The following is a 57,671-nucleotide window of genomic DNA, read 5'->3' as shown; positions in this document are numbered from 1 at the left end:
TTTAGAAGCTTGATATGTTTGTTCAGTATCTAATAGCGTATTTAATCGTTTAGGAGATAAAATCTGATAAATTGAAAATTGGTAAAAACTTAAAAAACTAATGAAATATGGAAGTTGTTGCTTAGGTAAGCTAACTTCTAAAACTGGTATATCGTCGTGTTTGATTATTGAATATTGAAATGAATCGCAAAATTTAACGTCTTTACAGACTTTGATTAAATGTTTTCGAGTTGATCTAGATTTTAAACTTACAATGTTGATAATGTAAGTTTCAAATTTGTCTAACAACATGCAATGACCTCCTATATTTATTTAACGTATGTAAAAAGCATTTAGCTTTAATGTTCCCTAATAAAGCACACCGTTCTTTTATACACACTGATTGTATCACTCTTTTTTGATATTATCACTAGGACTTTTGAATGAACTTCGATTTAATTATTTTGTAATACAAACGTAACGATAATTAACATGAAATCAATATGACAATGTTGATCGTTTATTAGTTAAAATGTGTTTGGTAATTTCATTAGTGAAGTGTGAAAATCAAATATTCATATGATAAAATTAGCAATATTGTAGTTATTAAAGGAGCAAACTTATGTATAAAGCTGTAGTATTTGATTTCGACGGTACAATTATAGATACAGAAAAACACCTATACGACATTATTAACAAACATCTTGCCTTTCATGGTGTGAAGCCTGTTTCTCTGGAGTTTTATCGAAGCCATATAGGGGGACACGCTCAAGGGTTACATGATTATATTGAGCAACAGATTGGTTTAGAAAAGAAACAAAAAATATATGATGAGCATAATGATACCAGCCATGAACTCGACATTATTGATACAGTTTCTTCATTAATGAAATATTTGAAACAACGACACATACCTATGGCGATTGCAACAAGTAGTTATAGAGAAGAAATTATGCCTACGATAAATGCGTTGGGTATCAATGAGTATGTCGATGTTATTGTTGGAAGAGAAGATGTCGAAGCGGTTAAACCTGATCCAGAACTTTATCTAACAGCTGTTCAACGTTTAAATTATTCACCAGCCCATTGCTTAGCCATAGAGGATTCAGCTAATGGAGCAACAGGTGCTATGAATGCTGGATTGGATGTAATAATTAATACTAACGAGATGACAGAAGCACAAGATTTTTCGACTATAAATTTTGTAGGTAAAGATTTAAGCTTTGAGGAAATTAAAAATCATTTCTTTGAGCTAAAAAAGGAGTAAACATATGTCGTGGCAAGTTATCCTATTCTTTTTAGCAGGTCCTATTATAATCGGCATAGGAAATCTAGTATTAGGTCCAATATTTAGTAAACATATACCATTTAAAGTTCAAATGCGTTCTTTCTTAGTTGGAACAATGATTTATTTACTTTTAGCTACAATCGGTTATTACTTATTATTACAAGGAAGAATATAGATTACATAGTATAGTTTAAAAAAGAGATGGAAAAGGATAGGAACATTGAATGATGTTCCACTGCCACTCCATCTTTTTTTTAATGACTGAAAATCATATGAGTTTAGTTAATAAATAATTTTAGTATGATTGTAACAACTAATAATACGATTAGGATTAAATCAATACCTACCATAATTGTAAAACGGGTTGATTTCTGTCCTTGCGATTTAGCTTGTTGCATCGCTTTGTAATTCGGCACTAAACTAAGAATAAGTAAGACAATAATTAATATAATTCCTATTGTGACAGACATTAATTTGTACCTCCATTTCGTTTGTCAATCCATTCCCAAATAAAACCGGCTGCTAGGCCAATGATAAGCCCTGCAATAATTCCAATTTCAAGCGTAAAAAAGATTCCACCTATAATTAAGCAAACAATTAAAGAGAGGGGTAACGTAATACCAAATTTAAGTTTGCGTTCATCTGAATTGAAAATCGTAAATATAGCTAAATATAATAAGAAAAATGTTAGAGTTGCGATAATCGTTCTTATTATTAGCGGATTAACTGTATCATGCTTGGCACTGAAATAATTTAATAGGAAGAAGACAATGCCAAATATTATAGAAATTTTAACGCTCTTTTTTAATAATGACCGCATTCAATAATTCTCCTTTTACCTAACAGTAAAAATCTATCAAAAGTATATCACACTCTAAATCGATTTTTGCGAAACACTAAGCAATACATTTCAATCGAACTGATTATATGCAATAGTATAAAATGATTTTTATTTGTAAAAGTGAAATATTCCAATAAAAAATATTGTAAAAAGTAACTCATTTTTATTAATGAAAGCGTTGTAAAATCAACGTTTTTTAAAATTTGAAAAGAGTAATCATAACAGTAATGGAAGCGATTTCAAAAATTTGTAAAATTTATGTTTTAATTTTGTCAAATTATAGTATAATAACTTCATTAAGGTAAAGGAACTTTTAAGGGAAAAGAAGGAAAGCAAAAGAGGGTTTTCTGAAAGAAAAAAGTATTCGAACCTTAGATTTAATAGAGATGGGGTTATTTTAATGGATAACAATGAATTACATAGGGGGCTAAGTGCACGTCAGATTAGAATGATCGCACTTGGCGGTACTATCGGTGTTGGTTTATTTATGGGAGCAACTAGTACAATTAAATGGACTGGTCCATCAGTTATTTTTGCGTACTTAATTGCAGGTATCTTTTTATTCTTAATCATGAGAGCAATGGGAGAAATGATTTATTTAAATCCAACTACTGGATCTTTCGCAACATTTGCAAGTGATTACATTCACCCTGCTGCAGGTTATATGACGGCATGGAGTAATATATTCCAATGGATTGTAGTAGGTATGAGTGAAGTTATTGCAGTCGGTGAATATATGAACTATTGGTTCCCGAACTTACCTCAATGGATTCCTGGTGTGGTTGCAGTACTATTATTACTAGCAGCTAACTTGACTTCAGTAAAAGCATTCGGTGAATTTGAATTCTGGTTTGCAATGATTAAGGTTGTAACGATTGTATTAATGATCATTGCAGGTTTCGGTTTAATCTTCTTCGGTATTGGTAATGGTGGCCATGCGATTGGTATCTCTAATTTATGGTCTCATGGTGGATTTATGCCAAATGGATTTGTAGGTTTCTTCTTTGCATTATCAATTGTTATTGGTTCTTACCAAGGTGTAGAATTAATTGGTATTACTGCTGGTGAAACTAAAGATCCACAGAAAAATATCAAAAGTGCGGTAAATGGTGTTATCTGGCGTATTTTGATTTTCTACATTGGAGCGATTTTCGTAATTGTTTCTATCTATCCTTGGAACCAATTAGGTGAAATCGGAAGCCCATTCGTAGCTACATTTGCAAAAATTGGTATCACTTTTGCAGCAGGATTAATTAACTTCGTTGTATTAACAGCAGCATTATCTGGATGTAACTCAGGTATCTTTAGTGCAAGTCGAATGATTTTTACATTAGCACAAAAAGGTCAAATGCCTAAAATCTTTACAAGAGTAATGAAAAATGGTGTACCATTCTACCCAGTATTAGCCATTGCTTTAGGTATCTTAGTTGGTGCATTATTAAACGTTATTCTTCCTTTATTCATTAAAGGTGCAGATAGTATTTTCGTATATGTTTATAGTGCATCTATTTTACCGGGTATGATTCCTTGGTTTATGATTTTAATTAGTCATATTCGATTCAGAAAATTACATCCTGAAAAAGTTGAAGGACATCCGTTTAAGATGCCTGGCGGTACATTTGCAAGTGCAATTACGATTTTATTCTTATTAGTCGTATTAGTAGGAATGTTATTTAACAAAGAAACAGTTGTTTCTGTAGTGATTGGTATTATCTTCTTAGCTGCGGTAACTGTATACTACTTCGTTCGCGGACATCATAAAAATGATGGATTCCGAAAAGTTAAATAGAATACTAAATAAATCATATTATAAATAATCAACACATTATTCAAACTAAACTAAGGCGCAAAGTACTTAGATTCATGTTTAAAAGAGGTTGAGACAATAACGTTGTCTCAACCTCTTTTTGTGATAGTTATTACTTAATAGCAGAATAACTGTGAATAACTTAGGTTAAAAGAATAATAATAAACTTTGTTCATATTCATTACCTTCTATATGTCTTGAGTTTTTAATAGAAATCTTAATGTTTAAATTCCACATTAGATAGGTATTTTCGATAATTATCAAGAGCCATTTTAGATTGTGTGATGAAGTCTAATGACGATTCATAGTTTAGTGCGATATAACGATAGAAAAGAACATCAATGGTAAACATTTGCGCAAATAAAGAAGTTGTCGCACCCATACGTAATTCATTTTCGTCTGAATGTCCATATGTCAGAACAATGTCAGAATGCTGAGCTACGTGATTATGCTCTGAACTTGAAATTGTAATAATAGGGATATTATAATCCGACACAACTTTAACCATTGCACGAAGTTCACTTTGATCGCCATTATTAGTTATAAATACAACGCAATCTTCTTTATCATGCGTAGACAACATGGTTGTGAATAAATGAGTTTCTTGAACGAGTTGGACATTGAGCCCAATTCGAGATAATTTTTGATATAAATCTGTCGCACAGACATACGATGCACCATAACCAAAGATAAAGATGTTATTTGCACGTTTAAAATGTTGGCATATGTTATCAATCGTTGTGTTATCTGCAAATGTAGAACTTTTTTGAAGTGCTTCTTCTGCACGATGATAAAGTTTCTTTTTTAAAGTATCTACCGATTCATTGTTAAGCAATTCTATCTTATAAGGTGTTTGTTGTTTTGGAAATAACATCGCAAGTTGTGATCTAACTTCATGAAAACTTTGATTGATCAATTTTTGGCTATATCGATTTAACGTTGAAACACTCATTTCAAGTTCTTTAGCAATCTCTTGATTCGACATGCTAATAACTTTATGTGGTGAGTTTAATATAAATCGTGATAATTTCTTTTCATTTTTAGAAAATGAAGCATAATTTTCGTCGATTAAATATAAAATGTTTGTCATCTAATCACCTAGTTTGTTTAAGTTTCTCATTTCTTTAGTCGTACCGAAGAAGTATGTGAAAATAAAGCCAGCTAGGTACGCAGATAATAACCCTATGATGTAACCTAAATATTTTTGATGGGCAATTAACGGTAATAATGAAATACCACTAGGTCCGATAGCAGTGGCACCTATATGACCAATGCCACCTATAACTGCACCACCGATTCCACCACCAAGACATGCTGTGATGAATGGGCGACCTAAAGGCAAGGTAACACCATAAATAAGTGGTTCTCCAATTCCTAAAAATCCGACTGGTAACGCACCCTTAATTGCATTTCTTAAAGTAGTATTGTTTTTACATCTTACCCATAGTGCTAATGCAGCCCCAACCTGACCTGCACCAGCCATAGCGGCAATAGGTAACAAATATGTTGCACCTGACTGATTTATTAATTCAATGTGTATTGGGGTGAAAATATGATGCAATCCTAACATAACTAGTGGTAAGAAAAATGCACCTATAATAAACCCACTAAATATACCACCTACACCAATTACCCAATTCACTACGCCTACTAATCCATCAGAAATAAATCCAGCTATAGGCATAAAGAAGAATATGGTTAGTAATCCTATGATAAGTAATGAAATTGTTGGTGTTACAATAATATCTATAGCATTGGGAACTATTTTATGTAGTTTTTTCTCAATTATACTTAATAACCATACCGCTAAGATCACTCCTATAATGCCACCTTGACCAGCTATTAATGGTTCGCCAGTAAATACATTTTTAATTGGATTATCTTCAGTAATACCTGTTAATAAAGTCGTACCCCCAATGACACCACCTAAACCTGGTGTTGCACCGAATACTTTTGCTGCATTAAAACCAGTGAAAATAGCTAAATAGGCTAACATGCCATCTTTAATGACATTTAATACGGCCACCAGTTGTTTTACCCAATCAGCTGAAATAGTACCAGCAGTTATAAAGTTATTCAATACAGCTGCAATACCACCAATAAGTCCAGCTCCTATAAATGCGGGTATGAGAGGTATAAAAATATTAGCAATAGACTTTAAAATTGTATTCATTTTACTTTGTTTACGCTTTTGTTGGAATTCACGTTTATTTTGTTGTGCTTGATTTTTAATATTTGACGTGTTGCTTCGATGGGGGATATCTTCACCTAATTGAACACCACTTAGCTTTACCATTTCTGCGGATACTTTATTTACCGTTCCAGGTCCGACTACAATTTGAAGTCGCTCATCTTGTACGACTCCGAGCACGCCTTCTATGTTTTTAAGTTTAGGATAATCAACTTGTGTCTCATCGTTAATTTTTAGGCGCACACGTGTCATACAATGGATAATGTTGTCCACATTATCAATGCCACCAACCGCATCTAAGATGTGATGGGCCAATTGTTGTTCCTTATTCATATCGTTGCCTCCTTAAGATTGAATTGCTTTTTTTACAATGCCATTATTATTTACGAGTCTTGATTGAGCATCGCTTTTAGTTGTATTACATAAATTCATAACGATTGCAATTTTAATATCATTGTCGGCTTTTATATAGAGTTCTTGAGCTTCTTTAAAAGTTAAGCCACAAATCTCTTCGATAATATGTATGGAACGTTGTTCAAGTTTATAATTTGTCGCTTTTAAATCGACCATCAAATTATCATAAACTTTACCAACACCAATCATAGTCATTGTTGATATCATATTAAGCACAAGCTTTTGAGCGGTACCTGACTTTAAGCGAGTAGATCCTGCTAATACTTCTGGACCAACATTGACTTCGAGTGCATGGGAAGCGACAGTACTAATGTCACTATTCGTATTGCAAGAGAGAGCAACAGTCAGTGCACTTATTTCATTAGCATATATTAATGCCCCTTTAACATAAGGCGTGCGACCACTTGCTGAAATACCAATAACGACATCTTTTTCATTTAAATGGATTGCTTTCAAATCAGTCATTCCCATTTCATAGTTATCTTCAGCACCTTCAATCGCTTCAGTCATAGCTTGTTGCCCTCCAGCAATTAAGCCAATTACTTCATTAGGATGCGTATTGAAAGTTGGAACACATTCAGCTGCATCTAATACACCTAAACGACCACTTGTACCAGCTCCTATATATATTAGACGTCCACAATCTCGAAAGCGCGTAATTGTTTGTTCGATTACTCTGTTTAACTGGGGTAAAATAGGTTCAATTGCTTTAGCTACTAGTTGATCTTCTTTATTCATTGTTTTTAAAGCTTCTAAAATCGACATCTCATCTAAATGCATTGTTTGTGTGTTTCTGCTTTCAGTAGTTAAATGTTCCATTAGCGTTTCTCCTTTTCAGTAATAAATTCAAATGTGTCACCAGGTTGTATTAAATCAATAACGACTTTATCTTCATCACATATCGTTGCTACATGATTAATCGCCTTATGATTAGGTAAATCTGCTTTAATCACTTGTAGCTCGCCTTCGTAACGTTGATTAAGTGAATTATCAACCGTGACGTCTCCCTTATAGCGATAATGATTGAAGTTATTGGTTGGAGGAATATTTACTTTAGTTAATCTAGAATACTTGGAGCGTATTACATTCTCAGGTGTATCCAAACGAGATGTATGTTGTTTGAAAATGAGTTGTTCATATGATTTATCAAAATAAGATAGACGAAGTTTGAAATGACGGTGATAAATCATCTGCTGTAATGCAACTGCTTCTGCATAGTTGATTGCAGTATCACCAATAAGAATATAATCCAAGTTATATTTTAATAGTGAATGTGCAGATTGAAGTAATGTCATATGTCTATGTTGTTCAATGGTAGGAAGTCCTTTATACAATGGACCTCTCAATGTAGTTCCAGGAATAAAAGCCATAATTGAGGCATGTTCATCATATTTTCTAATGAGGTTATTTCGTTGTTCAAAAAGGTTTAAAGCTAAACCTGTATCAGGTCTGGGATAATAGTTATGACAAAAATAGACTTTTGGTAAGGATTTTTGATTATAAAGTGTATCCAAAATTTCAGTAGTGATAGTACTGGCATTTAGACAACACTGTAAATTATGATGAAACAAATCTGAAATTAAATCATAATTAAAATGATCATCAATTCTAATAACAAAGTCTCCATTAGAAAATTGATCGAAAAAACGATAAACATTCTGATTCAGTAATGATGGATTTATATCAATAATGTAGGTTACCGATTCATCTTTTAGCAATTGGCATAATTCTCCCAAATATGTCAATTTAGTTTGATCGTTTTCCTCAGGTATTTGTAGTGATGTGAAAATAACGTCGTAACCGAGATCAACCATATTTAATATGTATGATTTGTTTAATGGTTGACCTAAATAGACTGAGAAACCTAGCATATGAATCCTCCTAATTACTGTAATCACTTACAATTATAGCGTTTCACGTTTTTTATTACAATTTACATATATATTATATAATTTTTATAATTAATTGCTTGAGCGACTTGGATAATTAGTTGAATTGAAGGAGGTAGTTGAGGCGTTTATTACGCTATTAAAAAATCAAGGATTAGATATTGAAATTGCAAATGTGATATACGAGGTTCACTTACTTATATTCATTTAACAAATAAACTAATGTTTGGTGTAATTGGTCTTGACGTTGTTGTAAATCTACTAATATCGTCCCTTGATGGAATTCGTGTAGTGGTTTTAATGATAAATCATTTAGTAATTTATAAAAGAAGTGATCTGATTCCATAGAGGATTTAGAATTAAAGTTATTAGTACTGTTTTGTAGGCTTAACGATAAATTGTCAGTAAAATTTTTAATGGATGTGTTATACGCTTCTATTTCTCTATTTAAAAATCGATTATCCATTAAATAGTAATATCTTATTTTTTCAACGTGAGTGAGTAAAATTATGAGTTGTTGACGCATTATTGTGGATTGAAGCATATTCAATGCAACTCCTTGAAAATATTAAATTGTAGAAGAGGTATGAATGAGGAGAACCAATCGAGAAAATTATTCAGTCGTCTCGATTGGATTTAAAAATTGGGTATAATTATCAATGGATATGTCATAAGTTTTAATGGTCTTTTCAAAGGAATAAGAAATGTCATAAATATCAAGCACTGGTAATTCTCTTGTTCTTCCTAAACCGATTTCATAAATAATTGATAGCCACTCGCCATTACGACATAGTAAACCAATGAATATGACATTCTCAGCAATTGTGTCTTGATTATCAATAAAGTCAATCAACATAACATTTCGTTCAGAACTATAAATTAAAATGTCTGCAAATAAATGGGGTAATGTTATTAGTTCTGTGTCTTCAAACTTAATTAAGTTAGTCATTTGGTTTAGTGATTTACGAACACGAGTATTAGGAATATTGATAATCTGATTAATGATAGATTGAATTTCGTTAGTGTATGGCAATGTTGAATAGGATTGGCTTTCTATTAAGGTAAGATAAAGAGATAATAACTGTTGTTCAGTAAAATTTAGTTTTATTTTATCTTCAGATTTTTGAATCTGATATCCACCATTTTTGCCTTTATGAGCATATATTTGAACACCTTGATCTTCTAAATCGACAATGTCACGACTAATTGTACGAACAGAAACATTTAAGTGTTGCGCCAATTCAGATGCATTAATTGTATGACCTTGTTGTATTAATGAAATAATTTGATTCTGGCGATCTAATTTCTTCAACATAAACACCACCTATAACCATTACATATTACATTAATTATAACATAACACTGTGTATGAAGACATTTTCAGCACTTTAGTAGATTATGCGTGTAAAATTAAACATTTTTTATAAGGAAAACGCTTACAAAATTAAATGTTTTATGCTAATATAATATTTGTAACAGGGGAGAACGAATTCAAACAAAGGGGTAGAAGCTATATAACAGATAGCTTGTTGTGAATCGTTCAAGTTACATCGAAACATCTTCAATATTTATTACTTACTTTCCTTTCTATTTGTCGGCTAGCAGATGACTAGCCGATTTTTTGTGTCTTCATTTAAAAATTCCTATGACAAATATGAGCAGTAAGATACAATAAAGTGAAATAGATAGTTGAGGTGAAATCATGCAAAACAAACTTCATAATATAGATGCGCATATCATGGATTGGTTAAAACATCTCGATGATGTTATTCCCAATTTGATAACAGATATGACTACTGATACTAAAATAAATCGATTTGATTTAGTTACAAATGTAGATAAACAACTTCAAAATAAGTTTGAAGCGTATTTAGCTGAACACTTTCCAAGTCACCAATTATTAGGTGAAGAAAAAGATAATAGCATGATTCGGCCATATGAGGGGCATTTATGGATTATGGATCCAATTGACGGTACAGCTAATTTAGTAAAACAGCAAGAAGACTATTGTATTATCATCGCATATTTTGTTGATGGCGAACCTAAACTTTCTTATATATATGATTATCCTCACGATAAATTATATAAAGCAATAGCGGGTGAAGGTGCATTTGTTAATGGGCAACAATTGATGCCACCTAATGAATTAAAATTGCAAGACGCTATTATCTCTTTTGGGACTCAATATATAAATGATGATACAAGTAAAGCATTATACGATGCTTCGTTCAGTGTGAGAAATATTGGTTCATGTGGTTTAGATTCAGTAAGAGTGATTAAAGGACAATTTGGTGCACATATTAATACAAACCCAAAGCCATGGGACATTGCAGCGCAATTTTTATTTGCGAAAGAATTAAATTTGAAAATGACTCAATTAAATGGCGAACCGTTAGACTTTGCTAAGAGTGGACCATTCATTATTAGTAATCACGGATGTTACAAAGATATACTAGCAATTATTAATCGAAATGGCGGGTATCATATTTAATAATATTGATAGCTGTTTTATGAAAAGTTACTTCTTAAGACGTATAGAAAGTTAATCATTTTAATATATAATAATTATATTAATTCATAAAACAGAATAGGAGTGGTAGGATGCGTAGAACGCATAGACGAATGAGCCTGCCCGTTAAAATAATTACATGGTTTATAGGAATATTAGTTGTTTTAACAATAGTTGCGTCAATTTTTGTAGTAGCTAGTATTTTTATTACAAGTGGTAAGATTCATAATCCTCTAAACAGACAACATTCAGAATTGAGAACGAAAAATGTAAGTTTGTCAAATGGTGATCCATTTACTATTGCATTATTTGGTGTAGACTCAAATGCTCAACGTAAAAGTGAGAATGACGGTGAAAGAAGTGACACAATTATGCTTCTTTCTATTAACCCTAAGAAACAAACTACAGAAATTGTAAGTGTACCGCGTGATACACAAGCTGAAATTGTAGGTAAAGGCACGACTGAGAAGATTAATCATGCATATGCTTATGGTGGACCAACGATGGCTGTTAAATCATTAGAAAAATTAATGAATGTTCCTATTGATCATTATGCAACAGTTGATATGGATGGGCTACATGATATGATTGATGCTTTGGGCGGTGTGAATGTTACTAGTAATGATACTTTCACCACTAAAGGAACTAATTTTGTAAAAGGTCAATCAACTCATGTGGATGGAGATACTGCAATGGCCTTCATACGAAGTCGTAAAGAGGAAGGTGCTGGAGGAGATTTTGGTCGTCAAGAACGACAACAGCTTATCCTGCAAGCAATGGCTAATAAGATGACAAGTACTTCGGCGCTCACGCATTTCCCATCATTAATTAATCAGATCCAGAAAAATGTTAAAACCGATTTAACATTGAATGACATGAATGATATTAGAAAGAATTATAAAAATGCTAATACAACAGTAAACCGACATCAATTAGAAGGTCAGGGTGGTATTCAAGACGATGGATTGTGGTATTTCATACCTAATGACAATTCAAAACAAAGTGCCACAGAAATATTGAATAATAATTTACAAAATTAAATTTTTAATGCAATAGACGTTTTTACTTTAGCAGTTAATACTAGGAAATTTATAGAGGTAGGACAATGAGTGAGAAATCATTTCAGTCCTATCTCTATTTTTTATTTTTAAATTGTATCTGCATTAAAGTTAGTTTTTTTAACATTTGAAACACAATGTATATTTAATTCTTTTAAAATTGCAAAAATTTATGAAACGCTTAACATTTAATGAAATAAGTAATACAATTAAAGTAATTCTATGTTCAATATATGTGGGGTATTGAAATGGAATAGTTAAGTAGCCAAAGTCATTTTACGGAAAATTTATATAGATGGGGTGGAAAGTATGCAAGAACATTTAATCGTCACGCTTGATGGCACTGATTATCTTGTAGAACCTGGAACAAGTTTACTCGAGTTTATAAAATCTCGTGATACTTTCGTACCTTCAATTTGTTATAACGAATCAATGGGACCAATTCAAACATGTGATACATGTATGGTTGAAATTGATGGCAAAATTGAACGTGCGTGTAGTACTGTTGTAGATCGACCTATGACAGTTAATACTCAGAATAATGATGTTAAAGCTAGCCAAAAGGAAGCTTTAGATCGCATTTTAGAAAAACATATGCTGTATTGTACAGTATGTGATTACAATAACGGTGATTGTGAAATACATAACGCTATGGACGCATGGGGATTAGAAGAACAATCATACGAATACAAAACGAAACCATATGAAAAAGACTATGGTCCATTCTATCGATATGACCCAGACCAATGTATTCTTTGTGGTCGTTGTGTAGAAGCGTGTCAGGATATCGAAGTAAATGAAACAATTTCAATTGATTGGAATCGTGAGCATCCTAGAGTTATCTGGGATAATGATGTTCCTATAAATGAATCATCATGTGTATCATGTGGTCAATGTGCAACTGTATGTCCTTGTAATGCCATGATGGAAGTGAATATGGAAGGTAATGCTGGTTACATGACAGATACTGAACCAGGTTCACTTGCTGCAATGATTGATTTAACTAAAAAGGCTGAACCAGGTGATGGATTACTATTTGCAGTTTCTGATTCAGAAGCGGAAATGCGTAAAGAACGCATTAAGAAAACGAAAACAGTTTGTACATATTGTGGTGTAGGTTGTTCATTTGATGTATGGACTAAAGACAGAGAAGTGCTTAAAGTTCAACCATCACATGATTCTCCTGCAAACAAAATTGCTACATGTGTTAAAGGTAAATTCTCTTGGGGTCACATTAACTCAGACCAACGTTTAACGAAACCACTTGTTAGAAAAGATGGAGAATTCCATGAAGTTGAATGGGATGAAGCTTTAGATGTTATTGAAACTAACTTTAAGCGAATCAAAAATGAATATGGTGGCGATCATTTAGCATTTATCGCATCTTCTAAAGGTACTAATGAAGAATCATATTTAATGCAAAAACTTTCACGACAAGTCTTTGGATCTAACAACGTTGATAACTGTTCAAGATATTGCCAAGCACCAGCAACGAAAGGTCTATTTAGAACTGTAGGTCACGGTGGTGACTCTGGTTCAATTGAAGACCTTGAGAGAGCGGCTATGACTGTTCTAATCGGTACAAATACAGCTGAAGCGCATCCAGTTATTGCATCTAGAATGAAACGTGCACAAAAGTTATTCGGGCAAAAGATGCATGTATTCGATATTAGAAAACATGAAATGGCTGAACGTGCAGATGCATTCTATCAACCTAAGCCAGGAACAGATTTAGTTTGGTTAGGTGCAGCTACTAAATATATCATTGACAACGATTTACACGATAAAGCTTTCTTGAATGATTGGGTCGATAATTATGAGGATTACTATAAATCACTAGAACTGTTCACTATGGATTTTGCAGAAGAAACAACAGGTATTCCTAAAGAACAAATCATTAGTTTTGCAGAAGAAGCTGCAAAAGCTGAATCAATGTCAATTTGTTGGGCAATGGGTGTTACACAACAAGATATCGGTAGTGATACAAGTACAGCTATCTCAAACTTATTGCTCGTGACAGGTAACTATAGAAAACCAGGTTCAGGTGCTTATCCATTACGTGGTCACAATAACGTACAAGGTGCAAGTGATATGGGAAGTATGCCAGATCAATTCCCAGGTTATCAAAAAGTAGCTGATGATGAAGTGAGAGCAAAATTTGAAAAAGAATATGGTGTAGAATTAAATCCAACACCTGGACGCGATAATCACCAAATGATGGAAGGTATCCATAATGGAGATATTCAGTCATTATACTTATACGGTGAAGATACAGGTATTGTTGATTCTAATATTAATTTTGTTCAATCTGCTTTAGAAAAAGTAGACTTCTTAGTTGTTCAAGATGAGTTCCTAACTTTCACAGCAACATATGCAGATGTCGTCTTACCAGCTAGTCCATCATTAGAAAAAGATGGTACATTCACGAATACAGAACGCCGAATTCAACGTATTAATAAAGCATTACAACCGCTAGGCGATTCTAAACCAGACTGGGAAATCTTCCAATTAATCGCACAACGCATGGGCGTAGATTGGAATTACAAACATCCAAGTGAAATCATGGATGAAATTGCACGATTAACACCATCATATTCAGGTGTAAATTATGAACGATTACAAGGTTTCAATAGTCTTCAATGGCCTGTAGCACCAGATGGTACAGACCAGCCAACATTATATATGGATGGCTTTAACTTTGAAAATGGTCGTGCTAAGTTATTCCCATTAACATTTGACAATTTCTTTAAAGAAGATGAAGTTTATGACCTACATGTAAATAACGGTCGTTTACTAGAGCATTTCCATGAAGGTAATATGACTTATCAAACTGAAATGATTAAGTATAAAGTGCCAAATGCATTTGTAGAAATTTCTCCAGAGCTAGCTAAAGATCGTGATATTCATGAAGGCGCAGAATTACGATTGATTTCAGAAACGGGTGAAGCAACATTAATTGCAACAGTAACTGATCGAGTTAAAGGCAGAGAAATTTATATTCCTTTAAATAATGATGCTATGTCAAATGGTGATTTAGGTGCTATCAATAAATTAACTAATAGTGATGTAGATAAATATACAGATACACCATCTTATAAACGAACAAGTTGTCGTATGGAAGTATTGACTCGTAAAGGTAAATCACCATTAAATCCAACAAACTTCCGTGTCGATAAACAACGTAACCCGCAGTATAGTGTCCAAGTACAGAAAAAATGGGAACGTCCTGACTATGTTTTCCCAGGAAATGTGGTGGATAAATAATGGCTGAAAGAATAACTAAAATTAAACGTTTAGAGAAATCAGAAGAACAAATTAAAATCGAGAGTATCAATGAAGTAACAGATGCTATTGCAGAAAATAAGGATAGTATTTTAAAAGCAATACGTTTAGTAAAAGCATTAGATGAAGCTAAAATTCTTGATTTAATGAACGGTGGCATTAGAGGACGTCAAGTCATTATCAATAAATTTATGACAGAACTTAACAAAGATTTATATGCGGGTCTAATTACAAATTTAGCACCAATGGTCTTTATGTTAGGTGAGCTTAATGTTCAAGAGTTAAGCCAATTCTTAAATAAATTAAATAAAGGATTGCACGTTGCAAATCAAGCCAATCCTAATGCTAAAACAAGTATTCGTAGTCTAATGGGCGTACTTAAAGACGATGATATGAATCGCAGCTTAACTTATATGCTTAATTTACTTAAAGGGATGTCTAGAGAAGATAAATAATACATTAATGTATAAAGAGATTGGTACAAATTAAATAATCAAAGACTACAAAGTAAATATGCAGTAGATGACTGAATTGAGAAGGCACTTATTCTAAACTTACTTAGTTCAAGTCATCCTTAGGGGTGGGATAATGAATTCAAATCGAATTCTGTCTCGCTCCTTTCTTTCATTATTTAATAAGATTTATACGTACTTTCTACATAAATTATGGTAAGGTGTAATATAATATTATTACTAAAGAAGGGGTGAGAACAATTCATCCAAACGCGATTAAAATTATGACAGTTATTTCTAACGTCTTTATTGTTTTAGGAATTATTTTTTTAATTATGATGCAAATGGTGTTAGCGATTTCAATGTTCGCTGTGTCATTAGCAATTAGTTTAGTTATATTTAACGTACTTTTTCGAGATCGAACTGGCATGAAGATAGTCATCAACATATCATTTGCTATAGTCTTAATTGTTATTATAATTACTTATTTTTATTTATCTTAAATAGCTATAAAGGATTGTCATCTACATGAAGCAATTAAATCATTTGCGTTTACCATTCATACTGTTGTTTATTATTATCATTGTCTTCATAGTATTATTAATAATTAATCAATCAGAACTGTTGGACAATGATCGCAACTATAGCTTTCAAGAAGCAATTCAGAAACAAACAGATTCGAGTGTATTGAATACAGTAGACAGAGATGGTGAGTTTGTGAATGCAAATAGCCGAGAAATAGAGAGGGCAATGCGCATTACTCGAGACGATAATAAGTTTAAATACATGGATATTTCACAACAAGTTCCTATGACAAAACAAGAAGTTAAAAAGATGTTACAAGGGAATGGTATTCTTGAAAATCAAGCTGATGCTTTTATAGAGGCTCAAGACAAATATCAAGTCAATATTATTTATTTAATAAGCCATGCACGTGTGGAGACTGCTAATGGTAACTCTAAACTTGCCAGTGGTATTAAAGAAGGTAACAATCGTTATTACAACTTTTTTGGTGTCGGTGCTTTCGATGAAAATGCTATTCATACAGGTAAGAGTTACGCTAAGGAAGCATCATGGACTTCACCACGAAAAGCGATACTTGGTGGAGCTAAATTTATTAGAACGAATTATTTTGATAATGATCAAATTACGCTATATCAAATGAGGTGGAATCCTAAAAGTCCAGGCCAACATCAGTATGCAAGCGATATTTTGTGGGCAGATAAAATCGCAAAGTATATGCAAGCATATTATGACCAATTTGGTATAAAAAAAGATGATGTACGTAAGAACTTCTATGCCTCCTAAATTGATTGGCTAATAGAGTGAGATACAATTTAAGTTGCAAATGCAACATACTGTTAAGATAAAATTTAAGTGAATTTAATATTGAGGTGTAAATAAATGAAAATTGCAATAATAGGTGCAGGTATAGGTGGTTTAACCGCTGGCGCACTTCTTTCAGAAAAAGGACATGACGTTTCTATATTTGAAAGACAATCAAATATAAGTGAAGTTGGTGCAGGTATAGGAATTGGTGATAATGTTATCAAGAAATTAGGTAAACATGACCTAGCTAAAGGAATTAAAAATGCTGGCCAGAACTTATCTGCAATGAATGTACTAGATGATAAAGGAAATATTTTGTCTGCAGTAAAATTAAAAGAGGCTACGTTGAATGTAACATTAGCGCGACAAACTTTGATTGAATTGTTACAATCTTATGTTAATCCTCAATGCATTTATACAGACCATGATGTTATTAAGGTTGAAAATGTCGAACAACATACGATGGTTCACTTTTCAAATCATGCAAGTCAAAGTTTTGATTTATGTATAGGTGCGGACGGGCTTCATTCTGTTGTCAGACAAGCTATTCATCCGAATGCGAAGATACTTTATCAAGGGTATACGTGTTTTCGTGGCTTAGTGGATGATGCTAATCTACATAACAATGATATTGCTAGTGAATATTGGGGTAAACGAGGTCGAGTAGGAATAGTGCCACTTATTAACAACCAAGCTTATTGGTTTATCACAATTAATGCGTCTGAAAAGGATCCCAAATATCAATCGTTTGAAAAACCACATCTACAAGCATATTTTAATAATTATCCTGAACCAGTACGTCAAATTTTAGATAAGCAAAGTGAAACAGGTATTCTGAAGCATGATTTATATGATATGAAACCACTCAAATCATTTGTTAATCAACGTATTCTATTGTTAGGGGATGCAGCGCATGCAACGACGCCTAATATGGGTCAAGGTGCTGGACAAGCTATGGAAGATGCGATTGTACTAGTTAATTGTTTAGAAGAATATGATATAGAAAAAGCATTAAAACGTTATGATAAATTAAGAGTTAAACATACTGCAAAAGTTATCAAACGCTCAAGAAAAATTGGTAAAATAGCGCAAAAAGATAAAACGTTTGTTATTTCATTACGTAATAGTGTTATGAAACGAACACCTAAACGTTTGTTAAGTGGACAAACTAAATTCCTGTATAAAGCGAAGCATAAATAAAATAAGACGGATACTGAAGACTAATTAAGCATATAAGTTAATGATTAATATGCTTCATAGCCTCTTTCAGTTTCCGTCTTTTTTACATTATAAATTATTTATTAACTATAAACTGTGGAGTTTCACCATTTAACTTTTTAATCGTATCATTTGCGACGATTTTAGACATCATATCTCTTGCTTCATATGTTGCGTTACCAATATGAGGTGTGATAACTACATTATCTAGTGATTTCAAACCTTCTGTAATTTCAGGTTCAAATTCATATACATCTAATGCAGCACCTTCAATTTCTTTGTCCTCTAAAGCTTTTACTAAAGCTTCTTCATTAACTATTGGACCGCGACCAGCATTAATTAAATAGGCTGTAGATTTCATCAGTTTAAATTGTTCGGTATCAATCATGTGATGTAAATCAGGATTATAAGCAGCATTGATTGTGATGAAGTCAGCATTTTCAAGTAAGGTATTTAGATCTACATATTTTGCACCAATTTCACGTTCTTTTTCTTTCTTTTGGTGAGGACCAGTATATAAGATATCCATATCAAAAGCTTTAGCACGCTTAGCTACTGCACTACCAATTTCACCTAAACCGATTATGCCAATCGTTTTGCCAGACACTTCACGGCCTCTAAAGAATAAAGGTGCCCATCCATCAAAACCTTGTGTTCGAGATAATTTATCTCCTTCAACTATGCGACGCGCAACTGCTAAAACGAGTCCGAAAGTTAATTCAGCAGTTGAGGCTGTTGATGCTTTAGGTGTATTTGTTACATCAATATCTTTTTCACGTGCATATTTAACATCCACATTATTAAAGCCAGCACCATAGTTTGCAATGATTTTAAGGTTACTTGCACTATCAATCACTTCCTGATCAACATTCGTAGATAGAATGCTTATAAGCGCAGAAGCATCTTTGACACCTTCCATAAGTGTTTCTTTATCAATAATGCCTTCACCTTCATACATTTCTACTTCAAAGTGTTCTTTAAGTAAATTTAATCCTACTTCTGGAATTGCACCTGCTATATAAACTTTTTCCATTAAGCTCACTCCTTATCAATAATCTCTCTTTAAGTATAATAAAAGGAGAAAACGTATACAAATGTAATTCATACAATTTTATTAAATCATTTTAAGGCCGATTACAGAGAAGAGTATCAAGAAAATAAAGATGATACGGCTAAAATGTGTTGATTCTTTGTAAAATAACATTCCTATAATAGCTCCTCCGGCTGTGCCAATACCAGTCCATATAGCATATGCTGTTCCCATTGGAATTGTTGTCATAGCTAATTTTAATACACTAAAACTAAAAATAAACGTAATTGCCATTAAAACAATATAAAATTTTTGTTTTGAGCGTGCATATTGGTTTAACCATATGACGCCAAGTACCTCTAATAATCCTGCAATGAGTAAATATAGCCATGACATATTACATTCCTCCCTTAGGTGAGTCATTCGTTGACAGTTTAAGTCCAATAATGCCAACTAGTAACAGAAGCAGTAATACAACTTTCATTATTGTAAATGATTCTCCAAAGAAAAGCATATCTGCAATAACTGTACCAGCAGCTCCTATTCCCACAAATACTGCATAAACTGTACCGACTGGAAGGTGTTTAGAAGCGGAAATCATTAAGTAGAAGCTTAGTGCAATAAAAACTAATGTAAATAACCAAGTTGCAAAATTATGGGCATTATTTAATCCAATTACCCAAATAACTTCTATTAGGCCAGCTAAGATGACTTTAAGCCATTGCATACCTTCACACTCCTTATAAAATAAAGACTAATATGCTTATTCTCTCAAAGCGTTACCTTTAATTCAATTTTTAAAACTTAAAAAAGGACTAGGGAGTGGAACAAAAATAATATTTTCTCAAAATTTATTTCGTTGTAACCCCAGCTTGCATTGCTTGTAGAATTTCTTAATGAAATTCTCTTTGCTGGGGCCCCGAACCCCAACTGGCATTGCTTGTAGAATTTCTTAATGAAATTCTCTTTGTTTGGGCCCCGAACCCCAACTTGCTTAGCTTGTAGAATTTCTTTGAGAAATTCTCTTTGTTTGGGCCCCGAACCCCAACTTGCATTGCTTGTAGAATTTCTTAATGAAATTCTCTTTGTTGGGGCCCCGCCTACCAGGCAAGGATGACTAGGTCTGAAAAAAGTTTGATTCAAGCGCATTTTCAAATCAGTCAGCTACTGACAAAATGATAAAGAAGGCTGAGACATTTTATTTTGTCCCAGCCTCAGTCCTACATGAATGATTAGAAGTGAGAAAAGCTTGATTTAAAGCGACTTCTCAATTCATTTAGCTACTGTGAATTTACAATGCAGCTCTATAGTATAATATTATCCTATATTTCTGATTAGCATCATTTAAGCTTTATTTAAAATTATGATAAATGGATGTAGTTATAAGAACTAGCTTGGCTAGCTGAAATTGTACGTGTATCTTTCACATATGGTCCACCAGAATAATTCATTTCAGAAACAGTTACTGAACCATCGCTACCAACACTTTCTACATACGCAACATGTCCATAAGAACCTTCAGATGTTTGAAGAATTGAACCTTTTTCTGGAGTATTATTTACAGTGTACCCAGCTGCTGATGCTGCACTCGCCCAGTTATTAGCATTTCCCCAAGTACTACCGATTTTACCACCAACTCTGTCATATACATACCAAGTACATTGACCGGCTGTGTATAAATTACCTGATGTAGAAGATGTAGTTTGAGTTGAAGAAGAAGTAGTTGTAGAAGAACTACTAGATGACGAACTTCCATCTGATGTTGTTGAAGTTGTAGTACTTTGATTATAGTTGAAAGATTGTTGTTTAAATTGAGGTTGTTGATAACCTTGTCCTTGTTGATGACTAAATTGCATATTTTGACCATGTGGACCTTGTTGTCCGAATTGATTGTGTTGTGGTGCTGGATTGTGATTATATTCTGCAGCATCTGCATGGTTAGCATTTAATCCTAATGCTGATACACCAATGCCTGCTGTTAAAGTTGAAATTGTAATAATTTTTTTCATAGTAAAAAGTCCTCCCAAAATTTGTATTCAACAATAGGTTAAAAATAGCGATATGTTGAATAGACTTTGAATTTGTATTTTTTTGCCGCTCCCAACGACAAGTCATACTTTATCAGATTCTATTAGCACTGTGTGCAATGTTACGGTTTCGTAAATGAAATACAAAAACCTTGAACAACTCCGTAATAAAGAGTAGCTCAAGGTTACGTACTGTAATATAGCTTGAATTATGCATGTATACTACATTAATCTTATATTTAGTTAGTGTTAACAAATGATTATTGTTACAACCCTTTGTAATATTAGATGCTGTACAACTTATTTGAAGAAACGAATTGATAAAGGCACTACATACTCTTTTCCACCAAAATATTTAACGCATGCAACGATATGAAAAACTACATATAGGATAGTAAGTACAATTAATAGTAATGAAAGAACAAATAATAATATTGTAGCGATAATAATCGCTGCTTCATTATTAACTACATATATGAAAAATACAGGTACCATACATATACCAACAACAAAGTTCCAAATTAAATAAGAAATAAGCATGTTGAAGTAATTCTTTCCAGCTTTATCAACTAATCGTGATTCATTGCGCTTGATAGCCCAAATAATAATTGGACCTATTACAGAAGTGAAGAACCCCAAAAGGAAAATTAACATAGACATTAATCGGGCATCATCTTCATTATCTCTCTTTACGGTAGAGTCTTGTGATTGATCATAATAATCCGACATAATAATACTCCTCTCAATTAAAAAGTTATGTTTCATAATTAATATAACAAAGTTACTTAAAAAAGATTAGTTAATTTTAAAATAAATATAAATAATTGAGTTGTGTTTAATTTTTGAAAAATAGGATATAGTTTAGCGTTGTATAAAAATTGATTACTAATGATATTAGTAAAACTCATTATTAGGATTTGGCATTAGCTGACTGAATAGAAATAATGTTGATTTAAGATATATTTTTATTCTAGCCAACTTTGCCCGGGAGCGGGACTTAAATATGATCATTTTAATAAATGGTTGTATTTGAGGATATAAAGAAATCTATTTACATTTATTAGATTTCTAACCTGCTCCCTTTATTTTTAAATGAAAAGCAAGATGCTGATTTGATTAAGAAAGGAAGTTATAACTATGAAAATAGCGGTAGTAGGATCAGGTAACGGTGCAGTTACAGCGGCAGTAGATATGGTAAATCAAGGACATGATGTGAAATTATATTGTCGAAATTCATCCATTAAAAAATTTAATAACGCATTAGAAAAGGGTGGATTTGATTTTAATAATGAAGGTGCAGAATCATTTGTACCATTTACAGAAATAAGTGATGACATTGAATATGTATTAAAAGATGCTGAGATAATTCAAGTTATCATTCCATCATCATATATTGAATACTATGCGGAAATTATGGCTGAGCATGTAACAAGTAATCAACTTATTTTCTTCAATATTGCAGCTGCCATGGCGTCAATTCGATTTATTAACGTACTTGAAGATAAACATATTGAGGTAGAGCCGAAGTTTGCTGAAGCTAATACACTTACTTACGGTACGCGCGTTGACTTTGAAAATGCACGCGTAGACTTATCATTGAATGTACGTAAAGTATTCTTTTCTACATATAATAAGAAGGAACTTAGTGACAGCTTTGAAAAAGTAAGTCAAATATATCCGTATCTTGTTAAAGAAGAAAATCTATGGAAGACAAATTTAGAAAACGGAAACCCAGAGGTTCATCCTGGTCCAACGTTATTAAATGTAGGAAGAATTGATTATGCCGATTCATTTGCCCTTTATAAAGAAGGTATTACGAAGCACACAGTAAGATTATTACATGCAATTGAGTTGGAACGTTTAACACTAGGGCGTAAATTAGGATTTGAACTTTTAACAGCCAAAGAAGCACGTATTCAAAGAGGCTATTTAGAACGTAAAGACGAAGATGAACCATTAAATCGTTTATTTAATACAAGTCCTGTGTTTTCTCAAATACCAGGGCCTAATTCAGTACAAAATCGTTATTTAACTGAAGATATTGCATATGGACTTGTACTATGGTCAAGTTTAGGGCGTGCAATTGATGTTGAAACGCCTAATATTGATGCTGTTATTATGATTGCATCAACAATTTTAGAACGTGACTTTTTCGATGAAGGTCTAAAAGTAGAAGAACTTGGTTTAGAAAAACTTGGTTTAGAATAATTAACAAATTTAGAATACTATAAATGAATCTTTAATAAACATTCTATTTATGACTAAATGCACATCTAACTATGAAAAGAGGTAATTAACTAAAAGGAAAAGAGGAATGTGTATGAAAAGACAGCCATCATTTTTGGAAGCAATATCTACAATTATCGTTATGGTTATTGTCGTGACAATAGGCTTTATAAAATTTAATATTCCCATTCAGGTACTGTTACTCATATCATCTGCATATGCAGCTTTGATAGCTTGGCGAGTAGGCTTAAAATGGAAAGATTTAGAAGAGCGGATCACTCGAAGATTAACGACAGCTATGCCTGCAATATTTATTATACTAGCTGTAGGTATAATAGTTGGGAGTTGGATGTATTCTGGAACTGTTCCAGCTTTAATATACTACGGTCTAAAGTTTTTAAATCCACATTACTTTTTAGTTTCTGCCTTTTTAATATCGGCTATTTGTAGTTTAGCAACAGGGACAGCCTGGGGATCAGCTTCAACAGCTGGTATTGCGTTGATATCAATTGCGCATCAGTTGAATATCGATATGGGTATGGCAGGAGGTGCTATTATTGCAGGTGCAGTCTTTGGTGATAAAATGTCACCATTATCAGATACAACTAACTTAGCTGCTTTAGTAACTAAGGTAAATATCTTTTCTCATATCAGATCAATGATGTGTACAACGATACCTGCTTCAATTATTGGACTAATAGTTTGGTTCTTTGCAGGGTTAACTTCAAAAGGGTCAGTGAATACGAAACAAATTAATAAGTTACTGAATGAACTTGATGGTATCTATAATATAAATATTTGGGTGTGGATGCCATTACTAGTCATAATCATATGTTTAGTTTGTAACGTATCTACTGTACCATCTATGTTAGCATCAAGTTTAAGTGCCGTTATTATTGGAACATTAAATAATCATTTTAATATAGTTGATGGTTTTAAAGCTATGTTTAACGGATTTACACCTGCGATGACTGGACAATCCAATCTTTCTACCAATGCAACATCGCTATTAGAACAAGGTGGAATGATGAGTATGACAGAGATACTAGTGACAATATTTTGTGGGTATGCATTTGCAGGTATTGTTGAAGTATCGGGATGTTTAGATGTCATGTTAACAACGGTTTCTAAAGGTATACATTCAGTTGGAACACTTATTTTAATAACAGTCATTTGCTGTTTAATGTTAGTATTTGCAGCTGGTGTTGCATCTATAGTAATTATTATGGTGGGTGTCTTAATGAAAGACATGTTTGTTAGTAGGAATTTAGATAAATCAAATTTATCAAGAACTTTAGAAGATTCAAGTACGATGGTGTTACCGTTAATACCATGGGGAACTTCAGGCATATACTACACGCAACAACTGGGAGTATCAGTAGATCAATTCTTTATTTGGACAGTTCCATGCTACTTGTGTGCAGTATTAGCAATTATTTACGGCTTTACTGGAATTGGTATTCGTAAATTAGACGACAAAAGTTATGTATAAAATTCGTAAAAATATGTTTAATCATTTGTGAAAAGGATATATTTAAGTATGTTAAAACATTACATAGATATTTTTGTAGCGATGATATCTGATGCTATGAAGTTTTAACTGTAAAATATCCTCAAAATATTTAACAGTAGTGGGTTCAATTTTTGTAGCGAGAATTGGATCCATGAACGATGGACAAACGAATTTATTATCAACAATTATGTAGTAATAGATATAACAAATCAAGAAAGAATGAATTTGTTCGAAATAGATTAAGATTGGAAAGTATTGATTATTACTTTCCAATCTTTTTTGTTTTTAATTATACGGCAGGATGCTACTTATATCTCATAATAAGATTTTTAAACTAGTGTGGGTGCATGTTGTTTAATGTTTATATCTTTGAGTATAAAAGTAAACGCAAAAAAGCGATCCTTTTTGGATCGCTTTTAAACTTACTAATAGAATTAGTGAATGTAGTTATATGAAGCAGCTTGGCTAGCTGAAATAGTACGTGAAGTAACAACACCAGCACCGTGACCATAGTTCATTTCTGATACTGTAACTGAACCGTCACTACCAACACTTTCAACGTATGCTACGTGACCATATGCACCTTGTGAAGTTTGTAAAATAGCACCAGCTGATGGTGAATTGTTTACTGTGTAACCTGAAGCAGCTGCAGCGCTTGCCCAGTTATTAGCATTTCCCCAAGTTGAACCGATTTTACCGCCAACTCTATCAAATACATAATATGTACATTGACCAGCAGTATATAAGTTACTACCTGAACTTGAAGTTCTTGAAATTGAAACGCCAGTTGATTGTGATGATGGAGCAGTAGTTGTAGTTACTTTAATGTTACGATCTGAAGTTGAGTAACTAGCACCTAAACCACCAGTTTGTTGAGTATTTGCACTATATGATTGAGTGTTATTGCTGTAGTTGTTGTAGTTATTATAGTTATTGTAATTATATGAATAGTTGTTATATGAATAATTAGATTGACTAGAGTGATTTACTTGATTTGGGCTCCAGTTACCTTTCCAAGTGTAATGATAGTTACCTTGTTGGTCGATAGTGTAAGAGTAGCTGTATGAAGTTGGATCATTTGGGTTATATCCTTGTTCTGCTGCATGTGCCTCATGACCATGTCCAGCGATAGCGATTGTTGCAACTCCTGCAGTAGCGATTGTAGCTGTAGCGATTTTTTTCATTGTAAAATTTCCTCCTGAGAATTAAATTAATATTTTATATTTAATAGTCATTTGATGACCCTCGAGTCCAGTTTTTAATAAGTTTCTTAACGACAAGACATACTTTATCAGAAAAAAATCATTTTGTGTGCGTTGTTATCATTTTGTAATTTTTTGCTAATAAATAGTGTTGAGTTAAATACAATAAGTAATTTTTTGTAATATTAAAAAACGTTGTCATAACAACGTTTAAAAAAATATATGAAAAAGATACTCATTTTCTTGTAACATTTTTGTAAAGTAACAGCAAAAATAAATTTGATATAAAATTAATAGAATTCATTATTTTTGTATTGTTTTAAAATTATATATATACAAAAGATCTATTAATTAAATTGTATTATTACTCTTAAATGCTATGAAAGAAGCGCTTATAGGGGATTATTCATACAAACATTATAAAAAATATACAAAAACATTTATATAAGATAATAAAATGATATAATTGGTTAAAAGTTTGCTACTGCTAATACCGAAATAAAACATACAATTATATATGAAGATAGGCATTCAAAAAAGCGTTTAATTAGAAAATCGTTATTAATGCAGCAATAGTTATTAGCATTATGGGGGATAATTTATTATTTCTGTTTATGTCATATCTTTATATATTATAAAGTGAAAGGACGTTCGTATGATTGATAACTTTTCGGTAAAGCTTTTAAAAAATATAAAGATAAGTAGTCAAAAGGAATCAAATATTAAATTAATCTATTGGCTAAAGTGGTCAGGGAGAGTAATTTTAAATTTAAAGAAATTTCAAATGAAAGAGAGAGATTTATTATTTGTAATGTTAAATGATATTTACTCGATTGAGAATGAGGATGGAGCAATTATCGCTAGTATTGAAATAGCATTCAAAGATTATTTGAAATATGCGGATGATTATATTAAGTCTAATGGATATAAATTTCCTTCTATTGAAAGAAAACAATTAGAACCCTTTATTTTAAATTTACTTGATTTTGAAAGTAGTAAGTCAGATAAATTACAAATAAAAGATAAGCTGGTAAAACACTTATGTGTAGAATTAGGATATTTGCAGAGAAATCAACGCATTCATTACAAACTAGATAATGCCTTAGTTGGCAAAGTACATGAGTATATTATTAAACATCACAGTAATAAGATAAGTCGCCAAGATATGGCTAATGCACTCAATATGTCAGCCAAGGAACTTAGTAAAGTCATCAAGTATCACACACCTTATCATAATATTACACAATATATTAATGATGTTAGATTAAAATTATGTTTGATAGACATTTTAAAAAGTAATCATTTAATACAAGATATTGCATATAAGCATGGATTCAATCATTTTCCACATTTCATTGCTTTATTTAATAAAAAATACGGCACCACACCTGGTCAAATCAGAACTAAGAATCAATCACATCAATATCAATCATTTAATCAATCAGAAATACCATTAGATGAAGAAACACAATTATTAATTGCTGAAGCAAAAGATAATTACAGTTTAGCCGAATAATAATAAATATAAGTCAAACATGATGATTGAGTACAAGTAAACACGACCTTTCAATTGATAAATTATAAAGATAATGTTGTTTATTTAAGAATTCAAGTCAATGTCTATCTTTAATAGATTGGGTAAATATAGAGTTATATATTTAATAGTTTCAAATACAGTTTTAAAATATGGGCTATTATTAGACAATTTGTTATCAAATTAGCATGGCAACTCTTAACCGCCCAATCCTGAAATAGTGTTATGAGGTGATAGATATGATGGATAAAAATAAGCTAGAAACATTACTATTTTATCTTGTTTTTATGAAAGCGGTAGGTGAGGTGCTAAAGTATAGTTACCAACTAAAATTTGAGCAATTAAAAACATTGTATGAAATCATTAAATATTTTCATGTTCATCAACAGGGCGTTTATATAGATGAGTTAATCACTTATCAAACCATTTCAAAAAGACAATTACGACATCATTTAGAGCATTTATATCATTTAGGATGGATCACTAAATTGCGTGATGATAATGACCAAAGACGTATATTATTTCTCCCATCCAATAGCTGTCAAGAGAAACTGAACATTATGTTTATGGAAGTTAGTGAAATGGTAAAAGGGAAGAATTTTGATTATTCAATAGAAACAACAGCCCACTATAATCAATTAGGGCATGTTTTAACGATTTTTGACGCACTTTACAAAGTTCGAAACATAGCAAAGGAGTCTAATTTAAGTTTGGATGAATTGTTTTTATTAGGTAAGTTACTATCAAGTCGACAAGTTATTTCATTAAAAGAAATTCAGGCAATGTCATATCGATATTTAATATGTATGAACGTGGTTATTAATGATCTTTATCAAAAAGGGTATTTAGAAAAGTATCGTAATTCAATAGATGAACGTATTTTAAATGTAAAATTTATTGAATCACGAGCATATGAAACAAATCAATTATTTATTAGATGTTACAATAAGTTCCAAGAGGAAATGAAGTACAGTAAAATATCATAATATGTAAGGAGAATGAATTCATGATTCTAGATAATGTGAATCCCAACGATTTGTTTCCAACAGAGTCAAAAGGCCCTTCAGTATTAGGTGTCATTGAGTATAATGTTCAAGGCCAAAGTGAATTTGAAGGAGCATTTATTGCTACTTCTGAAAGATTAATTATGAATGTAGATATGAATGGTCAATTCTATTATAGAAATATCCCATATAATGAAATAGAAGAAATACATTTTGATGGCACAGATATTGTGTTTACTTTTAATATTGGGAAAGTACCAATGAAACAAATCAAAACAAAAGACGTTAAAGCATTCGTTGATTATGTGGAGTCTAAAATTAAATAATCAAAAAGTTGAATAAAATCTAAAATACGCTACTATGATTCTAAAGGAAGCAACGCTTGTTATAGTTATATTATTATTACAATTAGCCGAGGCTAAAAAGACATGTGAGTCTGGAACGTAAATAATATAATGATGCTACTTTGCAGATTCGCAGTAGCTGACTGAACTGAGAAGACGCTTAAATGATGCCTTTCTCAGTTCTGGTCATTCTAGTAGGGGTGGGACGACGAATTTAAAAAGAATTCTGTCCCAGTCCTTTTTTTATCTCCAAATGAATACCTATAGTGACTAATTGATTATATATAATTTAATTGATGTAACTTGTTATTGATAATTAATATCATTTTAATTTCATAAAAATATTGAAATATTATACATAAATGTTATAAAATAAATTTTATAGCATAAGAAATGTTTGGTAAGTAATAAATAGTAGACATGAACCTTGTAGCAACAAGATGTACATCAGAGGAGTGGTTTAGAATATGGGACAAATTAAAGACATCAATGATTTAGTTAACGCAACATTTCAAGTTAAAAAGTTCTTCAAAGATACTAAAAAGAAATATAATTTAAATTATGAAGAGGTTTATATTTTAAATTATATTGCGAGAAGTAAAACGAATGAAATAACTTCAAAGGAAATTGCAACGTATTCAGAGTTTAAACCTTATTACTTAACTAAAGCATTACAGAAGTTAAAAGATTTACAGTTACTTTCAAAAAAACGTAGCATACAAGATGAAAGAATAGTTATTGTTTATGTAACAGATGAACAACGAGACAAAATTAATAAACTGATTGCTGAATTAGAGAAGTACATTAAGTAATCAACGTTTATTCATAAAAGACTTAAGCTTTGAGAGATTCAATCTCATTGACTTAAGTCTTTTTGTGTTTATAATCCCTTAAGTGGTTAACTTCCAATTTGTAATGTCGAGTGATAAACTAGGTTTAAATAATAATGACAATGAACAGGTGATATAATTGATCAATTCAGTTCTGATTAATACAGATATTCAAAAGAAATGGATAAAAAAATTTCAATCAATAGAAGAGACCTTTAAAGCAAGAGCAACAGAGAATGATAAACAGTCTAGGTTCCCTTATGAGAATATTGAATGGCTAGTTAAAGAAGGTTATAGCTTACTAACACTACCGGTAAAATATGGTGGAGAAGGTGCCACTATTGAAGATATGGTTGTTTTGCAAACATATTTAGGTGCTATTGACGGAGCAACAGCATTATCTATTGGTTGGCATTTAAGTGTTATAGGACAAATATATGAACAAACGATGTGGAATCAGGATATGCTTAATCGCTTTGCAAAAGATATCGAAAATGGAGCTCTTGTTAATCGAGCGGTAAGTGAAGCGGATACAGGGAGCCCAACTCGCGGAGGCAGACCTGCAACACATGCAGTAAAACAAGATGACGGATACTTATTAAATGGTGTTAAAACGTTCACATCAATGAGTAAAGCATTGACCCATTATATTGTAGCGGCATATGTAGATGATTTACAGGAAGTAGGTTTCTTCTTAGTACCAAGAGAATTTGATGGTGTAGAAATTGCAGATAATTGGAATATGGTAGGTATGAGAGCTACAGAAAGTCACGATTTAGTATTGAATGATGTATTGATACCTAAAGACTTTTTCGTAGAGTCAAAAAGAAAGCCACAACCGAATGGCTGGATATTACATATTCCAAGCACATATTTAGGAATTGCACAGGCGGCAAGAAATTATGCTATAGACTTTGCGACAAGTTATGGTCCGAATAGTATAGAAGGAACTATTAGTCATTTACCAACTGTACAACAAAATATTGGGAAAATGGAGTCTTTACTTTTATCAGCCCGTCACTTTTTATGGAGTACCACAAAAGGATATAATTGTTCAGAAAATCAACCGCACTTATGGAATGAAACATCTGCTAGTAAAGTGCTAGTGATGAATCAAGGGTTAGAAGTTGTTGACTTAGCGATGAGAATTGTTGGTGCAAAAAGTCTGGAAATGGATCGTCCGTTACAACGCTATTATCGAGATATGAGAGCTGGATTACACAATCCACCAATGGAAGATGCAGCATACACTAATATAGCGAAATCTTTATGTAATTTATTTTAAGAGAATAATAACTATAGATTTTAGGTCTTGATCAATAATTATTGATTAAGGCTTTTTTATTTCACAAATTATTAAAATTTTTATTGTAAATAATGAAGTAGTAGTATATAATTTTTGATGAAATTGATAATCGTTTTCAACAGGAGGATGTTATGAAAAAGTTAATTTTACCTTTACTTGTTCTAATCATCGTTTTAGCTGCATGTGGTAATAATGGTGGTTCAGGTAAATCCGATTCAAAAGAAGAAACAAAATCATATAAATTAGATAGTGGGAAAACTATAAAAATCCCTAAAGATCCTAAACGTATTGCGGTAGTAGCACCTACATTTGCGGGTGGTTTACATAAATTAGGCGCAAATATTGTTGCAGTAAATAATCAAGTTGATCAAAGTCCAATTTTAAAAGATAAATTTAAAGACACGACTAAAATTGGTGAAGCTGACGTTGAGAAAGTTGCTAAGAAAAAACCTGATTTAATTATTGTTTACTCTACTGATAAAAACATTAAAAAATATCAAAAAATTGCCCCAACAATTGTAGTTGATTATGGAAAACATAAATATTTAGAACAACAAGAAATGCTAGGTAAAATTATGGGTAAAGAAGACGAAGTTAAAAAATGGGAAGACAAATGGAAGAAACAAACTGAAAAAGATGGAAAAGAAATCAAAGATGCAATTGGTAAAGATTCAACAGTTTCTATCTTAGATGAATTTGATAAAAAAGTTTACACATATGGCGATAACTGGGGTCGTGGTGGCGAAGTATTATATCAAGCCTTTGATTTAAAAATGCCTAAAGGCCAACAAGATTTAGTTAAAAAAGAAGGCTGGGCTGAAGTAAGCCAAGAAAAAATTGAAGACGTAGCTGGCGATTATATCGTATCAACTGGTGAAGGTAAATCTAAACCAAGTTATGAAACAACTAATATATGGAAAAATTTACCTGCAGTGAAAAATAATAACGTTATTGAAGTTAAAGCTGAAACATACTGGTATAATGACCCTTATACGCTTGACTTTATGAGAAAAGATTTAAAAGACAAGTTACTTAAAGCTAGTAAATAAAATATTAAAACGATAATCAATTAATTATGTTATTTAAGCTATGATTACATATAATGTAGTCGTAGCTTTTTTAAATTTACAAATGTATGTAAGGAGGAAACATTTTGCGTAAAGTATATTTTAATCATGATGGTGGAGTAGATGATTTAATATCTTTGTTTTTATTATTACAAATGGATGATATCGAATTAGTAGGTGTTAGTACTATAGGAGCAGATTGTTATTTAGAACCTTCAGTCAGCGCTTCATGTAAAATTATAAATCGATTTTCTAATAATTCTTTACAGGTTGCGCCGTCCTATGAACGTGGGGCTAATCCTTTTCCAAAAGAATGGAGAATGCATGCATTCTTTATGGATGCGTTACCCATATTAAATGAATCAACTACCAATGAACAGTCTACCATCAGTGATGTAGAAGCGTATGAGGACATTATCAGAGTGTTAAGTCAATCAAGTGAACCTGTAACTTTACTATTTACTGGACCACTAACAGATTTGGCTAAAGCGCTTAAAACTGAACCTAGCATTCAAAATAATATTGAAAAATTAGTTTGGATGGGTGGAACGTTTCTCGAAAAAGGTAACGTAGAAGAGCCTGAACATGATGGTACAGCTGAGTGGAACGCGTTTTGGGATCCGGAGGCGGTTAAGACAGTATTTGATAGTGAGATAGCGATAGATATGGTAGCTTTAGAAAGCACCAATCAAGTTCCGTTAACATTAGACATTCGACAAATGTGGGCTGATGAACGTCAATATCCAGGTGTAGATTTTTTAGGTGTTAGCTATGCTGCAGTACCACCTTTGACACATTTTATTACAAATTCTACATACTTCTTATGGGATGTTTTAACCACTGCTTATATAGGAAAACCTGATTTAGTTCAATATAAATCATTGAATGTAGATGTAGAATTTAAAGGTCCTAGTCAAGGTCGTACATTTATTAAAGATAGTGGGCGTCCTATCAAAGTTGTCACCGATGTTAATCATGATGACTTCTTTAATTATATTACTGATTTAGCTAAAAAAGTAGATTCTCCTTCTTAAATGTAAACTTTTTATTTTATAAAGTTTACATTAGTGGTATAATCATTCTCGTAGAAGGAGGATACAACATGAATACACGAAATTTAGTTTACACAGCTTTAATGACAGCAATTATTTGTGTTTTAGGATTGGTACCAGGAATCCCGCTTCCAATTATGCCAGTACCTATTGTTTTACAAAATATTGGCATATTTTTAGCAGGTATTATTCTAGGAAAAAAATATGGGACACTGAGTGTCATCGTCTTTTTATTATTAGCTGCTGCAGGTTTACCAGTTGTATCTGGTGGACGTGGAGGAATCGGAGTATTTGCGGGACCATCAGCCGGATTCTTATTCTTATATCCAGTAGTTGCATTTGGTATAGGATTAGTGAGAGACCGATACTTTAATAAAATTAACTTCGCGATATTGTTAGTCGCTACTTTAGTTATTGGTGTATTATTCTTAGATATCGTGGGAACGATTATTATGGGCTTCATTATAGATATCCATGCAAGTAAAGCATTCTTATTGTCATTTACATTTATACCTGGAGATATTATTAAAGCCATTATTGCAAGTTTAATTGGCGTAACACTTTTAAATCATTCACGCTTTAAAAGTTTGATACAATAAATTTATCAAGCTAACAAGGTGGGTGAATATAGCAATGTCAAATATATCAATACATAATATTGCTCAAGATGGGCATTTATATCATGAAGATAAGCAGAAAATTATTTATTTAACACCTTCAGAACCGCTTAAGTATAATACGAATAAGTGGTTTTATAAAGAAATGCCCACATTAGATCAGTGGTTCAAGGATATGACCTCTCAATGTGAACTGCATCAAAAACAGGATTCAAATCACTTAGCGTTTACTTTTCCAGAGAATGAAAGATTAAGCCAAGAGTGGATAAATGCAATTATAGATAGAGGTTTTCAATTAGGCATACTTGAATTCTATATTATAGAAGGAAATGAATTAACACAGCTAACTAGTAGAAATGATGTAGACATTAAAGAAGTTGATGAAAGCAATATAGAAGATTATTTGAATATCTATTATTCATTTGCCTTGCCCTATAGTAAACCATTTGCTATTGAAAGTGTCAATAATGCAAGACAAACCATCCTACAAAAAAAAGACGATAAAAAACGATTAGTTGCTTATGTTGATAATGAACCAGTAGGGACTGTTGATGTTATTATTACTGACGAAACTATTGAAATTGATAGTTTTGGTGTAATTGAGCAATTTCAAAGACAAGGTATTGGATCAACAATACAAGCATACATAGGTGACTTAGCAAATGAACGACCAGTTATACTTGTAGCTGATGGAGAAGACACAGCAAAAGATATGTATTTAAAACAAGGTTATACGTATCAAAGTTTTGTTTACCACATAGTTAAAGAAGAAGTTAATTAAATAAGCCACAGAGTAGTTTAAACTAATTATTCCAACTACTCTGTGGCTTTGATACGTTCAGGGTGACTATAAACATTAAAACTTCCATCTCTAATAAAGCCAATAGCAGTAATATTTAAATCGTTGGCTAATGTAATAGCTAAAGTCGTAGGTGCGGATTTAGATAATATAACGCCTACACCTATTTTAGCTGCCTTTAATAATATTTCAGATGAAATACGTCCACTAAATATAAGCACCTTATTTCTTACAGGAATACGTCTTTCAAGACAAAACCCATATAGCTTATCGAGTGCATTATGGCGACCAATATCTTGTCTATGTTCGAAAAATTCATCACCATCGCTAATGGCGGCATTGTGCAATCCACCAGTTTGTTTAAATAATGTACTTGCAGTTTGTAATCCAGTCATCATATTGAGTACTTGTTTAGGAGTTAAGGTTATTTTTGACATTGAGGTTTTAGCTATTGCCGCATCATTGTGAAAGTAAAATTCTCTACTTTTTCCGCAACAAGATGCAATCATGCGTTTAGTAGAGTATTCAAAGCGATCGCCTAAATCTTTAGTTAACTCTACATGTGCAAAGCCTTTGCTATCATCTATTTGTAAGGATTTTATTTCTTCTCTTTTATAAATAGCTCCCTCTGAGGCTAAAAATCCAACTACAAGTTCTTCCATATGTGTAGGGCTACAAATAACCGTTGCGAATTCCGTACCGTTTACATTGATTGTCAATGGAAATTCTGTAACATAACTATCTGTTGTATTTATTAATTGTCCATCTTCATAGCGGATAATAGATTGCCCCTGTAACACATCTTTGTTCATTTATATTTCTCCTTTAGGGATATGTAATTCTATATTAAAACTTTTAGTCACAATTTGAAAAGATTTAAATTGCATATAAATAATTAATAGTATATTAAATACATTTAATAATATGGAGATTAAGTGAATTTTTATAATTTATACCTTTCAAAAGATTAAGACTAGCGTATAATATAATGTATAAAAGGAGGGGTTTATGAAATGAATATTAAACATTTCATGGCAGTAATTGTCACATTAGTTATTATTTTAGCAGGATGTTCAAATTCTGGTAGCAATGATAGTGGCAATAAATCATCTGATTCAAATAAAAAAGATAATGACAAAAAGCAAGAATTACAAATTTCGGCTGCAGCGAGCTTAGGTGATGTTAGTAAAGCATTAGAAAAAGAATTTAAAAAAGATCATAAAAATGTTGATGTAAGCTTTAACTATGGTGGTTCAGGCGCATTAAGACAACAGATTGAAAAAGGTGCTCCAGCTGACGTATTCATGTCTGCAAATACTAAAGATGTTGATATGTTAAAAGACAAAGACAAAGCACACGATACATATAAATACGCTCATAATAAACTTGTCTTAGTCGGAGATAAAAATAGCGATAAATCATCAGTTAAAGATTTAAAAGATAATGAAAAATTAGCGATTGGTGAAGTTAAAACAGTTCCAGCAGGTAAATATGCGAAACAATACTTAGAGGATCAAGGTTTATACGGTGAAGTTAAAGATAATTTAGTTTACGCTAAAGATGTTAAACAAGTATTAAATTATGTTGAAAAAGGCAACGCTGAAATGGGCTTTGTTTATGAAACTGATTTATATACAGATAAAAAGAAAACAGATAAAGTAAACGAAATTAAAGAAGCGGAACTTAAAAAAACAATCACTTACGAAGCAGGTGCTACTTCAGATAAGAAACTTGCAAAAGAGTGGATGGACTTCTTAAAATCTAAAAAAGCAAAAGATATCTTGAAAGAATATCATTTTGAAATTTAGGAGGTAATAAGTATGCCTGACATTACACCTTTTTGGATTTCGATTCAAGTGGCTGTCATAAGTACCATTATTGTATCAGTACTAGGTATCTTTGTTTGCCGGTTGCTTTATAAAGGAAAAGGGCATCTTACTAAACTCCTTGAAAGTTTTATATTATTACCCATTGTTCTACCTCCCACGGTGCTAGGGTTTATTTTACTTATAATATTTTCTCCTAGAAGTGTTGTAGGACAATTTTTTGAAAACATACTACATCTTCCAGTAGTATTCACAATGACAGGTGCAGTAATTGCATCTGTCATTGTTAGTTTTCCGTTAATGTATCAACACACTATTCAAGGATTTAGAAGTATTAACCCGAAAATGCTAAATACTGCTCGCACCATGGGGGCAAGTGAGAATAAAATATTCTATCGTCTAATTTTACCGCTATCTAAACGTTCAATTATAGCGGGTATAATGATGAGTTTTGCACGTGCAATAGGTGAATTCGGTGCAACATTAATGGTTGCAGGCTATATACCCAATAAAACTAACACGTTACCACTTGAAATTTATTTCTTAGTTGAACAAGGTAGAGAGAATCAAGCTTGGTTATGGGTGCTTGTGTTAGTTGCATTTTCAATTACGGTAATTGGTGTATTGAATTTTGCGAATAAAGATAAATATAGGGAGGTAGAGTAGATGTTAGAGTTAAAGCTTCAATATCAATTAAAAAAGACATTTATTGATATTAACATTAACGATACAGCCCCTAAAATTTACGCAATACGAGGGCCTTCTGGAATAGGTAAAACCACAGTGCTAAATATGATAGCAGGCTTAAGAACGCCAGATAAAGCCTATATCAAAATCAATGACAGACTGATTACAGATACTGAGCATAAAGTCAATCTGAAAATACAAAATCGCAAAATTGGCTATTTATTCCAAGATTACCAATTGTTTCCTAATATGACAGTTTACAAAAATATAACTTTTATGTCTAAACCATCTGTCCATATAGATGATTTAATGGATCGACTAAATATTCATCATCTAAAAGAGCAATATCCATCGACACTTTCTGGTGGAGAATCTCAACGTGTTGCTTTAGCTCGAACACTAAGTACAAAGCCAGACTTGATTTTATTAGATGAGCCATTTTCAAGTCTAGATGATGCAACGAGAGGTGAAGGAATAAAGTTAATTAAACGTATTTTTAAAGAATGGAAAATACCAATCATCTTTGTCACACATTCTAATTTTGAGGCTGAAGTATTGGCTGATAAAATTATTAAGATAGGTTAATTAAAGCTAGATTGGGATGAAAATAATAAAATTTTAGCGTTATAGCAGATTTATGATTATTATCTAAGTTAATAAGGCACTTATAATAGACTTTTTAAATCTAGTCAACATTGCGGGGGTGGGCCGAAGAATTCATATTGTATTCTGTACCACTCCCGCTTTGTTCGATATAATGATAGAAATGGATATTAACTAGAGAGGGCAATGAATATGACGAGTGAACGTTATTCTAGACAAACTTTGTTTAAAGGAATAGGACACGAAGGACAACAGAAAATTAGTCAAAAACATGTACTCATTGTTGGTATGGGAGCGTTAGGAACTCATGTTGCTGAGGGTCTCGTTCGTGCGGGAATCAAAACACTTTCAATTGTAGATAGAGATTATATTGAATTTAGCAATTTACAACGACAAACATTATTTACTGAAGAAGATGCTAATACTATGTTGCCTAAAGTTGTAGCAGCGGAACACCATTTAAAAGCATTGCGACATGACTTGAAACTAAATACTTTTATCACACATGTCGATTATTATTTTTTAGATAAGTATGCTAAACATGTAGATCTTATTATTGATGCGACAGATAATTTTGAAACAAGACAATTAGTTAATGACTTTGCTTTTAAAGAGAAAGTACCTTGGATATATGGTGGTGTCGTGCAGAGTACTTATATAGAAGCAGCATTTATTCCAGGAGAGACACCTTGTTTTAACTGTTTAATGCCTCAACTACCAGCAATTAATTTAACTTGTGACACTGTAGGTGTTATACAACCTGCTGTTACGATGACTACAAGTTTTCAATTGCGAGATGCCTTTAAATTATTAACTGAGCAATCAGTGCCTACTAAATTAACTTATGGAGATATATGGGATGGTCAACATTTTACATTTGGTTTTAGCCGTATGTTTAGAAAAGAGTGTCCAACATGTGGTTCAAATCCATCCTTTCCTTATTTAAATAAACAGCATACATTATATGCAACGTTATGTGGTAGAGATACAGTACAATATGATAATGATAAAATTTCCCAGGAAATGGTACGTGAATTTCTTAAGCAACATCACCTTAATTATCGAGAAAACAAATATATGATAATGTTTGAATATAAAGGACATCGAATTGTTAGTTTTGAGGGTGGACGAATGCTTATACATGGTACAACGAAGACGTTAGATGCCATTCATTTAATCAATCAATTATTCGGATAGGAGTGGAATTAATGCATCAACATGATCATGCGAAAGTAGATAGAATGATTCAATGTGCAGTTTTGACTGTATCTGATACTAGGGATAAAGAGACGGATAAAGGTGGTCAACTTGTCCAAACTTTAATACAAGATATCAATGTCGAAGTATTAAATTCAAACTATGCTATTGTCAAAGATGATAAAGTAGCTATTCAATCTCAAATTGAACAATGGTTGGCATCTGATATTGATGTCATAATTACAACTGGTGGAACTGGCATTGCACAAAGAGATGTTACGATAGAAGCAGTTAAGCCATTTTTGGATAAAGAAATCGAAGGTTTTGGAGAATTATTTAGATATTTAAGTTACACAGAGGATGTCGGAACTAAAGCATTGTTATCAAGAGCAGTAGCTGGTTCAGTTAAGAACAAATTAATTTATACTCTACCAGGATCTACTGGAGCTGTGAAATTGGCTATTGAAAAGTTAATCAAGCCAGAATTAAACCATATGTTGCATGAATTGAATAAATAATAAAATAGTCATGGATTTAAACTTAAATGATAGGTTTCCCTAATTGAAGTTTTGCATCCATGACTTTATTATTTAAATTGAAACATTATATGAGCGCTCGAAATAACTTAACGACGATAGTCACCAGATTTGCCACCTGATTTTGATTCAAGGTAAGTCTCACCGATAATCATACCTTTATCGACTGCCTTGGTCATATCGTAAACAGTTAAAGCAGTTGCAGAAGCGGCTGTTAATGCCTCCATCTCAACGCCTGTTTTTCCAGTAGTGGAGACAATAGCCGTGATATTTAATGTGTATGTAGTATTATCATTAATTTGCCAGTTAAATTGAACATCTATACCTGTTAAAGGTAGAGGATGACACATAGGTATAATCGTCGATGTGTTTTTAGCTGCCATAATACCAGCAATTTGTGCAGTGTTAAGTACATTGCCTTTTTTATTAGTATTATCTATAATTTGTTGATAAATTATTTCATTAACAGTAATGCTAGAATGAGCTTGAGCAGTACGTTTAGTAATATTTTTATTTGATACATCTACCATTTTAGCATTACCTTGTTCATTGATATGAGTAAATTTTGACATAATAACCCTCCTGATAGGGTTAGTATATCATGATTTTAAATTATAATTTGGAGATGATAAGTATGTCAGTTGAAAAAAGAAACCCAATACCAGTTAAAGAAGCGATAAATCGTGTTGTTCAACAGGATATATATTTGAATACTACAGAAGTGAAGTTAGAAGATAGCTTAGGATATGTACTTGCGGAGGATATTGTTGCAACTTATGATATTCCTCGTTTTAATAAATCACCTTATGACGGGTTTGCTATTCGAAGTAAAGATTCTGCTGGTGCATACTCAGAAAATCGTAAACAATTTAAAGTGATTGATCACATAGGCGCAGGTTCAGTTTCAGATAAAATACTAGGTCAAAACGAAGCAGTACGTATTATGACAGGAGCCCAAATTCCAGAAGGTGCAGATGCAGTAGTCATGTTTGAACAAACAGTTGAGGATGGAGATACGTTTACAATACGTAAGTCATTTGAAGCAAATGAAAATGTATCTCTTAAGGGTGAAGAAACAACAACAGGTGATATTGTCTTGAAAAAAGGTCAAGTCATTAATCCAGGTGCAATAGCCGTTCTTGCAACATATGGTTACTCTAAAGTTCCTGTGACACAACGCCCAAGTATTGCAGTCATTGCAACTGGTAGTGAGCTATTAGATGTGGATGATGAATTACAACCAGGTAAAATACGCAATTCAAATGGTCCAATGATCAAAGCACTATCTGAAAAAGCTGGATTAAACGTTGAAGCATATAAAATTCAACAAGATGATTTACAAAGTAGTATTTCAGTTGTCAAAGATGCCATGTCAAAACATGACATCGTAATTACTACGGGTGGCGTTTCTGTTGGAGATTTTGACTATCTACCTGAAATTTACAAAGCTGTAAATGCAGAGGTATTATTTAATAAAGTTGCAATGAGACCAGGTAGTGTAACAACCGTAGCTGTTGCAAATGGGCAATATTTGTTTGGTTTATCAGGTAATCCATCAGCTTGTTTCACTGGATTTGAATTATTTGTCAAACCTGCGATTCAACATATGATGGGGGCAACTGCCTATTACCCTCAAGTTGTTAAAGCTACTTTAATGGAAGATTTTACTAAGGCGAATCCCTTTACTCGTTTTATTCGAGCATCTGCTACATTTTCACAGAGTGGTGCGACAGTAGTGCCATCTGGATTTAATAAATCTGGTGCAGTAGTAGCAATTGCACATAGCAATTCAATGATTATGATGCCAGGGGGCACTAGAGGATTTAAAGCAGGTCATACAGTTAATGTTATTTTAACAGAATCGAATGTCTATGAAATGGAAATGACACTATGATTTTGCAAATAGTTGGTTTTAAAAATTCAGGAAAAACAACCTTGATACAACACACGATACAATTTTTAAAATCTTATGGTTACACAATAGCGACAATCAAGCACCATGGCCACATTGGTGAGGATATAACACTTCAAGAAGACCATGTAGATCATATGAAACATTTTAATGCTGGAGCAGATCAGAGTATTGTGCAAGGTGAACACTATCAACAAACTGTCACGCGTGCATATAAACAAAATCTTACTCAAATGATTGACCAATCTGTTACAATTGATTGTAATATCATTTTGGTTGAAGGGTTTAAAGATGAACATTTTGATAAAGTGGTCGTCTATCAGACTACTGAAGAATTAGAACGGTTAAAGCAATTAACCGGTGTTAAATATTGTTATGATGTTCATGATAAACATGCGTTATCACACTATGATAATTGGTTATTACAATGGATAGAGCAAAGGGATTGACATTAAATGAAACAATTTGAAATCGTTACTGAACCCATCCAAACAGAACAGTATCGAGAATTTACTATAAATGAACACCAAGGTGCTGTAGTTGTATTTACAGGACATGTAAGAGAATGGACTAAAGGTATTAAAACAGAATATTTAGAATACGAAGCATATATACCTATGGCGGAGAAAAAGTTAGCACAAATAGGTGATGAAATTGAAGCGCGTTGGCCAGGAACGATTACAACAATTGTTCATCGCATTGGGCCACTTCAAATTTCAGATATAGCGGTGTTAATTGCAGTTTCATCACCCCATCGTAAAGATGCATATAGAGCTAACGAATATGCTATTGAACGTATCAAAGAAGTCGTTCCAATTTGGAAAAAGGAAATTTGGGAAGACGGTGCAGAGTGGCAAGGACATCAAAGAGGTAGCCACGATCTAGCTACTAAAGGAGAGGACTAACGTGAAGGTTTTATACTTCGCTGAAATAAAAGAAATGTTGCAAACTGATAGTGAAACAATTGATATTAATGAATCAATTAACGTTGATGCTTTTAAACAAAATCTGTTTGAGAGACATCCTTCAATTAAATCTAAAAAGTTTCAGGTTGCAGTAAATGAAGAATTTGTACAGGATGAGGATATCATACAACCAACAGACACTGTTGCATTGATTCCTCCAGTAAGTGGAGGTTAACGGGAAATGAAAGCAATTATTTTAGCAGGTGGTCATTCAGAACGTTTTGGTAAGGCAAAGGCATTTGCCGAAATAGATGGACAATTATTTTACCAACGAATTGTTCAAACCTTACAAGAGACTAATATGTTTAATGATATTATTATAAGCACCAATGATCAATTAGCTAATCAATTTAAACATGACAATGTTATTATAGATGACGCTAACAATAAAGATAAAGGGCCACTTGCCGGTATTCATACTGTAATGAAACAATACAACGATGAAGAACTGTTTTTTGTAATATCAGTTGATACCCCTATGGTAACAGGTAAGGCTATTAGTGCTTTATACCAATTTTTAGTATCAAGACTCATAGAAGATCAAATTGATATAGCTGCTTATTCTGAACATGAACGAGTTATACCAACTATAGCCTTTTATCATCCAAATTGTATAAACGTTATGGATGAAGCTTTAGCTTCGAATGACTATAGTTTACGACATGTTTATAATAATGTGACGACGGAATGTTTAGATGTTACTAACATACAATCACCTGAATATTGGTATAAAAATATCAACTATCAAGAAGATTTAGATGACTTGAAACAACAGATAAATCATTAAGGAGGGTCCATTTATGGTTGCACAAATCAAAGATAAATTAGGTCGACCCATTCGCGATTTGCGTATCTCAGTAACAGACCGTTGCAATTTTAGATGTGACTATTGCATGCCTAAAGAAATCTTCGGTGATGACTATGTATTCCTACCTAAAGATGAGTTATTAACGTTTGAAGAAATGGTTAGAATCGCGAAAGTGTATGCAGAACTTGGTGTGAAGAAGTTACGTATAACTGGTGGCGAACCACTACTTAGACGAAATTTATATCAACTTATAGCTGAGTTAAATCAAATTGATGGTATTGAAGATATCGGTATGACCACTAATGGTCTATTATTAAAAAAACACGGACAAAAATTATACGATGCCGGTTTACGTCGCATTAATGTTAGTTTAGATGCCATAGATAATGAAGTGTTCCAAGCGATAAATAATCGCAATATCAAAGCAACTACCATTTTAGATCAAATTGATTACGCCGTTTCTATTGGTTTCCATGTTAAAGTAAACGTTGTAATTCAAAAAGGTATTAATGACGATCAAATTATTCCAATGGTAGATTACTTTAAAGATAAGAATATTGAAATCAGATTTATCGAGTTCATGGATGTAGGTAATGATAATGGCTGGGATTTTAGTAAAGTTGTAACTAAAAATGAGATGCTAGATATGATTGAGTCTCATTTTGATATTGAACCAGTACCCCCCAAATATTTCGGAGAAGTAGCGAAGTACTATAAGCACAAAGATAATGGCGCTCAATTTGGTTTAATTACAAGTGTGTCAGCATCATTTTGTTCTACTTGCACGAGAGCACGATTATCATCTGATGGGAAATTTTACGGATGTTTATTCAGCACTGTTGAGGGCTTTAATATTAAATCATTTATACGATCAGGCGTAACCGATGATGAATTAAGAGAACAACTTATTAGCTTGTGGAATGTTCGAGATGATCGTTATTCAGATGAACGTACAGAGCAAACGGTTAAAAATCGACAACGCAAGAAAATTAATATGAACTACATCGGTGGTTAGGTAACATCTCTAGCAATGGTTTATGACTATTGCTAGAGTTTTTTATTTTTGGAAAATATATACAATTAATACTTTAAATTTAAAGTAAATCATTATTGAATGTAATACCTATGATTAAAGAATATGATTATCATAATAGCATTGAGTATATGAATAACTGAATTTGTATTAAACATTAATCGGAAAATAAATAAAATTTGTAATAGATTAAATTGTGTATATGTTATATAATTTTATTAAGGAAATTCAATTTATAAAGCTATAACTACATCTTAGAATCTACATTGGAGGGCTTTAATTATGACAACAGAAAAAGTACAACGTTTTATTGCAGCAGAAAGAGAATTAAGCCAGTTGAAACATTGGTTAAAATCATCGTACAAAATTTCAATAGAGGAATTTGTAGTTTTATTTAAAGTTTATGAAGGTAAGAAAATTAGTGGTAAGGAGTTACGAGATACATTACATTTCGAGATGTTGTGGGACACAAGTAAAATTGATGTAATTATACGTAAAATTTATAAGAAAGAACTCATTTCTAAATTACGATCTGAAACTGATGAACGACAAGTATTTTATTTCTTTAATGCAACGCAACAGAAATTACTTGATAAAATGAAATCTGAAATTGAAGCAATTAGTATTGCTAATTAATAGATTATAAAAAGCGCTGGAAAATATTGACATATTTTCTAGCGCTTTCTACATATTAATTTAATTGTGTTTTAACTTTTCGTCCATGAACAATAAAGTAAAGTACGGTGCTAAGTGCAGCGACGATGGCCATAATGACATAAACTTCTGTATAACTAATGAAACCTGTGAATAAGCCTAATAAAGATGGACCAAATCCTATACCTATATCTAGACCAATAAAGTAAGTTGAAGTTGCAATCCCATATTTATTAGTAGGTGACACTTTAATGGCAATAGCCTGCATAGATGATGATAAATTACCATAACCAATACCTAAGAAGACACCAGCTAGTAATAACATCCATCCACTATAACTGAATACTAATACTATAAAAGTAATGATAAGTGCGATAAATGCAGGATAAACGACAACATTTTCTGTACGTGCATCAATCATTTTACCTGCAATTGGACGTGTAATTAAAGAAGCGATCGCGTAACAAATAAAGAAGTAACTAGATGCTTCTAATAAATGACGTTGTTCAGCAAAAAATTTCAAGAAAGTCAGTATTGAAGCATAGTTCAGTGCAATGATCATCATAACTATTGATACTGGTACTGCTTCTTTTGCAATGAAGTTGTGTATATTAAAGCCTGATGCTTTAGCAATTTTAGCATCTGTTTTATCATGAACAGCATCAAAATCAATTTTAATAAATAGTGAAATTATTAAACTGATCACACCTAAAACTAAACATATAGCAAATAGTAAATTGATAGAGAATGATTTTAATAATAAGATACCGAAGAATGGGCCTATAGCTGTACCAAGTACTAAACTAAGTGAAAATAGACTAATACCTTCGCTCTTACGCTCAACCGGTGTGACATGTGCTGCAATAGTACCAGTTGCAGTAGTAGCTATAGCAGTCGCAATCCCGTTAATTAGACGTACGAACATTAAGAATGTGATTGATCCAGGGATGAAGTAAAGTAATTGTGTAATCACAAGCAATAATAATCCAGTAATTAATATTTTTTTTGGACCAAATTTATTTACATATTTACCAGTTCCAAATCTACCTATTAAAGAACCAATAATAAATAATCCTACTACTAATCCAGCTAAACTATCTGAGGCGTGATAAGTTGTCTTACTGTAATCAGCGATAATTACTAATAAAAGATACATACACAAATAAACGAAAAAATTGATTGAGAAATTAACTGTAAAACTTTTCGTGAAAATAGGCTGTTTTACACTCGTATTCTGAGTCATTCTGATTCCTCCTCTAAAAATGCATGATGAAGTTTGTTCATTACTGAAATAACATTTTCAAGTTCCACGTCAGATAATCCAGCATTTTCAATAAGCTCACGCTGAACTGGTAATATCTTACGATAAACGTCTTCATATAATGTTTGACCTTTATCAGAGAGACTTAGTAACTTCTCACGCTTATCTTCCTTACTTGGTTCTACAATTAATAACTCTTTATCAGATAACACTTTAATAATTTTACGTGTAGTGGGTTTTTCAATAAAACGACGTTTAGAAATATGAACTAAGGTCGTTGGAGAGGTACTGGCAATATCTCTTAATATCAACCATTGACCAGGATGTAAATCAAATTGGTCCAGTATAGATTGCGTTCGTTTCATATATGGACGGTATAAACCAATGAAACTGTTAAAAAATTCATTTGTTAACATAATATACTCCTTTCAAGAAGTTAGCTTTGCTAACTATTTTAAGACAAAAAATATTATATGACGTATTTTAAAAAAATGCAATACTAAAACAATAAGATACGTGAATAAAAGAAGTAATCTTACAAGAAGTTTGATAAGATAGATGCAAGTCGAACAATTAAAGGGGAATACGATCAATGGAACTCAGATTTGACCATATTATTCATTATGTAGACAACCTTAAAAACTTTAAATATCCAGGAGATATTCTGAAAATTAGTTCTGGTGGCAAACATCACAAATTTGGAACATTCAATCGTTTATCATATATTAATGAAAATTACATAGAATTGATTGATGTAGAAGATAAAGAAAAATTAAATAAAGAATCTAAAACAGAAGAAGGTCGTGTTGCTTTTGCGACTAAAATCGTTCAAGACCATTACAAACAGGGGTTTAAAACAATTGCATTAAGAACATCAAATATTGAATTAATAAAAAAATCTTTAGAAGAACGTAACATTGATACGATTGGACCAGTAGAAATGCATAGAGAGAATAAAAAAGGTGAAAAAGTAAATTGGAAATTACTTTACATTGCAGACCCTGATTACATGGTAAAGCCGCCATTTTTCATAGAATGGGATGAAAGGGAAGAAGTGCACAATCAGAAATTAGACCCGCTTTTCCAAAAACAATTTAAAATCCATAAAATAATTATTGATAGTGAAAAACGCTCTAAAACACTATCTAAATGGAAAAAATGGTTCGATGTGACTATCCTTGAAGAAGGAGATAATTATACAGATGTACAATTAACGGTAGACCATATTATTTACCGTATTCAAGATGGTAAAACGTCAGGCTATAATACGATTATATTTAAAGATACAGAAACGACTGCACCTTACTCAATTATTACGAAAGGTGCGAAATATCGATTCGAGCCTGAAGGTTAGTATAGATAAATATAAGTACTATGGGCGATAAGTGCCATATGAACGATTGAAAGCATAAGAGATAGTATGCTGAGATATGTTGTTACTTTAGACTTCCTTAAAAGTAAGAAAAAGATAGTTAAGACGAACGACAGTCCAACGAACATTACTCTTAAACTAAAATATGAAACTGTTAAAGGTTGAGTCATAGTGACAACAATAGCTATCGTGTTAAACAAAATAAATAGTATTAATAATAAATATCGCATGTTAAACCTCTTTTTAAAGACTAATTTAAAATTTTAAGTTTTTATAGTATATCAAAAATTTAAAACTAGAAATAATATTTTAATCGCACGGCGAGTTTGTCGACACTCAAAACATGACATTGTATAATTATAATTAATGTAAAGAAAAAGGAGTTTTTATAGCATGGAAAAGATGAATATCACTAACCAAGAGCATGATGCGTTTGTGAAAGCTCATCCTAATGGTGATTTATTACAGTTAACAAAATGGGCAGAAACTAAACGCCTAACAGGATGGTATTCAAAGCGTGTGGCAGTGGGCGAAGATGGTGAGATTAAAGGTGTAGGTCAATTATTATTTAAAAAGATACCTAAACTACCATTCACGCTATGTTACGTTTCTCGTGGCTTCGTAACGGATTATAGTGATAAAGCTGCATTGGAACAGTTATTAGAAGAAACTAAAAAAGTAGCTAAAGCAGAAAAAGCCTATGCTATTAAAATTGATCCAGATGTAGAAGTAGATAAAGGTATAGATGCACTTAAAAATTTAAATGCGCTAGGTTTTAAACATAAAGGTTTCAAAGAAGGGCTGTCTAAAGATTATATTCAACCACGTATGACAATGATTACGCCAATAGATAAATCAGATGAGGAAATATTCCAAAGTTTTGAGCGCCGTAATCGTTCTAAAGTTAGACTCTCATTGAAACGTGGTACTAAAGTTGAACGTTCAAATCGAGAAGGGCTTAAAAATTTCGCTGAATTAATGAAAATAACAGGAGAACGTGACGGTTTTTTAACACGTGATTTAAGCTATTTCCAAAATATTTATGACTCATTACATGAAGATGGCGATGCTGAATTATTCCTTGTGAAATTAGAACCAAAACCTGTCTTAGATGATATTGATAATGAACTTAAGGAACTTGGAAACGAAAAAACGCAACTTCAAAATAAATATGAGAGAAAGCAAGATAAAAAGACTAAAAATAAATTAAACGATGTCGAATCTAAAATTCAAAAATCTATTGAAAGAAAAGAAGACATGACTGACTTATTAGCAAAACATCCTAATGGAATTTATTTATCTGGTGCATTGTTAATGTTTGCAGGATCTAAATCATATTATTTATATGGTGCTTCATCGAATGATTACCGTGACTTCTTGCCTAACCATCATATGCAATATGAGATGATGAAGTTTGCGCGTGAACATGGCGCTAAAACATATGATTTTGGTGGAACTGATAATAACCCAGATAAAGACTCTGAACACTACGGTTTATGGGCATTTAAACGTGTCTGGGGCACTTATTTAAGTGAAAAGATAGGGGAATTTGACTATGTATTAAATCAACCCCTTTATCAATTAATTGAACAAGTTAAACCACGATTAACAAAAGCTAAAATTAAAATTTCTCGTAAATTAAAAGGCAAATAGTCATTAACGATTAAATTTAAATCTGAACGATTCCACAATAACCATTGTGACGTTCAGATTTTTTTAGGATAATAGGAATGATTAAAAATAAAGAAATTATAGCTTTTTAAAAGAAAAAGAATGGGGGAAGTAAATAAGTGATAAAGAAGATGTTAACGTTCTCGTTGGGAAATAAATTCGCAATTTTCTTAATGGTTGTTTTAGTAATATTAGGAGGCGTATATTCTAGTGCTAAATTAAAATTAGAATTACTTCCAGATGTTGAAAATCCAGTTATATCTGTACAAACAACAATGCCAGGTGCTACACCTCAAACAACCCAAGATGAGATTAGTTCTAAAATTGATAACCAAGTACGATCTCTAGCATACGTTAAAAGTGTAGAAACACAGTCGATACAAAATGCATCAATTGTAACTGTTGAATATAATAACGGTACAGACATGGATAAAGCTGAAGAAGTATTAAAGAAAGAAATAGATAAATTAGACTTTAAAGATGGGGTTAGTGAGCCAGAATTAACACGAAATTCCATGGATGCATTCCCAATCGTAGCTTATTCATTTACTAATAAGAATGATGACTTAAAAACCACAACAAAAGAAATTAATGACCAACTTATTCCTAAATTACAAACCGTTGATGGCGTTCAGAATGCTCAACTTAATGGTCAAACAACGAGACAAGTTACATTGAAATTTAAACAAAACAAATTAGATGAAGCGGGACTAACAGCTGATGACGTAGAAAATTACATAAAAACAGCAACTCGAGAAACACCTCTGGGATTGTTTCAATTTGGAAAAAATGAAAAATCTTTAGTAGTGGATGGACAATTTAAATCTGTTAAAGCACTCAAAGACTTAGAAATCCCATTAACAATAAGTGGCCAGAGTCAATCAGGCAGCAGTGATGATCAATCAAGTAGTGAGATGAGTAGTACTGGAGATAATGCATCATCTTCAAGTTCTCAATCTCAAATGAGTAATCAATCTCAAGCTTCAAGTGGAGAAATGCCAAGCGTACCATTAAGTGAATTAGCAACAATAACTGTAGGAGATGAACGTGAGTCAATTTCTAAGACGAACGGAAAAGATGCAGTTAATGTACAAATTATGAAAGCACAAGATGCCAACACAGTTCAAGTTGCTAAAGAAGCTCAAAAGAAAATTGATGAATTTGTAAAAAATAATGATGACATAAAAGCTACGAAAACCATGGATACTGCTAAACCAATTGAAGATTCATTATATACAATGGTTGAAAAAGCAGCTTTAGGAACGATAGTCGCAATTATAGTTATCTTATTATTCTTGAGAAATATTAGAACAACGGCTATCTCAATTGTTTCCATTCCGCTTTCGATTTTAATAGCACTTATCGCATTAAAATTAAGTGATGTATCGCTAAACATTTTGACATTAGGTGCATTAACAATTGCTATCGGTCGTGTGATAGATGACTCAATTGTTGTTGTAGAGAATATTTATCGAAGATTATCAGATTCTAAAGAAGAATTGTCTGGCAACAATTTAGTCATTAGTGCAACAAGAGAAGTATTTAAACCGATTTTATCTTCTACAATTGTTACTATAATCGTGTTCTTACCACTAGCATTTGTGTCAGGTTCAGTTGGTGAAATGTTTAGACCTTTCGCATTAGCAATTGCATTCAGTTTATTAGCATCTTTACTTGTATCCATTACTGTGGTGCCAGCATTGGCTTCTACATTTTTTAAAAAAGGTATTAAGTTAAAACGTAATTCACAACATCAGAATGATAGAGGACTAGGTGTTGTAAGCAAGAGTTATCGTAAAATTTTAAATTGGTCATTAAATCATAAATGGATAGTCTTAATTATTAGTGTCGTTATTCTAGTAGGAAGCATTGCGTTAGGTGGTGCAAAATTAGGTACAAGCTATATTTCAACAGGTGATGACAAATTCTTAGCCGTAACCTATACACCTAAACCCGGTGAAACTGAAAAAGCTGTTTTAGATCATGCAAAGCAAGCACAGGAATATTTACAATCCAAGGATAAAGTAAAAACAGTTCAATATTCAGTGGGAGGTCCTTCACCAGCAGACCCAACTGGTAGTACGAATAGTATGGCTATTATGGTTGAATATGACAAAGATACACCTAACTTTGAAGAAGAGCCTGATAAAGTTATCTCTCATTTATCAAAAATGAATCAACCAGGTGAATGGAAAAATCAAGACATGGGTAATGGTTCTGGTAATGATTCAGTTGAAGTTACAGTCAAAGGGCCATCTACGAATGCAATTAAAGATACAGTTGCTAAAGTAGAGCAAAAGATGAAATCAGTAAACGGAATTACCAATGTAAAATCAGATTTATCGCAAACCTATAATCAATATGAAATTAAAGTAGATCAAAATAAAGCAACAGAGAAAGGTATTTCTGCAGGACAATTAGCATTAAATTTAAATGAGAATTTGCCTGAAAAGACGATTACTACAGTTAAAGAAAATGACAATAAAGTCGATGTCAAAGTAAAACAAAACAAGCAGACGGATTGGTCTCGAAATAAATTAAATAATATGGAATTAAAATCACCAACAGGTGAAACGGTAAAACTTAAAGATATAGCCAAACTAGAACGTACAACTACGCCAAGTAAATTAGTTCAAGAAGATGGTGACTACGCAACAACTGTTTCCGGTAAAATTACTGATTCAGACGTAGGTGGTATATCTAGTAAGGTAATGAATAAAATCAATAATATAGATAAACCAGACAACGTTAAAGTTAATGTGGGTGGTGCTACTGATGACATTAATCAAGCAATGACGCAATTGGCATTCGCCATGTTAGTCGCTATTGTTATCGTATATTTAGTATTAGTCATCACATTTAAAGGTGGCTTAGCACCTTTCACAATACTATTCTCACTACCATTTACTATTATTGGTGTCGTATTAGCATTATTGATTACAGGTGAAACAATATCTGTTCCAAGTTTAATTGGAATGTTAATGTTAATTGGTATCGTAGTAACCAATGCCATAGTGTTAATTGATCGTGTGATAACAAATGAACATGAAGGTATGTCAATGAAGGAGGCATTGTTAGAAGCGGGAGGCACTCGTATTAGACCAATTCTTATGACTGCCATTGCAACAATTGGTGCATTATTGCCTTTATTATTTGGACAAGATAGCTCAATATTGATTTCAAAAGGTATGGCAGCAACTGTAATCGGAGGGTTGATTTCATCTACACTTCTTACATTAATTGTTGTTCCCGTAATTTACGAAATTCTCTTTACACTTAAAGGTAAGTTAACAAGAAAATAAAAAACTAAAGCCTGGGACATTAATCAATGTCTCAGGCTATAACTATATATTGGCATTAGTTGACTGAATTATACTAATTTAATACATGATAAAAGTTAAAATAACATAAATGATAAATAATATAACTGATAAAATATTTAAAATTGAAACAGCTTTAGTATCATGTTTCAATTCTTTGAATGCAGTTACTTCAACATTACCAACAAGTAATGCTAAAACAATAAATACCCACCAGTTTTCAGCAGGGAATTGTAGAGTTGTAACTGCTAGTACAAACAGTAATAATACACCCATAATAATGCGTAAAATGCGAGTAATAATCGAATGCATTTTAAAAATGCTTATGTAACTAACGATGAGATATAAAATAGGCAATAATAATAAGTAAAGTTTCACCTGTTGTCTTCCTTTCTATAATGAACCTTAGACAAAATATAATTTTGACACTATATAACAAATTCGAAGTTGCTGACTGAATTACTGAATAGAAATCATACTAGATTTACACAACTTTAATCATCTCATAAGATAGAAAAATTATTTATTTCTGAAGTAATTTTGAACGTATCTCAGAGATTTGTAATTCAATATCTTCAAGTTGCTTAACGAGAGGGTCTATATTTTGATTTAAAGATTCCCGTTTCTCGAGGTCATTTTGTAAACGAACATAATCATACTTCAATTCATCTAATTGTGATTCTAAATTCATTAATCTTAAACCCCTTTAATTTCAAAATTTAACAATCACATTGAATTATATCATGAAACAATCCACTTCTAAAAATGAAGTAAATTATGTTAAAGTAATTAACTGTAATAATAACGTTAAAAAGAAGGAAGGAACTATCGTGACAGAGCAGTTTATAATGATTATTCTTTTAATCGCATTAGGTTATTTATTGAAACGAATAAACTTTTTAAAAGCGGCAGATAGTCAGGTATTATCAACATTAGTACTCAATGTCACACTACCTTCTTTAGTCATTGTCAATCTCAATAGTGCAGAATTAGATTTTTCATTTTCGATATTACCTATAATGATGATTGTGTATGGCGTCCTTGCTAAAGTCACTGTATTGTGGCTGTTTAATAAGCATAACAATCATATAAAAGGTACAGTTGGAATGATGACTGCATCACTTAATATAGGTTTATTTGCATATCCACTTGTTGATACGATTTGGCCAAAAAATGGAATGATTTATTTTGGAATGGCTGACATAGGTGGGGCAATTATTATGTTTGGAGTAACTTATTTTGTAGGAAGCTATTTCAGTCAAGGTGGAGATCAGTTTGATTTTAAATTTTTAGGCAAAAAATTAATTACTTCTGTGCCCCTTGTCACATATATCGTCATGTTTACTTTAAATATGTTAAATATTCATTTGCCTAAAGTATCAATTGATTTTTTCACTATAATATCTAAAGCGAATATGCCACTATCAATGATTCTTTTAGGTGTTATGCTTAATTTTAAAATTGAACGTCATTTCCTACCAATCGCAGTTAAATATTTATTAGCTCATTATGGTTTAGGTTTATTAGCTGGTTTACTCGTTCATTTCTTCTTACCTGTTTCAGATAATATGATTAAAACGACATTACTCATTGCTTGGTTATTACCAGTAGGAGTAGCGATTATTCCGTATTCTATTCAATTTAAATACAAGACATTGCCTTTAGTAGGTATGGTTACTAACATTTCGATTATCTTAAGTATAATCATTTTATATGTTTATCAAGCGATATTTATTTGATTAAATATGAAAAAAGCAAGCAATTCTACTTTAAGGATTGCTTGCTTTTTATTGCATAGTGTTTGAAATTTAACCTTTACCACCCATAAAGGCAGGGTAGTTAGTCATACCACCATCAACGTAAATGGTAGTACCGTGAATATAGTTCGCTAAATCTGAAGCTAAGAATAATGCCACATTAGCTACATCTTGAGCTTCACCAATTTCTTTAGCCGGAATCATTTCCAATGTCTCAGCACGAGTTTCTGGATCAGAGAATTTCTCCTTAGTATGCTCAGTGACTATCGCACCTGGAGAAATGTTGTTTATGCGTATACCATATTGTGCGTATTCCATAGACATTGTTTCCATCATTAACTTTAAGCCACCCTTACTAGCAGCATAATTAACATAATTAGGCCATGGAATCGTATCATGTACACTTGATGTATTGATGATTATTCCTTTTTTATCTTCTTTTAAAAATTGATTAATTGCTTCTCTAGAACCTATGAATGCACCAGTTAAATTAATATCTATCACTTTTTGCCATTCATCAACTGACATTTTATGGGTTGGGATAGGTTTTTCAAATCCTGCATTATTTATCATAATATCTAGCGTGCCAAATTCTTTAACAGCAGATTGAACTAATCGTTTTACATCTTCCTCGACAACCACATCAGCTTGTACGGCAATTGCTTCACCACCAGCATCGCTAATCATATGCTTCATTTCTTCAATTTCATCTAAATGACGATCAGAGCGATAATTTAAAACCACTTTTGCTTTTGATTTACCAAAATTTTCTGCAAAGGATTTACCAATACCACTCCCAGCACCAGTTATAATTACAACTTTACCTTCTAAATCTGAAAACATTTTGGTTCCTCCTTTGTAATGTTAAATTATTTAAGATTTCCGAGTATAAATGCGGCGATAACGATTAAGATTATACCAGACCAAATTCCAATCATTTGGCGTTTGTCTTTTTTCTCACCTAGTAAGAAAATACCACCTAGTGTAGAAACGATTACGAGTAGTTGTGATAATGAGAAACTTGTTGCAACACCAACTTTAGGTTGTGAATAGAACATAAACAAGTTACCAATCGCCCATACAACACCTGGTATTAAGTTAAGGGCTGTAGATTTAATATTAGTTTCATGTTTCATTGATAACAAGAAGCCACCTATAGCCATACCAATTGATTGGAAGAATAATGCATCAGTACCACTGACACCAAAGATATCGGCTATTACTACATATCCGACATAACCAATTGTTGAAATCACTAATATTAACATTGCTTTCTTAAATTCTGGATCATTCGATTTACCTTCATTTTTACCGCGTAAAGAGGTTAACGCGATACCTGTAACTAATAGAACCATGGCAATAATTCCCATTGTTACTTGAATACCAGTACTCCATTCTCCAAGAAAAATAGCACTAAATAATGTAGTACCAACTAATTGCATACCTGTAGAAATAGGCATTGTTTTAGAAACGCCAATTAAACTAATTGAACGTAATTGGTTACCTTGTCCAAAGGCCCACAAAGCACCTGAAATTAAACCAACAATAATTACTGTTAAATTATCAAATTGTGCTTTACCAATTAAGAGCAATACAATACCAACTATAAGTGCACCCAATGTTGTACCTCTTATTTGGTTGTAAGGTCCGCCCCCAACAAAAACATTAATTAAAACGACACTCCCCCAAAATAGGGCAGGTAATAATGCGATAAGTATATCTATAAATTGCATTATGTAAACACTCTCCTTATTTATTTACTTCAAGTGTTTCCTTCCTATAACACTCGTGAACATTTTATCTGAAAAAAATAACTTTTAAAATGTAAACGCTCATACGTTGAATTAAATAAAAAAAGCATATTAAGATTTAATGTGTAATTATCTTAATATGCTCTGATGGCATGCTAGTAATTCAATTGACTTGGATCAATTTTATATTTAGTATATTCACTTTCAATTTCGAATCCTAATTCATTAAATCGTTCAACTAAAGTGGCGTTTTTACTACGTATTTTAAAATAAACTTTATCAATAGAATAATGCTCAAATGCATAATGAATTGCATATGAAAGTAAGTCAAATGCTATCCCTTTTAGACGATAATCAGTATGTGAACTAAAATATCGTATTTCAGCTAGTGATGATAGCGTGTCTATTTGTAAATAAAGGTATCCTTTTAACAAGCCTTCACTAACAAATAAAAATAATCGGTTATGTTCATCTAAAGTATTGACTATTTCTTTAGGAGTTAATGCGTTGTGTCTAAATGTCTGTTCATGTAACTTACTGAAAGCTCTTTGGAACCCTGGCTGATATTCAATGATATTGAAATCCGACTCGGGTTCACTTAATGATTTATAAACATTTAAATAGTAATCTGTGAAGTTATAATTAGCATGAATTAACTTCATTAAAGGTTTTGAATCTTGTGCACAATCATTATAAGAGAAGTTAAAAGTAGCATGATCAGATTGTGATTCCATTAATGCAGAAAATAATGAGATAAAATGATTATCTGTAAGAGTAAAATCTTTACTAACAAATGGTCCAATAACTTTGTATTTATCTTCTTCATATAAAATTCCAGTGATTAATGCGACAATTGAATCATCTTCTATTAAACAGAAAACACCAGTAGTATGGATAGATTCATTTAGTAACTGTTCTACATCACCTTTAGACGTATAAAGTTTATATATATAAGACGCAAGGGTGTCTGATGATGTATTAATAAAAGATATGATTTGGTTCAGGTTGCTTACTTTGACTATGTCCATAGCGTACCTCCATTTCAATATCATTTTGTTAAATTAATTATAAGTTTATTTATTAGTAATTGAAAGTTTAGACTATTGTCTATCGTGTTACAATTGTATTTACATCAAATACATGTATTAAGAGATCTTTTATTGAAAGGAAAGTTCTATGAAATCATTAATTTTGGCAGAGAAACCATCCGTAGCTAGAGATATAGCTGAAGCTATGAACATAAAGGGAAAACGTAATGGATATATTGAAAACGAAAAGTATGTTGTCACATGGGCATTGGGTCATTTAGTCACTAATGCTCAACCGGAACACTATGATAAAGCGTACAAGGAATGGAAACTTGAAGATTTACCTATCATACCGAAGCACATGCAAACAGTAGTTATTGGTAAAACAAGTAAACAATTTAAAACTGTTAAGTCACTGATTTTAGATAAAAAAGTGAAAGAAGTTATTATAGCAACTGATGCTGGAAGAGAAGGGGAACTAG

63 protein-coding genes (2 of these 63 cut by a window edge) are annotated in these 57,671 nt (G+C 32.2%); 38 read left to right on the top strand and 25 right to left on the bottom strand.

Going from position 1 to position 57,671, the window contains the following annotated elements:
* A protein-coding gene (locus F1592_RS02330; RefSeq protein WP_053016620.1) for a hypothetical protein crosses the window boundary here: on the bottom strand, nt 1-291 show its 5' portion. Its footprint begins 240 nt before the window's first position; the window shows 291 of its 531 coding nt (coding positions 1-291); the start codon lies at nt 289-291; its stop codon lies beyond the left edge, outside the window.
* Nucleotides 292-601: 310 nt separating this feature from the next.
* Here F1592_RS02330 and F1592_RS02325 point away from each other — a divergent pair, with 310 nt between their 5' ends.
* Together F1592_RS02325 and F1592_RS02320 are read left to right on the top strand one after the other, a co-directional pair.
* The gene (locus tag F1592_RS02325) at nt 602-1,246 is read left to right on the top strand and encodes an HAD family hydrolase (RefSeq protein WP_053016621.1); all 645 of its coding nucleotides are present in this window, start codon (nt 602-604) and stop codon (nt 1,244-1,246) included.
* Between the two features lie 4 nt (nt 1,247-1,250).
* Nucleotides 1,251-1,442 (top strand): hypothetical protein, encoded by a 192-nt coding sequence (locus F1592_RS02320; protein ID WP_053016622.1) that lies wholly within the window; start codon nt 1,251-1,253, stop codon nt 1,440-1,442.
* A 103-nt stretch (nt 1,443-1,545) separates the two neighbouring features.
* Here F1592_RS02320 and F1592_RS02315 read toward each other — a convergent pair whose 3' ends face one another.
* Both F1592_RS02315 and F1592_RS02310 read right to left on the bottom strand, forming a co-directional pair.
* Nucleotides 1,546-1,737, bottom strand: coding sequence for a hypothetical protein (locus F1592_RS02315; protein WP_011275061.1), 192 nt, complete (start codon nt 1,735-1,737; stop codon nt 1,546-1,548).
* Nucleotides 1,737-2,087, bottom strand: coding sequence for a hypothetical protein (locus F1592_RS02310; protein WP_053016623.1), 351 nt, complete (start codon nt 2,085-2,087; stop codon nt 1,737-1,739). The genes F1592_RS02315 and F1592_RS02310 overlap by 1 nt, the downstream gene beginning before the upstream one ends.
* Nucleotides 2,088-2,508: 421 nt before the next feature.
* On the opposite strand from F1592_RS02310, the gene F1592_RS02305 reads away from it, so the two are divergent.
* Complete coding sequence (locus F1592_RS02305) at nt 2,509-3,897, top strand: amino acid permease (RefSeq protein WP_037535896.1); 1,389 nt, start codon at nt 2,509-2,511, stop codon at nt 3,895-3,897.
* A gap of 235 nt (nt 3,898-4,132) precedes the next feature.
* On the opposite strand, the gene F1592_RS02300 is transcribed toward F1592_RS02305, so the two are convergent.
* From F1592_RS02300 to F1592_RS02275, 6 genes are all read right to left on the bottom strand, one after another.
* A complete protein-coding gene (locus F1592_RS02300) occupies nt 4,133-5,005 on the bottom strand; it encodes a MurR/RpiR family transcriptional regulator (RefSeq protein WP_037535899.1) in 873 nt (290 codons plus the stop codon).
* On the bottom strand, nt 5,006-6,439 hold the full coding sequence (locus tag F1592_RS02295; protein WP_053018925.1) for a PTS transporter subunit EIIC: 1,434 nt from the start codon (nt 6,437-6,439) through the stop codon (nt 5,006-5,008).
* Between the two features lie 12 nt (nt 6,440-6,451).
* Complete coding sequence (gene murQ, locus F1592_RS02290; protein ID WP_053016626.1) at nt 6,452-7,339, bottom strand: N-acetylmuramic acid 6-phosphate etherase; 888 nt, start codon at nt 7,337-7,339, stop codon at nt 6,452-6,454.
* A complete protein-coding gene (locus F1592_RS02285) occupies nt 7,339-8,391 on the bottom strand; it encodes a MupG family TIM beta-alpha barrel fold protein (RefSeq protein WP_037535905.1) in 1,053 nt (350 codons plus the stop codon). Before F1592_RS02285 ends, murQ begins: the two co-directional genes overlap by 1 nt.
* 211 nt (nt 8,392-8,602) lie before the next feature.
* Nucleotides 8,603-8,953, bottom strand: coding sequence for a hypothetical protein (locus F1592_RS02280; RefSeq protein WP_149809420.1), 351 nt, complete (start codon nt 8,951-8,953; stop codon nt 8,603-8,605).
* Nucleotides 8,954-9,022: 69 nt separating this feature from the next.
* Entirely contained in the window at nt 9,023-9,721 is a 699-nt protein-coding gene (locus tag F1592_RS02275) for a helix-turn-helix transcriptional regulator (protein ID WP_188294668.1), read from the bottom strand.
* A 387-nt stretch (nt 9,722-10,108) separates the two neighbouring features.
* Here F1592_RS02275 and F1592_RS02270 point away from each other — a divergent pair, with 387 nt between their 5' ends.
* The 7 genes from F1592_RS02270 to F1592_RS02240 all read left to right on the top strand — a co-directional run bounded on the left by F1592_RS02270 (nt 10,109) and on the right by F1592_RS02240 (nt 18,239).
* The gene (locus F1592_RS02270) at nt 10,109-10,900 is read left to right on the top strand and encodes an inositol monophosphatase family protein (protein WP_375711793.1); all 792 of its coding nucleotides are present in this window, start codon (nt 10,109-10,111) and stop codon (nt 10,898-10,900) included.
* Between the two features lie 110 nt (nt 10,901-11,010).
* Nucleotides 11,011-11,958, top strand: a complete 948-nt coding sequence (locus tag F1592_RS02265) for an LCP family glycopolymer transferase (RefSeq protein ID WP_053016629.1) — start codon at nt 11,011-11,013, stop codon at nt 11,956-11,958.
* Nucleotides 11,959-12,285: 327 nt separating this feature from the next.
* Nucleotides 12,286-15,240, top strand: a complete 2,955-nt coding sequence (gene fdhF / locus F1592_RS02260; RefSeq protein ID WP_053016630.1) for a formate dehydrogenase subunit alpha — start codon at nt 12,286-12,288, stop codon at nt 15,238-15,240.
* On the top strand, nt 15,240-15,713 hold the full coding sequence (locus F1592_RS02255) for a helical membrane plugin domain-containing protein (protein WP_037535920.1): 474 nt from the start codon (nt 15,240-15,242) through the stop codon (nt 15,711-15,713). Before fdhF ends, F1592_RS02255 begins: the two co-directional genes overlap by 1 nt.
* A gap of 281 nt (nt 15,714-15,994) precedes the next feature.
* Nucleotides 15,995-16,213, top strand: coding sequence for a hypothetical protein (locus F1592_RS02250; protein WP_029376663.1), 219 nt, complete (start codon nt 15,995-15,997; stop codon nt 16,211-16,213).
* A 25-nt stretch (nt 16,214-16,238) separates the two neighbouring features.
* Nucleotides 16,239-17,018 (top strand): N-acetylglucosaminidase, encoded by a 780-nt coding sequence (locus F1592_RS02245; protein WP_053016631.1) that lies wholly within the window; start codon nt 16,239-16,241, stop codon nt 17,016-17,018.
* Between the two features lie 96 nt (nt 17,019-17,114).
* A complete protein-coding gene (locus F1592_RS02240) occupies nt 17,115-18,239 on the top strand; it encodes an FAD-dependent monooxygenase (RefSeq protein ID WP_107609806.1) in 1,125 nt (374 codons plus the stop codon).
* A gap of 94 nt (nt 18,240-18,333) precedes the next feature.
* On the opposite strand, the gene F1592_RS02235 is transcribed toward F1592_RS02240, so the two are convergent.
* From F1592_RS02235 to F1592_RS02215, 5 genes are all read right to left on the bottom strand, one after another.
* On the bottom strand, nt 18,334-19,290 hold the full coding sequence (locus tag F1592_RS02235) for a 2-hydroxyacid dehydrogenase family protein (protein WP_037535930.1): 957 nt from the start codon (nt 19,288-19,290) through the stop codon (nt 18,334-18,336).
* Nucleotides 19,291-19,371: 81 nt separating this feature from the next.
* On the bottom strand, nt 19,372-19,683 hold the full coding sequence (locus F1592_RS02230) for a DMT family transporter (RefSeq protein ID WP_053016633.1): 312 nt from the start codon (nt 19,681-19,683) through the stop codon (nt 19,372-19,374).
* Between the two features lies 1 nt (nt 19,684).
* Nucleotides 19,685-20,014, bottom strand: coding sequence for a DMT family transporter (locus F1592_RS02225; RefSeq protein WP_053016634.1), 330 nt, complete (start codon nt 20,012-20,014; stop codon nt 19,685-19,687).
* A gap of 634 nt (nt 20,015-20,648) precedes the next feature.
* Nucleotides 20,649-21,296: a CHAP domain-containing protein gene (locus F1592_RS02220; protein WP_053016636.1), complete on the bottom strand. Its 648-nt coding sequence runs from the start codon at nt 21,294-21,296 to the stop codon at nt 20,649-20,651.
* Between the two features lie 318 nt (nt 21,297-21,614).
* Nucleotides 21,615-22,043, bottom strand: coding sequence for a DUF4870 domain-containing protein (locus F1592_RS02215; RefSeq protein ID WP_053016637.1), 429 nt, complete (start codon nt 22,041-22,043; stop codon nt 21,615-21,617).
* A gap of 408 nt (nt 22,044-22,451) precedes the next feature.
* Here F1592_RS02215 and F1592_RS02210 point away from each other — a divergent pair, with 408 nt between their 5' ends.
* The gene (locus F1592_RS02210) at nt 22,452-23,522 is read left to right on the top strand and encodes an NAD/NADP-dependent octopine/nopaline dehydrogenase family protein (protein ID WP_037535940.1); all 1,071 of its coding nucleotides are present in this window, start codon (nt 22,452-22,454) and stop codon (nt 23,520-23,522) included.
* 112 nt (nt 23,523-23,634) lie between these two features.
* Nucleotides 23,635-25,032, top strand: a complete 1,398-nt coding sequence (gene nhaC / locus F1592_RS02205; RefSeq protein ID WP_149809421.1) for a Na+/H+ antiporter NhaC — start codon at nt 23,635-23,637, stop codon at nt 25,030-25,032.
* A 455-nt stretch (nt 25,033-25,487) separates the two neighbouring features.
* Here nhaC and F1592_RS02200 read toward each other — a convergent pair whose 3' ends face one another.
* On the bottom strand, nt 25,488-26,237 hold the full coding sequence (locus F1592_RS02200) for a CHAP domain-containing protein (protein ID WP_011275085.1): 750 nt from the start codon (nt 26,235-26,237) through the stop codon (nt 25,488-25,490).
* Nucleotides 26,238-27,039: 802 nt separating this feature from the next.
* Between F1592_RS02200 and F1592_RS02195 the strand changes: the two genes are divergently transcribed.
* From F1592_RS02195 to F1592_RS02155, 9 genes are all read left to right on the top strand, one after another.
* Entirely contained in the window at nt 27,040-27,771 is a 732-nt protein-coding gene (locus F1592_RS02195; protein ID WP_223197201.1) for a helix-turn-helix transcriptional regulator, read from the top strand.
* A gap of 260 nt (nt 27,772-28,031) precedes the next feature.
* The gene (locus F1592_RS02190) at nt 28,032-28,775 is read left to right on the top strand and encodes a transcriptional regulator, SarA/Rot family (protein ID WP_149809423.1); all 744 of its coding nucleotides are present in this window, start codon (nt 28,032-28,034) and stop codon (nt 28,773-28,775) included.
* Nucleotides 28,776-28,795: 20 nt separating this feature from the next.
* Nucleotides 28,796-29,119 carry a PH domain-containing protein gene (locus F1592_RS02185; RefSeq protein ID WP_011275088.1) on the top strand — a complete coding sequence of 108 codons (324 nt, stop codon included), beginning with the start codon at nt 28,796-28,798 and terminating at the stop codon, nt 29,117-29,119.
* A 485-nt stretch (nt 29,120-29,604) separates the two neighbouring features.
* Nucleotides 29,605-29,949 carry a transcriptional regulator, SarA/Rot family gene (locus F1592_RS02180; protein WP_037549844.1) on the top strand — a complete coding sequence of 115 codons (345 nt, stop codon included), beginning with the start codon at nt 29,605-29,607 and terminating at the stop codon, nt 29,947-29,949.
* 160 nt (nt 29,950-30,109) lie between these two features.
* The gene (locus tag F1592_RS02175; protein WP_188294667.1) at nt 30,110-31,252 is read left to right on the top strand and encodes an acyl-CoA dehydrogenase family protein; all 1,143 of its coding nucleotides are present in this window, start codon (nt 30,110-30,112) and stop codon (nt 31,250-31,252) included.
* 152 nt (nt 31,253-31,404) lie between these two features.
* Nucleotides 31,405-32,322 carry an ABC transporter substrate-binding protein gene (locus tag F1592_RS02170; RefSeq protein WP_037535953.1) on the top strand — a complete coding sequence of 306 codons (918 nt, stop codon included), beginning with the start codon at nt 31,405-31,407 and terminating at the stop codon, nt 32,320-32,322.
* Nucleotides 32,323-32,423: 101 nt separating this feature from the next.
* On the top strand, nt 32,424-33,374 hold the full coding sequence (locus tag F1592_RS02165) for a nucleoside hydrolase (RefSeq protein ID WP_188294666.1): 951 nt from the start codon (nt 32,424-32,426) through the stop codon (nt 33,372-33,374).
* A gap of 68 nt (nt 33,375-33,442) precedes the next feature.
* Nucleotides 33,443-33,991 (top strand): biotin transporter BioY, encoded by a 549-nt coding sequence (locus F1592_RS02160; protein ID WP_149809425.1) that lies wholly within the window; start codon nt 33,443-33,445, stop codon nt 33,989-33,991.
* 34 nt (nt 33,992-34,025) lie between these two features.
* Nucleotides 34,026-34,790 (top strand): GNAT family N-acetyltransferase, encoded by a 765-nt coding sequence (locus F1592_RS02155; protein WP_149809426.1) that lies wholly within the window; start codon nt 34,026-34,028, stop codon nt 34,788-34,790.
* Nucleotides 34,791-34,825: 35 nt separating this feature from the next.
* Here F1592_RS02155 and fdhD read toward each other — a convergent pair whose 3' ends face one another.
* On the bottom strand, nt 34,826-35,620 hold the full coding sequence (gene fdhD / locus F1592_RS02150) for a formate dehydrogenase accessory sulfurtransferase FdhD (RefSeq protein WP_037535962.1): 795 nt from the start codon (nt 35,618-35,620) through the stop codon (nt 34,826-34,828).
* A gap of 201 nt (nt 35,621-35,821) precedes the next feature.
* Here fdhD and modA point away from each other — a divergent pair, with 201 nt between their 5' ends.
* The 5 genes from modA (at nt 35,822) to F1592_RS02125 (ending at nt 39,639) form a co-directional block, all read left to right on the top strand.
* Nucleotides 35,822-36,616, top strand: a complete 795-nt coding sequence (gene modA, locus F1592_RS02145; RefSeq protein WP_149809427.1) for a molybdate ABC transporter substrate-binding protein — start codon at nt 35,822-35,824, stop codon at nt 36,614-36,616.
* A gap of 12 nt (nt 36,617-36,628) precedes the next feature.
* Nucleotides 36,629-37,300: a molybdate ABC transporter permease subunit gene (gene modB, locus F1592_RS02140; RefSeq protein ID WP_011275097.1), complete on the top strand. Its 672-nt coding sequence runs from the start codon at nt 36,629-36,631 to the stop codon at nt 37,298-37,300.
* Nucleotides 37,301-37,906, top strand: coding sequence for an ATP-binding cassette domain-containing protein (locus F1592_RS02135; RefSeq protein WP_149809428.1), 606 nt, complete (start codon nt 37,301-37,303; stop codon nt 37,904-37,906). It abuts the gene before it with no gap.
* A 210-nt stretch (nt 37,907-38,116) separates the two neighbouring features.
* A complete protein-coding gene (locus F1592_RS02130) occupies nt 38,117-39,121 on the top strand; it encodes a ThiF family adenylyltransferase (RefSeq protein WP_053016646.1) in 1,005 nt (334 codons plus the stop codon).
* An 11-nt stretch (nt 39,122-39,132) separates the two neighbouring features.
* Complete coding sequence (locus F1592_RS02125) at nt 39,133-39,639, top strand: MogA/MoaB family molybdenum cofactor biosynthesis protein (protein WP_053016647.1); 507 nt, start codon at nt 39,133-39,135, stop codon at nt 39,637-39,639.
* Nucleotides 39,640-39,746: 107 nt separating this feature from the next.
* On the opposite strand, the gene moaC is transcribed toward F1592_RS02125, so the two are convergent.
* The gene (gene moaC / locus F1592_RS02120; RefSeq protein WP_053016648.1) at nt 39,747-40,229 is read right to left on the bottom strand and encodes a cyclic pyranopterin monophosphate synthase MoaC; all 483 of its coding nucleotides are present in this window, start codon (nt 40,227-40,229) and stop codon (nt 39,747-39,749) included.
* 62 nt (nt 40,230-40,291) lie between these two features.
* Here moaC and F1592_RS02115 point away from each other — a divergent pair, with 62 nt between their 5' ends.
* From F1592_RS02115 to F1592_RS02085, 7 genes are all read left to right on the top strand, one after another.
* Nucleotides 40,292-41,551: a molybdopterin molybdotransferase MoeA gene (locus tag F1592_RS02115; protein WP_053016649.1), complete on the top strand. Its 1,260-nt coding sequence runs from the start codon at nt 40,292-40,294 to the stop codon at nt 41,549-41,551.
* Nucleotides 41,548-42,018, top strand: coding sequence for a molybdopterin-guanine dinucleotide biosynthesis protein B (gene mobB, locus F1592_RS02110; RefSeq protein ID WP_149809429.1), 471 nt, complete (start codon nt 41,548-41,550; stop codon nt 42,016-42,018). The genes F1592_RS02115 and mobB overlap by 4 nt, the downstream gene beginning before the upstream one ends.
* A 6-nt stretch (nt 42,019-42,024) precedes the next feature.
* Nucleotides 42,025-42,474, top strand: coding sequence for a molybdenum cofactor biosynthesis protein MoaE (locus tag F1592_RS02105; protein WP_011275104.1), 450 nt, complete (start codon nt 42,025-42,027; stop codon nt 42,472-42,474).
* A gap of 1 nt (nt 42,475) precedes the next feature.
* Entirely contained in the window at nt 42,476-42,709 is a 234-nt protein-coding gene (moaD, locus tag F1592_RS02100) for a molybdopterin converting factor subunit 1 (RefSeq protein ID WP_037535979.1), read from the top strand.
* Between the two features lie 6 nt (nt 42,710-42,715).
* Entirely contained in the window at nt 42,716-43,321 is a 606-nt protein-coding gene (mobA, locus tag F1592_RS02095) for a molybdenum cofactor guanylyltransferase MobA (RefSeq protein ID WP_053016651.1), read from the top strand.
* Nucleotides 43,322-43,334: 13 nt separating this feature from the next.
* The gene (moaA, locus tag F1592_RS02090; RefSeq protein ID WP_053016652.1) at nt 43,335-44,357 is read left to right on the top strand and encodes a GTP 3',8-cyclase MoaA; all 1,023 of its coding nucleotides are present in this window, start codon (nt 43,335-43,337) and stop codon (nt 44,355-44,357) included.
* Between the two features lie 300 nt (nt 44,358-44,657).
* Nucleotides 44,658-45,011: a SarA family transcriptional regulator gene (locus F1592_RS02085; RefSeq protein ID WP_011275108.1), complete on the top strand. Its 354-nt coding sequence runs from the start codon at nt 44,658-44,660 to the stop codon at nt 45,009-45,011.
* Between the two features lie 55 nt (nt 45,012-45,066).
* On the opposite strand, the gene F1592_RS02080 is transcribed toward F1592_RS02085, so the two are convergent.
* Complete coding sequence (locus F1592_RS02080; protein WP_053016653.1) at nt 45,067-46,272, bottom strand: MFS transporter; 1,206 nt, start codon at nt 46,270-46,272, stop codon at nt 45,067-45,069.
* Nucleotides 46,269-46,706: a MarR family winged helix-turn-helix transcriptional regulator gene (locus F1592_RS02075; protein WP_037535988.1), complete on the bottom strand. Its 438-nt coding sequence runs from the start codon at nt 46,704-46,706 to the stop codon at nt 46,269-46,271. Before F1592_RS02075 ends, F1592_RS02080 begins: the two co-directional genes overlap by 4 nt.
* A gap of 176 nt (nt 46,707-46,882) precedes the next feature.
* Between F1592_RS02075 and F1592_RS02070 the strand changes: the two genes are divergently transcribed.
* Nucleotides 46,883-47,644, top strand: coding sequence for a VOC family protein (locus tag F1592_RS02070; protein ID WP_053016654.1), 762 nt, complete (start codon nt 46,883-46,885; stop codon nt 47,642-47,644).
* Here F1592_RS02070 and F1592_RS13960 read toward each other — a convergent pair.
* The gene (locus F1592_RS13960; RefSeq protein WP_080290970.1) at nt 47,641-47,892 is read right to left on the bottom strand and encodes a hypothetical protein; all 252 of its coding nucleotides are present in this window, start codon (nt 47,890-47,892) and stop codon (nt 47,641-47,643) included. The genes F1592_RS02070 and F1592_RS13960 overlap by 4 nt on opposite strands.
* Nucleotides 47,893-48,055: 163 nt before the next feature.
* Here F1592_RS13960 and F1592_RS02060 point away from each other — a divergent pair, with 163 nt between their 5' ends.
* Together F1592_RS02060 and F1592_RS02055 are read left to right on the top strand one after the other, a co-directional pair.
* Nucleotides 48,056-49,315 carry a lipid II:glycine glycyltransferase FemX gene (locus F1592_RS02060; protein WP_053016655.1) on the top strand — a complete coding sequence of 420 codons (1,260 nt, stop codon included), beginning with the start codon at nt 48,056-48,058 and terminating at the stop codon, nt 49,313-49,315.
* Between the two features lie 137 nt (nt 49,316-49,452).
* Nucleotides 49,453-52,635, top strand: a complete 3,183-nt coding sequence (locus tag F1592_RS02055) for an efflux RND transporter permease subunit (RefSeq protein WP_149809430.1) — start codon at nt 49,453-49,455, stop codon at nt 52,633-52,635.
* Between the two features lie 78 nt (nt 52,636-52,713).
* On the opposite strand, the gene mspA is transcribed toward F1592_RS02055, so the two are convergent.
* Nucleotides 52,714-53,031, bottom strand: coding sequence for a membrane stabilizing protein MspA (gene mspA, locus F1592_RS02050; RefSeq protein ID WP_011275115.1), 318 nt, complete (start codon nt 53,029-53,031; stop codon nt 52,714-52,716).
* 145 nt (nt 53,032-53,176) lie between these two features.
* On the bottom strand, nt 53,177-53,344 hold the full coding sequence (locus tag F1592_RS13570; RefSeq protein ID WP_188294663.1) for an SE1832 family protein: 168 nt from the start codon (nt 53,342-53,344) through the stop codon (nt 53,177-53,179).
* Between the two features lie 139 nt (nt 53,345-53,483).
* Between F1592_RS13570 and F1592_RS02045 the strand changes: the two genes are divergently transcribed.
* On the top strand, nt 53,484-54,392 hold the full coding sequence (locus F1592_RS02045; RefSeq protein ID WP_037535996.1) for an AEC family transporter: 909 nt from the start codon (nt 53,484-53,486) through the stop codon (nt 54,390-54,392).
* A 69-nt stretch (nt 54,393-54,461) separates the two neighbouring features.
* Here F1592_RS02045 and F1592_RS02040 read toward each other — a convergent pair whose 3' ends face one another.
* The 3 genes from F1592_RS02040 to F1592_RS02030 all read right to left on the bottom strand — a co-directional run bounded on the left by F1592_RS02040 (nt 54,462) and on the right by F1592_RS02030 (nt 57,189).
* Complete coding sequence (locus F1592_RS02040; RefSeq protein ID WP_149809431.1) at nt 54,462-55,253, bottom strand: glucose 1-dehydrogenase; 792 nt, start codon at nt 55,251-55,253, stop codon at nt 54,462-54,464.
* 26 nt (nt 55,254-55,279) lie between these two features.
* Nucleotides 55,280-56,143, bottom strand: coding sequence for a GRP family sugar transporter (locus F1592_RS02035; RefSeq protein ID WP_011275119.1), 864 nt, complete (start codon nt 56,141-56,143; stop codon nt 55,280-55,282).
* Between the two features lie 173 nt (nt 56,144-56,316).
* Nucleotides 56,317-57,189: a GNAT family N-acetyltransferase gene (locus F1592_RS02030; RefSeq protein ID WP_107609853.1), complete on the bottom strand. Its 873-nt coding sequence runs from the start codon at nt 57,187-57,189 to the stop codon at nt 56,317-56,319.
* Between the two features lie 148 nt (nt 57,190-57,337).
* Here F1592_RS02030 and F1592_RS02025 point away from each other — a divergent pair, with 148 nt between their 5' ends.
* Nucleotides 57,338-57,671 carry the start of a DNA topoisomerase III gene (locus tag F1592_RS02025; RefSeq protein WP_053016659.1) on the top strand. Its footprint extends 1,802 nt past the window's final position, so the window shows 334 of its 2,136 coding nt (coding positions 1-334); the start codon lies at nt 57,338-57,340; its stop codon lies off the right edge, out of view.

The sequence above is a fragment of the Staphylococcus sp. GDX7P312P genome (assembly GCF_008385775.1).
Classification (GTDB): Bacteria; Bacillota; Bacilli; order Staphylococcales; family Staphylococcaceae; genus Staphylococcus; species Staphylococcus haemolyticus.
This window is presented reverse-complemented; position numbering and strand designations above follow the sequence as displayed.

What these genes read in the sequence shown, in the direction of transcription:
- F1592_RS02115 (WP_053016649.1), top strand. Translation starts at nt 40,292, where the DNA reads ATGTCAGTTGAAAAAAGAAACCCAATACCAGTTAAAGAAGCGATAAAT.
- F1592_RS02195 (WP_223197201.1), top strand. Translation starts at nt 27,040, where the DNA reads ATGAAAGAGAGAGATTTATTATTTGTAATGTTAAATGATATTTACTCG.
- fdhF (WP_053016630.1), top strand. Translation starts at nt 12,286, where the DNA reads ATGCAAGAACATTTAATCGTCACGCTTGATGGCACTGATTATCTTGTA.
- F1592_RS02255 (WP_037535920.1), top strand. Translation starts at nt 15,240, where the DNA reads ATGGCTGAAAGAATAACTAAAATTAAACGTTTAGAGAAATCAGAAGAA.
- F1592_RS02320 (WP_053016622.1), top strand. Translation starts at nt 1,251, where the DNA reads ATGTCGTGGCAAGTTATCCTATTCTTTTTAGCAGGTCCTATTATAATC.
- F1592_RS02185 (WP_011275088.1), top strand. Translation starts at nt 28,796, where the DNA reads ATGATTCTAGATAATGTGAATCCCAACGATTTGTTTCCAACAGAGTCA.
- moaC (WP_053016648.1), bottom strand. Translation starts at nt 40,229, where the DNA reads ATGTCAAAATTTACTCATATCAATGAACAAGGTAATGCTAAAATGGTA.
- F1592_RS02250 (WP_029376663.1), top strand. Translation starts at nt 15,995, where the DNA reads ATGACAGTTATTTCTAACGTCTTTATTGTTTTAGGAATTATTTTTTTA.
- moaA (WP_053016652.1), top strand. Translation starts at nt 43,335, where the DNA reads ATGGTTGCACAAATCAAAGATAAATTAGGTCGACCCATTCGCGATTTG.
- fdhD (WP_037535962.1), bottom strand. Translation starts at nt 35,620, where the DNA reads ATGAACAAAGATGTGTTACAGGGGCAATCTATTATCCGCTATGAAGAT.
- F1592_RS02230 (WP_053016633.1), bottom strand. Translation starts at nt 19,683, where the DNA reads ATGTCATGGCTATATTTACTCATTGCAGGATTATTAGAGGTACTTGGC.
- F1592_RS02265 (WP_053016629.1), top strand. Translation starts at nt 11,011, where the DNA reads ATGCGTAGAACGCATAGACGAATGAGCCTGCCCGTTAAAATAATTACA.
- F1592_RS02315 (WP_011275061.1), bottom strand. Translation starts at nt 1,737, where the DNA reads ATGTCTGTCACAATAGGAATTATATTAATTATTGTCTTACTTATTCTT.
- F1592_RS02220 (WP_053016636.1), bottom strand. Translation starts at nt 21,296, where the DNA reads ATGAAAAAAATTATTACAATTTCAACTTTAACAGCAGGCATTGGTGTA.
- F1592_RS02180 (WP_037549844.1), top strand. Translation starts at nt 29,605, where the DNA reads ATGGGACAAATTAAAGACATCAATGATTTAGTTAACGCAACATTTCAA.
- F1592_RS02235 (WP_037535930.1), bottom strand. Translation starts at nt 19,290, where the DNA reads ATGGAAAAAGTTTATATAGCAGGTGCAATTCCAGAAGTAGGATTAAAT.
- F1592_RS02310 (WP_053016623.1), bottom strand. Translation starts at nt 2,087, where the DNA reads ATGCGGTCATTATTAAAAAAGAGCGTTAAAATTTCTATAATATTTGGC.
- F1592_RS02135 (WP_149809428.1), top strand. Translation starts at nt 37,301, where the DNA reads ATGTTAGAGTTAAAGCTTCAATATCAATTAAAAAAGACATTTATTGAT.
- F1592_RS02035 (WP_011275119.1), bottom strand. Translation starts at nt 56,143, where the DNA reads ATGCAATTTATAGATATACTTATCGCATTATTACCTGCCCTATTTTGG.
- F1592_RS02240 (WP_107609806.1), top strand. Translation starts at nt 17,115, where the DNA reads ATGAAAATTGCAATAATAGGTGCAGGTATAGGTGGTTTAACCGCTGGC.
- F1592_RS13570 (WP_188294663.1), bottom strand. Translation starts at nt 53,344, where the DNA reads ATGAATTTAGAATCACAATTAGATGAATTGAAGTATGATTATGTTCGT.
- F1592_RS02325 (WP_053016621.1), top strand. Translation starts at nt 602, where the DNA reads ATGTATAAAGCTGTAGTATTTGATTTCGACGGTACAATTATAGATACA.
- F1592_RS02300 (WP_037535899.1), bottom strand. Translation starts at nt 5,005, where the DNA reads ATGACAAACATTTTATATTTAATCGACGAAAATTATGCTTCATTTTCT.
- F1592_RS02160 (WP_149809425.1), top strand. Translation starts at nt 33,443, where the DNA reads ATGAATACACGAAATTTAGTTTACACAGCTTTAATGACAGCAATTATT.
- F1592_RS02285 (WP_037535905.1), bottom strand. Translation starts at nt 8,391, where the DNA reads ATGCTAGGTTTCTCAGTCTATTTAGGTCAACCATTAAACAAATCATAC.
- F1592_RS02080 (WP_053016653.1), bottom strand. Translation starts at nt 46,272, where the DNA reads ATGACTCAGAATACGAGTGTAAAACAGCCTATTTTCACGAAAAGTTTT.
- F1592_RS02280 (WP_149809420.1), bottom strand. Translation starts at nt 8,953, where the DNA reads ATGCTTCAATCCACAATAATGCGTCAACAACTCATAATTTTACTCACT.
- F1592_RS02210 (WP_037535940.1), top strand. Translation starts at nt 22,452, where the DNA reads ATGAAAATAGCGGTAGTAGGATCAGGTAACGGTGCAGTTACAGCGGCA.
- F1592_RS02215 (WP_053016637.1), bottom strand. Translation starts at nt 22,043, where the DNA reads ATGTCGGATTATTATGATCAATCACAAGACTCTACCGTAAAGAGAGAT.
- F1592_RS13960 (WP_080290970.1), bottom strand. Translation starts at nt 47,892, where the DNA reads ATGCGATATTTATTATTAATACTATTTATTTTGTTTAACACGATAGCT.
- F1592_RS02130 (WP_053016646.1), top strand. Translation starts at nt 38,117, where the DNA reads ATGACGAGTGAACGTTATTCTAGACAAACTTTGTTTAAAGGAATAGGA.
- F1592_RS02030 (WP_107609853.1), bottom strand. Translation starts at nt 57,189, where the DNA reads ATGGACATAGTCAAAGTAAGCAACCTGAACCAAATCATATCTTTTATT.
- modA (WP_149809427.1), top strand. Translation starts at nt 35,822, where the DNA reads ATGAATATTAAACATTTCATGGCAGTAATTGTCACATTAGTTATTATT.
- F1592_RS02040 (WP_149809431.1), bottom strand. Translation starts at nt 55,253, where the DNA reads ATGTTTTCAGATTTAGAAGGTAAAGTTGTAATTATAACTGGTGCTGGG.
- F1592_RS02305 (WP_037535896.1), top strand. Translation starts at nt 2,509, where the DNA reads ATGGATAACAATGAATTACATAGGGGGCTAAGTGCACGTCAGATTAGA.
- F1592_RS02200 (WP_011275085.1), bottom strand. Translation starts at nt 26,237, where the DNA reads ATGAAAAAAATCGCTACAGCTACAATCGCTACTGCAGGAGTTGCAACA.
- F1592_RS02170 (WP_037535953.1), top strand. Translation starts at nt 31,405, where the DNA reads ATGAAAAAGTTAATTTTACCTTTACTTGTTCTAATCATCGTTTTAGCT.
- F1592_RS02225 (WP_053016634.1), bottom strand. Translation starts at nt 20,014, where the DNA reads ATGCAATGGCTTAAAGTCATCTTAGCTGGCCTAATAGAAGTTATTTGG.
- F1592_RS02060 (WP_053016655.1), top strand. Translation starts at nt 48,056, where the DNA reads ATGGAAAAGATGAATATCACTAACCAAGAGCATGATGCGTTTGTGAAA.
- mobB (WP_149809429.1), top strand. Translation starts at nt 41,548, where the DNA reads ATGATTTTGCAAATAGTTGGTTTTAAAAATTCAGGAAAAACAACCTTG.
- nhaC (WP_149809421.1), top strand. Translation starts at nt 23,635, where the DNA reads ATGAAAAGACAGCCATCATTTTTGGAAGCAATATCTACAATTATCGTT.
- modB (WP_011275097.1), top strand. Translation starts at nt 36,629, where the DNA reads ATGCCTGACATTACACCTTTTTGGATTTCGATTCAAGTGGCTGTCATA.
- mobA (WP_053016651.1), top strand. Translation starts at nt 42,716, where the DNA reads ATGAAAGCAATTATTTTAGCAGGTGGTCATTCAGAACGTTTTGGTAAG.
- F1592_RS02295 (WP_053018925.1), bottom strand. Translation starts at nt 6,439, where the DNA reads ATGAATAAGGAACAACAATTGGCCCATCACATCTTAGATGCGGTTGGT.
- F1592_RS02075 (WP_037535988.1), bottom strand. Translation starts at nt 46,706, where the DNA reads ATGTTAACAAATGAATTTTTTAACAGTTTCATTGGTTTATACCGTCCA.
- F1592_RS02105 (WP_011275104.1), top strand. Translation starts at nt 42,025, where the DNA reads ATGAAACAATTTGAAATCGTTACTGAACCCATCCAAACAGAACAGTAT.
- F1592_RS02245 (WP_053016631.1), top strand. Translation starts at nt 16,239, where the DNA reads ATGAAGCAATTAAATCATTTGCGTTTACCATTCATACTGTTGTTTATT.
- F1592_RS02125 (WP_053016647.1), top strand. Translation starts at nt 39,133, where the DNA reads ATGCATCAACATGATCATGCGAAAGTAGATAGAATGATTCAATGTGCA.
- F1592_RS02155 (WP_149809426.1), top strand. Translation starts at nt 34,026, where the DNA reads ATGTCAAATATATCAATACATAATATTGCTCAAGATGGGCATTTATAT.
- F1592_RS02190 (WP_149809423.1), top strand. Translation starts at nt 28,032, where the DNA reads ATGGATAAAAATAAGCTAGAAACATTACTATTTTATCTTGTTTTTATG.
- F1592_RS02085 (WP_011275108.1), top strand. Translation starts at nt 44,658, where the DNA reads ATGACAACAGAAAAAGTACAACGTTTTATTGCAGCAGAAAGAGAATTA.
- F1592_RS02070 (WP_053016654.1), top strand. Translation starts at nt 46,883, where the DNA reads ATGGAACTCAGATTTGACCATATTATTCATTATGTAGACAACCTTAAA.
- murQ (WP_053016626.1), bottom strand. Translation starts at nt 7,339, where the DNA reads ATGGAACATTTAACTACTGAAAGCAGAAACACACAAACAATGCATTTA.